At 60.9% G+C, this 45,329-nt stretch carries 40 protein-coding genes and 1 pseudogene; 33 read left to right on the top strand and 8 right to left on the bottom strand.

Annotated features, from left to right (window positions below; all coding sequences use genetic code 11):
• Positions 1–109 precede the first annotated feature (109 nt).
• The 3 genes from BV034_RS27115 to BV034_RS27105 form a co-directional block, all read right to left on the bottom strand.
• Positions 110–577 (bottom strand): VOC family protein, encoded by a 468-nt coding sequence (locus BV034_RS27115; RefSeq protein ID WP_050030088.1) that lies wholly within the window; start codon positions 575–577, stop codon positions 110–112.
• 200 nt (positions 578–777) lie between these two features.
• Positions 778–1,761: an NAD(P)-dependent alcohol dehydrogenase gene (locus tag BV034_RS27110; protein WP_050030087.1), complete on the bottom strand. Its 984-nt coding sequence runs from the start codon at positions 1,759–1,761 to the stop codon at positions 778–780.
• A 194-nt stretch (positions 1,762–1,955) separates the two neighbouring features.
• Entirely contained in the window at positions 1,956–3,005 is a 1,050-nt protein-coding gene (locus BV034_RS27105) for a hypothetical protein (RefSeq protein ID WP_050030086.1), read from the bottom strand.
• Positions 3,006–3,134: 129 nt separating this feature from the next.
• On the opposite strand from BV034_RS27105, the gene BV034_RS27100 reads away from it, so the two are divergent.
• From BV034_RS27100 to BV034_RS27090, 3 genes are all read left to right on the top strand, one after another.
• Positions 3,135–3,575 (top strand): 23S rRNA (pseudouridine(1915)-N(3))-methyltransferase RlmH, encoded by a 441-nt coding sequence (locus BV034_RS27100; RefSeq protein WP_050030085.1) that lies wholly within the window; start codon positions 3,135–3,137, stop codon positions 3,573–3,575.
• Positions 3,576–3,715: 140 nt separating this feature from the next.
• Positions 3,716–6,874: a PAS domain S-box protein gene (locus BV034_RS27095; protein ID WP_265593528.1), complete on the top strand. Its 3,159-nt coding sequence runs from the start codon at positions 3,716–3,718 to the stop codon at positions 6,872–6,874.
• 120 nt (positions 6,875–6,994) lie between these two features.
• The gene (locus BV034_RS27090) at positions 6,995–9,304 is read left to right on the top strand and encodes an ATP-binding protein (RefSeq protein WP_050030083.1); all 2,310 of its coding nucleotides are present in this window, start codon (positions 6,995–6,997) and stop codon (positions 9,302–9,304) included.
• 382 nt (positions 9,305–9,686) lie between these two features.
• Here the strand turns inward: BV034_RS27090 and ruvB are convergent, their stop codons facing one another.
• A complete protein-coding gene (gene ruvB, locus BV034_RS27085; protein ID WP_050030082.1) occupies positions 9,687–10,721 on the bottom strand; it encodes a Holliday junction branch migration DNA helicase RuvB in 1,035 nt (344 codons plus the stop codon).
• Between the two features lie 248 nt (positions 10,722–10,969).
• Between ruvB and bamA the strand changes: the two genes are divergently transcribed.
• The 20 genes and pseudogenes from bamA to BV034_RS26970 all read left to right on the top strand — a co-directional run bounded on the left by bamA (position 10,970) and on the right by BV034_RS26970 (position 28,151).
• The gene (gene bamA, locus BV034_RS27080) at positions 10,970–13,288 is read left to right on the top strand and encodes an outer membrane protein assembly factor BamA (RefSeq protein ID WP_050030081.1); all 2,319 of its coding nucleotides are present in this window, start codon (positions 10,970–10,972) and stop codon (positions 13,286–13,288) included.
• Between the two features lie 80 nt (positions 13,289–13,368).
• A complete protein-coding gene (locus BV034_RS27075; protein WP_050030080.1) occupies positions 13,369–14,016 on the top strand; it encodes an OmpH family outer membrane protein in 648 nt (215 codons plus the stop codon).
• Positions 14,017–14,148: 132 nt separating this feature from the next.
• A complete protein-coding gene (gene lpxD, locus BV034_RS27070) occupies positions 14,149–15,207 on the top strand; it encodes a UDP-3-O-(3-hydroxymyristoyl)glucosamine N-acyltransferase (RefSeq protein WP_050030079.1) in 1,059 nt (352 codons plus the stop codon).
• A gap of 848 nt (positions 15,208–16,055) precedes the next feature.
• Positions 16,056–17,103, top strand: a pseudogene (gene hflK / locus BV034_RS36900) (FtsH protease activity modulator HflK).
• Between the two features lie 51 nt (positions 17,104–17,154).
• Positions 17,155–18,267, top strand: a complete 1,113-nt coding sequence (gene hflC / locus BV034_RS27060) for a protease modulator HflC (protein ID WP_050030078.1) — start codon at positions 17,155–17,157, stop codon at positions 18,265–18,267.
• 471 nt (positions 18,268–18,738) lie between these two features.
• The gene (locus BV034_RS27055) at positions 18,739–19,026 is read left to right on the top strand and encodes a hypothetical protein (RefSeq protein ID WP_050030077.1); all 288 of its coding nucleotides are present in this window, start codon (positions 18,739–18,741) and stop codon (positions 19,024–19,026) included.
• Positions 19,027–19,193: 167 nt separating this feature from the next.
• A complete protein-coding gene (locus BV034_RS27050) occupies positions 19,194–19,580 on the top strand; it encodes a hypothetical protein (RefSeq protein WP_050030076.1) in 387 nt (128 codons plus the stop codon).
• Between the two features lie 217 nt (positions 19,581–19,797).
• Positions 19,798–20,316, top strand: a complete 519-nt coding sequence (locus BV034_RS27045; protein ID WP_050030075.1) for a hypothetical protein — start codon at positions 19,798–19,800, stop codon at positions 20,314–20,316.
• 99 nt (positions 20,317–20,415) lie between these two features.
• On the top strand, positions 20,416–20,943 hold the full coding sequence (locus BV034_RS27040) for a hypothetical protein (protein ID WP_265593527.1): 528 nt from the start codon (positions 20,416–20,418) through the stop codon (positions 20,941–20,943).
• 47 nt (positions 20,944–20,990) lie between these two features.
• Complete coding sequence (locus BV034_RS27035; protein WP_050030073.1) at positions 20,991–21,506, top strand: hypothetical protein; 516 nt, start codon at positions 20,991–20,993, stop codon at positions 21,504–21,506.
• An 87-nt stretch (positions 21,507–21,593) separates the two neighbouring features.
• Positions 21,594–22,064: a hypothetical protein gene (locus BV034_RS27030; protein WP_050030072.1), complete on the top strand. Its 471-nt coding sequence runs from the start codon at positions 21,594–21,596 to the stop codon at positions 22,062–22,064.
• 611 nt (positions 22,065–22,675) lie between these two features.
• The gene (locus tag BV034_RS27020) at positions 22,676–23,080 is read left to right on the top strand and encodes a hypothetical protein (RefSeq protein ID WP_050030070.1); all 405 of its coding nucleotides are present in this window, start codon (positions 22,676–22,678) and stop codon (positions 23,078–23,080) included.
• Between the two features lie 759 nt (positions 23,081–23,839).
• On the top strand, positions 23,840–24,283 hold the full coding sequence (locus BV034_RS27010) for a hypothetical protein (RefSeq protein WP_050030068.1): 444 nt from the start codon (positions 23,840–23,842) through the stop codon (positions 24,281–24,283).
• 375 nt (positions 24,284–24,658) lie between these two features.
• Positions 24,659–24,925 (top strand): hypothetical protein, encoded by a 267-nt coding sequence (locus BV034_RS27000; RefSeq protein WP_050030066.1) that lies wholly within the window; start codon positions 24,659–24,661, stop codon positions 24,923–24,925.
• A 95-nt stretch (positions 24,926–25,020) separates the two neighbouring features.
• Complete coding sequence (locus tag BV034_RS26995) at positions 25,021–25,644, top strand: metallophosphatase domain-containing protein (RefSeq protein ID WP_050030065.1); 624 nt, start codon at positions 25,021–25,023, stop codon at positions 25,642–25,644.
• A gap of 204 nt (positions 25,645–25,848) precedes the next feature.
• Positions 25,849–26,628 (top strand): SIMPL domain-containing protein, encoded by a 780-nt coding sequence (locus BV034_RS26990; RefSeq protein ID WP_265593526.1) that lies wholly within the window; start codon positions 25,849–25,851, stop codon positions 26,626–26,628.
• Between the two features lie 103 nt (positions 26,629–26,731).
• Entirely contained in the window at positions 26,732–27,118 is a 387-nt protein-coding gene (locus BV034_RS26985; RefSeq protein ID WP_050030063.1) for a hypothetical protein, read from the top strand.
• Between the two features lie 31 nt (positions 27,119–27,149).
• A complete protein-coding gene (locus tag BV034_RS26980; protein ID WP_050030062.1) occupies positions 27,150–27,440 on the top strand; it encodes a hypothetical protein in 291 nt (96 codons plus the stop codon).
• A 41-nt stretch (positions 27,441–27,481) separates the two neighbouring features.
• A complete protein-coding gene (locus BV034_RS26975) occupies positions 27,482–27,715 on the top strand; it encodes a hypothetical protein (protein WP_050030061.1) in 234 nt (77 codons plus the stop codon).
• 19 nt (positions 27,716–27,734) lie between these two features.
• On the top strand, positions 27,735–28,151 hold the full coding sequence (locus tag BV034_RS26970; protein WP_265593525.1) for a hypothetical protein: 417 nt from the start codon (positions 27,735–27,737) through the stop codon (positions 28,149–28,151).
• Positions 28,152–28,359: 208 nt separating this feature from the next.
• Here the strand turns inward: BV034_RS26970 and BV034_RS26965 are convergent, their stop codons facing one another.
• Both BV034_RS26965 and BV034_RS26960 read right to left on the bottom strand, forming a co-directional pair.
• Positions 28,360–29,247 (bottom strand): FAD:protein FMN transferase, encoded by an 888-nt coding sequence (locus BV034_RS26965; protein ID WP_050030059.1) that lies wholly within the window; start codon positions 29,245–29,247, stop codon positions 28,360–28,362.
• Positions 29,248–29,280: 33 nt separating this feature from the next.
• Complete coding sequence (locus tag BV034_RS26960; RefSeq protein ID WP_050030058.1) at positions 29,281–29,838, bottom strand: FMN-binding protein; 558 nt, start codon at positions 29,836–29,838, stop codon at positions 29,281–29,283.
• A 245-nt stretch (positions 29,839–30,083) separates the two neighbouring features.
• On the opposite strand from BV034_RS26960, the gene BV034_RS26955 reads away from it, so the two are divergent.
• Together BV034_RS26955 and BV034_RS26950 are read left to right on the top strand one after the other, a co-directional pair.
• The gene (locus BV034_RS26955) at positions 30,084–30,740 is read left to right on the top strand and encodes a sigma-70 family RNA polymerase sigma factor (RefSeq protein ID WP_081888147.1); all 657 of its coding nucleotides are present in this window, start codon (positions 30,084–30,086) and stop codon (positions 30,738–30,740) included.
• Complete coding sequence (locus tag BV034_RS26950) at positions 30,737–31,579, top strand: anti-sigma factor (RefSeq protein WP_050030056.1); 843 nt, start codon at positions 30,737–30,739, stop codon at positions 31,577–31,579. The genes BV034_RS26955 and BV034_RS26950 overlap by 4 nt, the downstream gene beginning before the upstream one ends.
• Positions 31,580–31,982: 403 nt before the next feature.
• Here the strand turns inward: BV034_RS26950 and BV034_RS26945 are convergent, their stop codons facing one another.
• Entirely contained in the window at positions 31,983–32,936 is a 954-nt protein-coding gene (locus BV034_RS26945; RefSeq protein WP_050030055.1) for a 2-dehydropantoate 2-reductase, read from the bottom strand.
• A 129-nt stretch (positions 32,937–33,065) separates the two neighbouring features.
• Between BV034_RS26945 and BV034_RS26940 the strand changes: the two genes are divergently transcribed.
• Entirely contained in the window at positions 33,066–34,583 is a 1,518-nt protein-coding gene (locus BV034_RS26940; RefSeq protein ID WP_050030054.1) for a hypothetical protein, read from the top strand.
• A gap of 346 nt (positions 34,584–34,929) precedes the next feature.
• Here BV034_RS26940 and BV034_RS26935 read toward each other — a convergent pair whose 3' ends face one another.
• Positions 34,930–35,868 (bottom strand): PfkB family carbohydrate kinase, encoded by a 939-nt coding sequence (locus tag BV034_RS26935; protein WP_050030053.1) that lies wholly within the window; start codon positions 35,866–35,868, stop codon positions 34,930–34,932.
• A 189-nt stretch (positions 35,869–36,057) separates the two neighbouring features.
• Here BV034_RS26935 and BV034_RS26930 point away from each other — a divergent pair, with 189 nt between their 5' ends.
• From BV034_RS26930 to BV034_RS26900, 7 genes are all read left to right on the top strand, one after another.
• On the top strand, positions 36,058–37,356 hold the full coding sequence (locus BV034_RS26930) for an MFS transporter (protein ID WP_265593524.1): 1,299 nt from the start codon (positions 36,058–36,060) through the stop codon (positions 37,354–37,356).
• A 121-nt stretch (positions 37,357–37,477) separates the two neighbouring features.
• Positions 37,478–37,774 carry a hypothetical protein gene (locus BV034_RS26925; protein ID WP_050030051.1) on the top strand — a complete coding sequence of 99 codons (297 nt, stop codon included), beginning with the start codon at positions 37,478–37,480 and terminating at the stop codon, positions 37,772–37,774.
• A complete protein-coding gene (locus tag BV034_RS26920; RefSeq protein WP_265593523.1) occupies positions 37,771–38,148 on the top strand; it encodes a hypothetical protein in 378 nt (125 codons plus the stop codon). The genes BV034_RS26925 and BV034_RS26920 overlap by 4 nt, the downstream gene beginning before the upstream one ends.
• A 31-nt stretch (positions 38,149–38,179) precedes the next feature.
• Positions 38,180–39,610 carry a radical SAM protein gene (locus tag BV034_RS26915; RefSeq protein ID WP_050030049.1) on the top strand — a complete coding sequence of 477 codons (1,431 nt, stop codon included), beginning with the start codon at positions 38,180–38,182 and terminating at the stop codon, positions 39,608–39,610.
• A 418-nt stretch (positions 39,611–40,028) separates the two neighbouring features.
• Positions 40,029–41,426: a N,N-dimethylformamidase beta subunit family domain-containing protein gene (locus tag BV034_RS26910; RefSeq protein WP_050030089.1), complete on the top strand. Its 1,398-nt coding sequence runs from the start codon at positions 40,029–40,031 to the stop codon at positions 41,424–41,426.
• A gap of 14 nt (positions 41,427–41,440) precedes the next feature.
• Positions 41,441–43,861, top strand: a complete 2,421-nt coding sequence (locus BV034_RS26905) for a PVC-type heme-binding CxxCH protein (protein ID WP_050030048.1) — start codon at positions 41,441–41,443, stop codon at positions 43,859–43,861.
• A 582-nt stretch (positions 43,862–44,443) separates the two neighbouring features.
• Complete coding sequence (locus tag BV034_RS26900; RefSeq protein ID WP_265593522.1) at positions 44,444–45,154, top strand: prolipoprotein diacylglyceryl transferase family protein; 711 nt, start codon at positions 44,444–44,446, stop codon at positions 45,152–45,154.
• Positions 45,155–45,329 lie beyond the last annotated feature (175 nt).

Below are 45,329 nucleotides of genomic sequence, written 5' to 3'. Positions count from 1 at the left end.
TTTCCCCTGATGGCATTGGTCCCGCATGCGGGACGTTCTGGGGGCAAATGTTCAGCGCGTCGCTTCCTCGTATCTCACCGGTAGCGCACGGGTAGGCCGTGGGCTGCTTCTAGTCACGAACCGCTGCTTCGATCACGGCGATGTCGATTTTCATTTGCTTCATCATGGCTGCCATCGCCTTGGTGGACACATCCTTGTCGGCACTCGTCGTCAACTCCGTGAGCCGCTTTGGGTAAACCTGCCATGACACCCCGTAGCGGTCCTTGAGCCATCCGCAGTGGCTTTCCTCGCCGCCATTTGCGGTCAGAGCTGCCCAGAGCCGATCCGTCTCGGCCTGATCGTCCGTCGCAACTGAAATCGACACCGCCTCAGTCAGGGTGAACATCGGTCCGGCGTCGAGTATTTGGTAAGGCACTCCCCCTAGCGAGAAGTCGATCACCGAGAAGGCACCATGTCCGGCGTCGCCATGAAAGGCCGTCTCGATCCGGCTTCCTGGGATCAGGGAGCAGTAGTATTCAGCAGCTTCGCGGCCTCGCCCGTCGCGGAACCAGAGGCAGGTGCGGATGGAATTCGCCATAGTATTGTTCGTTGTTGGTGGGTTGATAAATTTCGCGTCGTTCAAGGGTACGACGAACAAGCGAGTGACTTCAGGACATCCATTTTTCAGTTTTCACAGTTATGAGGAATTGGTTCGGTGGCTGAACGACTCAAGCTCAGCGACCCGGCCCACGGGACGCCAGATTGCATCCGCGCTTCCCTACCGCGCATGGCTGGGGCTCACGCGACGCTCGGGCCGAGAGTGATGACGACACTACCTCTCTTGTGTCCACGATCTACGTACCGATTCGCATCGACCATATTCTCGAACGGATAGCTGCGATCGATGACCGGTGTGAACCTGCCCGCCGCGGCAAGTTCCCCGAGCTGGCGAACGTACTCGGGCCGCTCGGCGGCTGGGCCGGCGATGACTCTCTTGCCGCTCGTTAGGCTGTGCCAGGGTGCCTTCAAGAGCTCTGGAAGACTTGCCAGAACGAGGAGCAGTCGTCCGCCTCTGCGCAATGCAGGCCCGCTCCGGGCGAAAGGCGCGTTACCCACAGTGTCAACGATGACGTCAAATGGCACCTTGGACTGGGCGAAGTCGCGTTGCGTGTAGTCGATCACCTCGTCGGCGCCGATGGATCGCACCAGCTCCAGATTGGCAGCACTGCAGACGCCTGTAACGTGTGCGCCAAAGTGCCTGGCAAGCTGCACTGCGGCACTGCCTACTGTGCCAGAGGCACCATTGACGAGCACGCGTTCGCCGCTGCGTAGCTCACCCCTTCGGAAATAGTCCAATATGGTTGCTCCGCCGAAGGAGAGCGCAGCAGCCTGCTCGAAGCTCAGATTCGATGGCTTCAATGCGACAGCGCCATTCGCCGGCAAGCACTTGTATTCAGCGTGGCAACCCAGGCCGGCGCCTGTGAAGGCAAAGACCTGATCACCGACTTTGAAGGACGTGACAGCGCGCCCCACTGCTTCTACATCGCCTGCGAGTTCGGATCCGAGAACCGGCTTCCTCGGTCCTCGGATGCCGATGGCGAGACGCCCCAGCACGCCGAATCCACGAGGCATCTCGAGGCTGCGCATCCTCCAGTCGGCGGAGCTAACCGTCGTGGCACGGACCCGAATCAAGAGTTCGTTGTCTCCTGGCGTCGGTCTTGGTTGCTCGGTTATCTCGAGAACGTCAGGAGAACCATACTTCTGGTAGGTGATGACCTTCACTGCTTCCCGCTTCCAGGTTCAATTCGCATAGAGGATTCGTGTCCGTTCTGGGGCCAGACCACTCCAAGCTGAGTGACCTCGAAACCTGTTCGGCCTGTTGCGACGTCATCATGATTGGCTCCCCCCCATTGGGTTCAAGCCCCTCACAACGAACTCTCCGGCCCACTGGTTTACCGGGTCACTGAATTACTGAATTACCGATTCTCCGGCGCAGGCTTGCTGGAGGCCATGTCTTGTGGGGGCACGCGGAAGAGCTTGCCGGTGTAGGGGCATTTCACTTCCATGCCCACGGGAAGGCCGGTCACGTCCACGAGCTGGTGGGCCGCAGCGTAGGGGCTGTTAACATACCCAGGGCGACCCTGGATGGGGGAACCGTAGGGAATCTCAGGAGCTGGAGCGGGTGCTGGCGCTGGGGTGGTGGCGACAGTGGGATTCGCGGGGGGATTGGAGGCGGCCCCTTTGCTCGTGCTGGCATTTGGGCCGTCAGCCCCGGAAGTCGGGTTCGAGCCGGAAACAGAGTTCGAGGAAGGACCGCTGGCAGGGCCGGCCATGTCCTTCAACTGCGGAGGAGCGGGCTTGGTGTCTTCCGTCTTGGCGAGGCCCGTGGGGCCGGATCCGGAGCCAGATCCAGACTTGGGACTGGTCTTGGGCCGCACGGTTGGAGCTTCTGGAGTCGCTGGGGCAGTGCGGGGGCGATCTGCCAGTTCTGTCTCAGGGCTGGACTTGGGTTCAATCCCAGCTCCGGCGGGTACGATGAAGGGTTTGTTCGTGTACGGGCAGACCATGGTACTGCCCGCTGTGCTGCGCTTCACATCAATGAGCCGCGGCGGATTGGTGTAGGGTGAGCGCACATACCCCGGTAGTCCCGGCACCGCATGAGCGGTCAGGGTGCCTTCGGGCGGAGTCATTGGGGTGCTGCTGGCCACATCGCGTCCTTCCGTGCGGGCGGTGCCTGTCTTCTGGGAGTTCGTCGGCGTGGCCGGCGTCTGGGCCATCAGCGGGCGCGGTTGGGAAGGCGTGTTGAGGATCGGCTTGGACGCCGGGCCAATGGGTTTCACCGGCCCGGGTGCATCCAGCGGACGGCGTGGAGTGCGCATCTCATACGAGATGTAGGCGAACAGGCCGTCGTGGCGGATCTTCTGCCACGCCTGCTTGGGCGGCAGCGCGCAGGAAGCAAGGGTCAACAGGGCGGTGATGGCACACCCGACTGGGGCCAAGTTACGAAGGCGATGGGCGCTGCTCATGATGACGCGATTGACTCGATGGCGGTGCTGGGCAACTGATTGTAAAAACCCGGCACCTCATTTGCAAGTCCGGCAGTTGAGAGTAATTCAAGTTTTTTTAAAAATTGCAGTGAGCGGGTCTTTTTGTGGATGAAATGGCAAATCATATCAGTGGGCAAGCCGGCTCTTCCCTGGGCCAAGGCGGGTGTGGAGGATTACTCCAAGCGCTTGCGGCGCATGGCGCAGGTGGACATGGTGACGCTCAAGGAGGGGACACCGGAACAGGTGGGGGATCGCGCGCTGGAAGCGGCCAAGGACAGCTGGTGCATCGTGCTGGATGAAAAGGGTCGTCATCTCACGAGCATGGAGCTCGCCAAGTGGATCGAGAAACAAGAACTCACTGGCAGGAAGCGAGTGTCCTTCCTCATCGGAGGGGCGGACGGGCATTCGCCCAAGGTCAAAGCGGCTGCCAACGAGCTCTGGTGCCTCTCTGCCATGACTCTGCAACACGAGGTGGCGCTCGTCCTGCTCCTGGAGCAAATCTACCGCGGCTATTCCATCCTCAGGGGGGATCCGTATCACCGGGAGTGAAGGGGGGTGGAATTTTAAAATTTTTTCAGGGTCTGGCTAATTAAGTCTTGCTTGAGAAGGTTCGCAAAATTACTATCCGGGGCTGAACATTCAGGTGGCGTTAATTTATGGGGAATCCGCAAGCATCCATTCTTCGGCAGGTGATCGAAGGTCACTCCCAGCTCACGTCGGATGCCCCTGAATCACTCGGCGCTGCCGCTTCTGCCTCCGGGGCGAATCCCGCAGCCGTCCCTGCATCTGCTCCCGCCTCTGGCGCAGCGCCTGCCACGGGCAAGGTTCCGGCTGTGCATGCGGGGCATATGAAGCTTCTTTTTGAAAATGCGCCGGTGGCCATGGCGATGTTCGACCAGCAGATGCGCTATCTCCTGGCCAACCGCCGCTGGCTGGAGGACTTCAAGCTCACCCAGGTGGATGTGGTGGGGAAGAGCCAGTACGAGTTGTTTCCTGCACTTCATGCCGGCTGGCGTCACGTGTATGAGCGGGCGCTGGGCGGCCAGGTGGTGCGCAGTGACCGGGACGCGACAACCCAGGACGGCCGCCCCGTGGTGTATCGCTGGGAGGTTCGCCCCTGGCGGCACATCGACACCAGCATCGGCGGTGTGATGATCAGCTGTGAGCATCTCTACGCCAGCCCGGGCGGAAGCGAACGAAGCACCCAGGAGGAGTCAGCCCGTGTTGACTCCTCAGACCCGGGCGCCGCGCTCTGGCAGGCCAGCCTGCCGCTCATGGCCCTGGACGCCGAGGGGCGTATCCTGCGCATGAGCCGCGGTGTTTCCAGCCAGCTCCTCTCTGAGGGGGTGGTGGTCGGGGAGACTCCCATGTGGGAGGCCTTTGGCGAGAAGATCGAGCGCGGGCCGCTGCAACAGCATGTGCTGGCCACGATCAAATCCGTGCTGGAGGGCGACCATCCACACGCTGTGATCAATGTGTATGGCGATGCTCCCGGCGCGCTGCAGAACGACGATGCGCCGCCGGATCGCTGGCTGGTGTCCCAGGCCCCGGGCGGTCCGCTCGGTATGGAAGGAGATGCCGTGCTGGCGGTTGGCCTTGCCGGACTGGCAGGACTGGAGCCCTGCGGGTTGCAATCCTCCATCGTGCCGCCTCCTGCCTCCGTGATCTTTGGCGAGACCAAGCTGCCCCCGCGTCCTGCCACGGTGGTGCCCATTCTGGCCCCATCTCCGCCTGCGCCCACCCTTCTGCCCACCGTGGCTCCGACTCATACCCTTGCCCCGGCGGCTGCGCCTCTGCCGCAGAGCCATGTGGTGGCTGCCGTGGATGAAGCCGTGCAGCGTCGTCTCGCGGAGGAAGTGGCCCGCATGCGCATGGCCCTGAAAGAGGCTACCGATTCTGAAGGTGTGTCCCGCCAGCGTGAGGCTCGACTGCGCGCCGTGCTGGAGCTCGCCCCGTGTGGACTCCTCGTACTCGATGAGCGGGCCCGTCCCCTCTATTGCAACGCCCATCTCCACCTGCTGCTGGGCCGCCCTCTGGCGGACGGTCGCACCATGGAGGAGTGGCTGGCGGAGGCCTGCCGGGATGAGGTCCATCGTGAGCAGGTGCTGCTGCAATGGCGCGAGGGCATCTGGCGCAAGCAGCTTACCCTCGCCATGGCTCTGGTGAGTGCTGAAGGCGTGGTCAAAGACATCGAGATCCGGCCCGTTTCCCTGCCCGGTGGCGGATTGCTGGCCATGCTCCAAGATGTGACCGATACCCGGAGGAGCGAGGAAATGCTGCGCTCCACCGAGGCCAAGTTCCGCACGCTCGTGCACGAGAATCCTCTGCCGGTGCTGTTGGCCGACCGTCTCGGTGCGGTGTTCGATGCCAACCCTGCCGTGGAGTCTCTGCTGGGCTACACCCGTGCCGAACTGCGGCGCATGCGACTGGATCGCTGGCTGGATTCGGAAAGCGTTACCCGACGCGCCTCCACTCTGCGGGATTTGCTGGAGCGCGGGGAGCGCTCTGCCTGGACCACGGTCACCGTGGTGCCGCGGGAGGGGGATGCTCTGAAGGTGGACTTGCGTCTCGCCATCGTGCCGGATGCCCTGGGCCAGCCTCTGTTCACCATTCATTTCTTCCAGCCCAAGGTGGAGCCACCGCCCGCGCCTGAGCCAGCCCCAGCCATGGACTGGACGCACCCGCTGTTCGCCACTGCCGCCGAGGTCCAGCCTGAGTACGCTCCCGCGCCGCCGGCTCCGGTGGAGTATCGTCCGCTGGTGCTGCTGACCACAGACTTGCACGGTCGCATCTCGGACTGGAGTCCGGAAGCCGTCGAACAGTTCGGGTTCGAGGAGACAGAAATCACCGGGCGCGGCCTGCACTGCCTCTTTCGCCCCTCGGATGCCACCGGCTTCTATGGCGAACTCGCCAGCCTGTCCAGTGATCCTGATGGGGAAGGGCACCACTGGGCCTTCTACCATCGCGACAAGGGGCGTCAGGAAGGTGTCTTCAAGATTCAGAAACACCCGGAGGATGGCGACCTTTCGATCTCCCTCCTCAAGGACCTCCCTGCCTCCGCTCCCGGAGTGGCCAGTGCGGCCGGGCACTTCACGGCAGATCCGGGACATGCTGGAGCCACCAAGGTCCACATCCCCGCCTCGGCCTTTACCACGCGGGCTGAATCTCCGCCGGAGCCTCCGGCACCTCCTGCTCCAGCGAAGCCGGATGCCGAGGACTTGAAGCGCGAACGCATCATCCTGGGTGAGTCCTATCGGCGGGTGAAGAATCACCTGCAGATCATCACCTCCATGCTCAACCTCCAGTTGAGCACGCTGCGCAATGAAGAGGCACGGGACGCTCTGCGCTCCAGCCAGAACCGCGTGCGTTCGCTCGCCGCGCTGCACCAGCATCTCTATGCACTGGCCAGTGGGGAATCCAGCGGCTTCCATGCTTTTGCGGATGGTCTCATCTCCCACCTCCGGGAATGCTACGAGGTGGCAGTGGAGCAGGTGCAGCTGGATTTGCGCGTGCAGGATGAACTCCTGCCGGAAGACTGGCTCATGCCTCTGGCGCTCTCGCTTAACGAAATGGTCTCCAACGCCTTCCAGCATGCCTATGGCGACGGACGAAGCGGCCAGATGACGGTAGAACTCCACTGGGATGATCAAAAGGCTCATCTCCTGGTGAAAGACGACGGCGTTGGCATGTCGCCAGACTTTGACGACCACCGGGGCAATGGGCTGGGCATGAAGATCTTGCGCGTCTTTGCTGGCCAGCTCGGCGGCGAGGTGAAGGTGCAGGGACAACCGGGTGAGGGGGTCAGTTTTCATCTGGAGTTTCCCGTGTCAGACGCGCCCCGCTCCTAGTGCCAAGCGGCACGGAAGTGCCCAGGGGGTGCGTTTTCAGTTGCAACAGGGGACAAATTACAGTGATATTAACTATCGCTGGAAACTATGGTCCCCTCTGCCCCTATCCGTGTACTTCTCTTGGACGAAAGATCCCAGTCCGGTGGCGGCGTGGCGGGGGCTCTTCGCGCCCTCGGGCATGAAGTCGTGGGAGTGACGTCGGCGGATACGGCCGTGGGTCCCGAGCCCTTAAAGCTGGCGGAGGAAACCTCACCCGATGCGGTGGTGGTCTCGCTTTCGGCCGCGACGGCTGAGCGCACGCTGCAGGTGACCTGTGATCTGGCGCTGAACCGCCGACTGGCTGTGGTGCTGGTGGTCTCGCCCGAGGTGGATGCCAGCCTGCTCGTAGCGGCCCAGGATCTGCCTTTCTGCCAGATCGCGTGGGAACCGCTTCGCACTGGCGAGTTGCGCACCGCGTTGGAACTGGCCGTGGCGCGGCATCAGCGGGCTCTGCTCAATGAGCGGCGCGAGCACCTCGTGGTGCAGGCGTTTGAGAGTTTGAACGAAGCCGTGATCGGCACCGATTTTACCGGGCGCATCCGGTTTATGAATGACGAGGCGGTGCGCCTCACGGGCTGGGAAGAGGCCGAGGCGTGGGGCTGCGCCCTGGATGAAGTTTACCAAGCCACCGTGAAGACCGGCGGAGAGGTGCCCTCACCCCTGATGCGTCGTGTCGATCTCCGTCATCGCATGGGCGGGGCCACGCTCTGTGAAGAGCGCATGTCCCCGGTGCGGGATGAGCACGGCAGCATCAATGGCATGATCATCACCTTGCGCCAGCTCAGCGCCCGCACCTCCGCAGTGGCGGGCGTGGGCGAGGCAGGGGCCAAGAACCGCCCGACGGGTCCGGTCACCGCCGGGGAGCAGCCCGCTCCGCTGGCAGACATTGTCGAGAGCATCTCTGATCCCCTCGCGGCCTTGGATGGTCGCTGGACCTTCACCTACGTGAACAGCAGCGCCGCCCGTCTCTTTGGCCGGGAGAAGGCGCAGCTCGTAGGCCAGAGCCTCTGGGAAGTGCTGCCACCCAGCGTGAAGGCCGCTCATGAAGAGGAGCTGGACAAGTCCCTCCACCAGCGCGTGACTGCCACGCGGGAGATCTTCCTGGAGGAGACCCAGACCTGGTTTGAGGCTCGAACCTACCCCTTCGGCAGTGGATCGCTGTTGCTGCTCAAGGACATCACCTCCCGCAAGCTGGAACTGGAGCGCAACCATCGCATGGACCGCCTCGAGTCTCTCGGCCTCCTGGCCCGCGGGTTTGCTCATGATTTCAACAACCTGCTCACCGTGCTGCTGGGCAACCTCTCCCTGGCGGAGATGCGCTTTGGGTCCTCTGGCGAGAAGCTCATGGAGCTGGCCACGGCCAAGCAGGCCACCTTCCAGGCCCAGAGTCTGGTGCAGCAGCTTCTCACCTTTGCCCGCGGCGGCGCCCCCATCAAGCGCATGGTTTCCCTGGCGGACCTGGTGCGCGCCTTCTTCTACAACCACCAGCGGGTGGACCGGGTGAATTACTTCGTGGAGGTCCAGGAGGACATGCCTGAGGTGGCGCTGGATCCCAACCAGTTCCGTCGTTTGCTCTCGAACCTGGTGCGGAACTCCGAGCAGGCCGTGCGCGCCACCGGCGGCGATATTCGTGTGCGCTGTGAGGCGGCGGATGCAGCCCGCATGTTCCCCAAGGAAACGCTTTCTGATGAACCCGGTTCCCTGGCTGGCGTCACGCTGGAGATTCATGACAATGGCGAGGGCATCCCCGCCAAGAACCTGGGCCGCATCTTTGAGCCGTATTTCACCACTCGCACCGACGAGAATGCCACCGGCCTGGGGCTGACGGTTTGTGAATCCATCGCCAAGGCTCACGGCGGCGCGATCTCCGTGAGCTCGCATGTGAACACGGGCACGATGGTGCGCTTCTTCCTGCCCGTGGATTCCGAGGCCGAGGTGGAGGACGCCGAAACGGTGGATCTCATCAGCTGCTTCCTGCCTGGCCCGCCCGCCACGCCCCGCATCCTGTTGCTGGAAGACGACCATCTTGTGCGCGCCCTCATCCTGCGCGGTCTGGAGAGGGAAGGCTATCAGGTCGAGGAAACACTTGATGGCAATGAGACCGTGCGGCTATACCAGCAGGCGCTCTCGGACGGCAAGCCTTTCGACCTTGTGGTGCTGGACCTCAGCATCCCCAATGGCATGGGCGGCCTCCGTACGATGGAAAAGCTAAGAGCGCTGGACCCCGGCGTGCTCGCCATCGTCAGCAGCGGGTATTCAGATGACCCCGTCATGGCCCAGCCCGCCTCCGCTGGCTTCGCCGCCGTGCTGCCCAAGCCGTATGAGCCGTTGGAGTTGCTTCGGATTGTGAAGTCCGTGCTCTCCACGCGACATGGCGGGATGGGACGGTAAGTCAGTAATTCGGTGATTCAGTAATTCAGTGGGGCTGCGTGCTGTGGGCCGATATCGAGGTGGAAGTCCCTCGAATCGGCCGCCTCCGTGCGATGGAAAGCCGGCTTCACCGCTTGAAAGCGGAATTCAAACCCTCTCCGTTCCACATGCGGGACGGTCAGGACGCAACTACCTACCGAGTCGCTCTCGCGATGGACCTCAGTGTTGGAGTACCGACTTTAGTCGGCCGAAGCTCCTCAATCGCGCCCTGAGCCGACTGAAGTCGGTACTCCAGCCCCGGTGCGGAGCGGAGATCGCCATCTGGCTGTCCCAGTTGGGTTGGAAGTGGAGGCGCGACATCCCACCACCCACTGGTTTACCGGATTACTGAATTACCGGTTTACTAAAACAGATCTCCCTGCGTGTCCCGCGTGGCCGAAAGCGGCACGGGCAGGCCCAGTTTCTTGTACGCGCTGGGCATGGCCACGCGGCCGCGCGGGGTCCGCTTCACATAGCCCTGCATGACCAGATAGGGCTCATGCACGTCTTCCAGGGTGCTGGCGTCTTCGTGCACGGCCACGGCGATGGAGTTCAACCCGACGGGTCCACCGGCAAACTTGTTGATGAGCGCGTCGAGGATGCGTTTGTCCATCTCATCCAGGCCGTCCTCATCGATGTCCAGCATGAAGAGGGCGGCGGCGGCCACCTGACCGGTCACGGCCTGGTTGCTGGTGCGCACCTGGGCATAGTCCCGCACCCAACGCAGCAGGTGGTTGGCCACGCGTGGGGTGCCGCGGGAGCGCTTGGCCACCTCACGGGCACCGTCGGGTTCCATCTGCACCTGAATGAGTCCGGCGGAGCGCAGCAGGATCTTTTGCAGCTCATCCACCGTGTAGTAGTCCAGCCGGTTGGGGATGCCGAAACGGCCGCGCATGGGCGCGGTGAGCATGCCCGCACGGGTGGTGGCCCCCACAAGAGTGAAGGGCGGGAGGTCGATCCGGATGGTGCGGGCCTTGGGCCCCTGGTCGATGATGATGTCCAGCCGGAAGTCCTCCATGGCCGGGTAGAGGTACTCCTCGATGCTGGGGTGCAGACGGTGGATCTCGTCAATGAAGAGGATGTCCCGCTCCTGCAGGTTCGTCAGGATGCCGGCCAGATCCCCGGCGCGCTCAATCTGCGGGCCGCTCGTGGAGTGGAGCTTGGAGCCCACAGCTGTGGCGACAATGTGGGCCAGTGTCGTCTTGCCCAATCCGGGCGGGCCGCAGAGCAGGACATGGTCCAGAGTGTCCCCGCGTTGCCGTGCCGCTTCCACCATCAGCACCAGCCGCTCTTTCACCCGCTCCTGCCCAGTGAACTCGGAAAAGTCCGGCGGGCGCAGGGCCACATCGTACGGAGATTCCGGTGCCGTGGTCGTCTGGTCGTAGAAGGTCTGGCTCAAGCGGCGGGCGAGGTGATGGGACGGGGCTCGGGCACGGGACGTGCTGTCAGGTACAGGAATAGGGCAAAACCGGGCTAGTCGCGAGGCCGGTTCTGCGTGACGAAGACTTAACCGACAACCCTCGCATTTTCCACCATCAATAGTTTAAAGGAGCCTTCTGATTCCTGCATTTCCGGCTTGACGATGCGGGCTCTTCTAAGCGATATGCGAGTCTCTCTCAACATCCTCAAGGCAACCTCCCGTCTGGTATGACACTCAACAAGTTGATTCGATGCACGCACACCGCAGTTTTGGCGGGTGCTCTCTCCGCGATTCCCGCGTACGCGCAAGTCCCTGGGGCTGGTCCTAAGAAGCTGGTCAAGGAGGTGCAGATCATCTCGGTGGGAGGCGCCAAAATCGATTCCAGCCGTATCATCGCCAACATGGCCACCCGCGAAGGCACGACCTTCGAAGAGGAAGCCGTGGATCGCGACATCAAGAACCTCTACACGACAGGTCTGGTTGAGAGCGTGGATATCTCCACGGTAGACGTCGGCGGTGGGGTGAAGGTTGTCGTCAAAGTGACCGGCCGTGGTGCGATCGGTGAAGTGGCCTTCGTGGGCAACTCCGTGATCGACAGCGAGAAGCTGCGCAAGTCCGTGGAAGTGAAGGTCAACGAGCCCGTGGACGAAGCCAAGCTCTTCGCCGGTGCCACGAAGATCCGTGAGAGCTACGCCAAAAAAGGCTTCGCCGATGTGGGCGTGGAGTACAAGATTGAGTCTCTGCCCACCGCAGGCTTTGTGCGCGTGGTGTACAGCATTGCTGAAGGCCAGCGTGGCATCATCAATGACATCCGTTTCGAAGGCCTGACCGCCGTGAAGGAGAGCACCCTGCGCTCCAAGCTGCAGCTCAAGGAAAAGCGTCCCTGGCACCTCTGGGGCAAAAGCGGCAAACTCAACAACGACGGCCTACAGGAAGACATCCGCACCGTCGAGCGTGCCGTGCAGGACGAAGGCTACGTTTATGCCAAGGTGGTGCAGGTGCGCCGCGAGCCCGTCAAGGATGACCGCGTGGACCTCGTCTTCGTCCTCGACGAAGGCAAGCAGTACAACGTGGCCGAAGTGGCCATCGAAGGAAACACCGTCTTCACCCATGACGAGCTGACCCCGGCGCTCACCCTTGAGACCGGTGCCGCCTACTCCGCCACGGACATCTCCAACGACGAGAAGATGCTCGGCGAGTACTACGGCTCCCGTGGCTACGCTGACGCTCGCATCGACACCAGCGTGGTGCCTGCCGGCCCGTCCTCGGTGAAGATCCTCTACCGCATCGCGGAAGGTGAGAAGTCCTACATCAACAAGATCAACATCGAAGGCAACACCAAGACGAAGGACAACGTCATCCGTCGTGAGCTTGCCTTCGCTCCGGGCGAAGAGTTCAACACTGTCCGCATCGAGAAGAGCCGCAGCCGTCTGTCCAACATGGGCTACTTCAGCCAGGTGGACTTCCGCAACAACCCGACGGGCACCCCCGGGTACAAGGACATCGACATCAGCGTCACGGAGCAGTCCACCGGTTCCATCAACATCGGTGCGGGCTTCAGCTCCATCGACAGCCTGGTCGGCTTCTTCTCCCTTACCCAGACGAACTTCGACATCACCAACTGGCCGAATTTCACCGGTGGTGGCCAGCGCTTCAACCTGGACGTCCGTTACGGTGACAAGCGCCGTGACTTCAGCTTGAGCGTGGTGGAGCCCTGGTTCCTCGGTCAGCGTCTCTCGCTCGGTGGTGAAATCTTCTACCGCGATCTGTACTACCTCAGCGACGAGTATGACCAGCAGAACTACGGTGCTGCGATCAACCTCCGCAAACCGCTGGGTGAGCACGCCTACGCTGAAATTTCCTACACGATCCAGAACGTCACGATCGACAACATCGACGAAGACGCTTCCCAGGCGATCAAGGATGAGGAAGGTGAATTCCTCCAGAGCAAGATCGACCTCTCCCTGGTGCATGACACCCGTGACTCGGTGTACATCACCCGCAAAGGTCACAAGATTTCCGGCGGCGCTCTCGTCTCTGGTGACTTCCTTGGTGGCGATGTCGGCGTGTACGGCCTCAGCCTGGAAGCTGCCCAGTACGTCAGCCTTCCGATGGACATGATCTTCAGCGTGGAAGGTGCTGTGCGCACGGTTGACACCCTCGGTGGTGGCGACGGTGGCGTGCCGATCTTCGAGCGCCTCTTCCTTGGTGGTGCCAACAACCTGCGCGGCTTCGACTACCGCGATGTGGGTCCCAAGGACGAGAACGGTGAGCCTCTGGGCGGCAAGACCTCCGCTTATGCCACGTTTGAACTGAGCTTCCCCATCATCGAGAAGGTCCGCGGTGCGGTCTTCTATGACGTGGGTGTCGTCAGCGGCGACAGCTACGACTGGGGTGGCGATGTGAACTCCGACGTGGGTGTCGGTCTCCGCCTCTTCTTCCTGCCTACCGGCCCCATCCGTCTTGACTTCGGTGTGCCCATGCAGGCTGACGAAGAGAACGACTCCGGCGGCAAGTTCAACTTCAACCTCGGCTACCGCTTCTAAGAAACACTTATCACTGATGAAGGGGCCGCTGCGCAGGCGGCCCCTTTTGCTCTCCGCCTCCACCCTTGCCAGCTAGTATCATGAAATACCTCCGTATCATCGCCGTCATCTGTTCCCTCGCCGCCCTGGCACCCGCCGCCGAAATCAAAATCGGTGTGGTGGACCTCAGCAAGGCCTTCGCTGAATACTACAAGACCAAGGGTGCCCAGTCCCAGCTCAAGGAAAATGCCGACAAGGCCAAAGAGCAGCTGGCTGACCGTTTCGCCACGCTGAAGAAGCTGGCTGACGACATCGAGAAGATCAAAAAGGAAGCCCAGGACCCCGTTCTGAGTGAGTCCATCCGCGCCAAGAAGCGCTCCGAGTTCGAGAGCAAGGCCCAGGAAATCCGCTCCCTGGAGCGCGACATCAATGAGTTCCGCCAGCTTCGTGAGCAGCAGCTTCAGACCGAAGGCATGCAGCAGCGCAAGGGTCTCTATGAAGAGATCCTCAAGGTGGTGAACGACAAGGCCAAGGCCGACCAGTATGACCTCGTGTTCGACAAGAGCGGCATGGGCGCCATGGGCCTGCCCTTCCTGATCCACGCCAAAGAAGGCACCACGCAGGACTTCACCGCTGAGGTGATCGTGGAGCTCAACAAGGACGCCCCTGCCGGCGGTGCCGCCCCGGCTCCTGCTGCAGAAGAGAAGCCTGCCGCGGCTCCGACCAAGTCCAGCTCCAAGAAGAAGTAATTTTCCCCGCCTCCCGCAGGCAGGAAATCTTCTCCGGTAAAACCGACTTCCACCCTGCTTTGAACTTGCGTTCAAAGCAGGGTTTTGCTTTTTAAGCCCGTCGTTTCCCCAAACCGTTTGTCCTCCCTCCCCATGAACATTTTGCTCAAGGAACTGGCCACGCTGCTCGAAGGTAACATCACCCAGGGCGATCCCAATCTGTTGATCACGGGCTTTGGCTCCATCCAGGAAGCGGAGCCGGGTCACATCACCTTTCTGGGCAATCCCCGGTACGCCCCGGCGCTCAAGAAATCCCGTGCCAGCGTGTTGCTGACGGGCGAGGATTTCCAGGACATTCCGGAATCCATGGCCGTCATTCGCGTGGCGAACCCGACGTTACAGTTCTCCATCGTCATCCAGAAGTTTGGCCCGCCCAAACGGGAGATTCAGACCGGTGTTCACCCCACGGCAGTCATCAGCGAGACGGCAAAGCTCAACCCCGAGCGTGTGTACATCGGCCCCCATGTCGTGATTGAAGATGATGTGGAGATCGGTGATGGCACGGCAATCTATGCTGGTTCCTTCATCGGCCACGGTTCCCGCCTGGGGGAGGGGTGCCTGCTTCATGCCCATGCCGTGATCAAGGACCACTGCATCCTCGGCGACCGGGTCATCATCCATAGCGGGGCCATGATTGGGACGGACGGCTTCGGTTACGAGTTCAGCAACGGCCGTCACCTCAAGATCGACCAGGTGGGCATTGTGCAGTTGGACAATGACGTGGAAGTCGGATCCTGCACCACCATTGACCGTGCACGCTTCGGTCGGACCTGGATCGGGGAGGGGAGCAAGATCGACAACCTCGTTCAGATCGCGCACAACGTGGCCACGGGGAAACATTGTCTCATCGTCTCCCAGGTCGGCATCTCCGGTAGCACCCGCCTGGGCAACTATGTCATCCTGGCGGGGCAGACGGGGGTGGCTGGTCATCTCCACATTGGCGACAAAATCACGGTCATGGCCAAGTCCGGTGTCACCAAGGACCTCGCGGAGTCTGGCTCTTACACCGGATTTCCCGCCAAACCCCTCATGGAGGGCCGCCGCGCCCTCGCGTACCCCGGCCGCGTGCCCGAGATCCTGGACCGCCTCAAAGCCATGGAAAAACGCGTCCAAGAGCTCGAGGCCAAGCTCGGTGCTGGCCAGGAGGCGTGATCCTTGAAAGTGAGGGTGAGTTTGCGGAAATAGCGAGCTGCCTTTGATCTCACACAAAGGCACGAAGGCATAAAGGGGCGGGAAGCAGAGGGCGAGCGCTTGTTTGAAAAGCTTGATGATGAGTTCGAAGTCTCGTGGCTAGAGCACCTCAACACCGCGGGTGGAAAGGTCGCCATCGCGAGCAGGTCCTGAAGGGCTCAAAGAGTCCATATGAGGGGTGGGGCTCTGGGCTATCGGTGTCGTATAAGAACTGTGCCCACATCGGAAAGCAGATGTCAGGGGTGTGTTTGGTTCTACCGCGCCCCGCGGCCGTGAGGCACCCCTTGGGCACTTGGTAACACTCCACGGGCAAACATCGCATACCGGGAAGTTAGTGCCTGCCAAGGAACCTGGGGGGCGAAACGCGGTCTGCCGATTTCTCAAAAATGGCCTTGTGCCGGAGAAGCCAGGGGAGCGCACGCATCTTGCGTGCTGTTTCCGGCATCTTGCCGGGAACGTCAGTCAGCGGGTGGCCTCGCGAGGTGCAATCAAACATTCGTGCAACGCCTCCACGTCAGTCCCTTAGGTTCCTTGGCAGGCACTCGCTGAAGCGTCTGCAAGCTTCGACCACTCAGCTGCCGGCACCCAATTTCGATATACTCACATTCTCCGCGAGCTGGCCGCGACATTCTGCCACAGTGCCCCCTCAGTGGTAGCGCCGTTCTGTTCTCTCCTGTACCGCACATCGGCCCCTCCAGCCTTCCTCCACCGTTTTCCCATTCTTTGTGGCTTCCTGCCGAGGGGTGAGAAAAAGGCACCCCCTGCCGCTTGCCCTTACTTTTTACCGTTTCCTGCATTAAACTCCCCCTATGACCCGATCTAACCAACCTCCCCAGCTGCCGCAGTTCCCGCAGATTCCCCAGATAAAGGTCAACTTCCGCACCCTCGGTCTTGGGGCGGTGGGGCTGTTCCTCGTGATTGGTGTGCTGACCAGTTTCTACACCGTACCAGCGGAGTCCGTGGGCGTGGTGCAACGGTTCGGCCGCTATCTGGAAACGAGTGGCCCCGGCCTCCGCTTCCGCATTCCCTTTGGCGTGGACCGCGTCACGGAGGTGCCCGTGCAGCGCCAGCTCAAGATGGAGTTCGGTTTTTCCACCGGCTACACCACGAATGAGTACCAGAGCTCCCGGGAGTCTGACGCAGAGAAGAACATGGTCACGGGCGACCTGAACGCCGCCGAGGTGGAGTGGGTGGTGCAGTACGGCGTGACGGATGCGCGGGCTTATCTCTTCCATCTGCGTACCCCGGAGGCCACGCTACGTGATGTCGCGGAGAGCGTGATGCGTGAGGTGGTGGGAGACCGCACGGTGGATGAGGTGCTCACCTTTGGCCGTGAGGACATTCAGACCGAGGTGCGCAAGCAACTGGTGACCGTGGTGGACCGCTTGGGCATGGGCTTGCGCGTGGAGCAGGTGCAGCTGACCAACGTGCGTCCCCCCGCGCCCGGTGCAGCGCTCGTTTGACGAAGTGAGCCGTGCCCAGCAGGAGCGGGAACAGCTGATCAACCAGGCCAACGGCGAGTACAACAAGGTGGTGCCCCGGGCTCGTGGTGAGGCGGAGCAGAAGGTCAGCGAAGCGGAAGGTTATGCCGTAAAACGCGTCAACGAAGCCGAGGGCGACGTGGCCCGCTTCAATGCCCTGCTGACCCAGTATGAAAAAGCCCCTGAAGTGACCCGCCAGCGCATCTACCTGGAAACCATGGCCGAGGTCATTCCAAAACTGGGTGGCAAGATCATCCTGGATGACGCGGCCAAACAGTTCCTGCCCCTCATGCACCTCCAGCAGCCGCAACCCCAGGTGCCGGTGCCTTACCAGCAGCCCGCTCCTCAGCGTCAGGTCACCCAGCCAGTGCGTTGATCCTGAAACCTCCGGCAGATTTCCATCCGTTCTGTTCCCTATCTTTTTCTCATGAAAGCTTCCATTTACATCCTGTCCCTGGCAGGTGCTGTGCTGCTGCTCTTTCTCTTCTCCATCAGCGCCTACACTGTGGGCGAGACGGAGCAGATCATCATCACCCAGTTCGGCGAGCCCGTCGGCGGTGCCGTCAACAACCGGCTTGAGAAGAATGAGGCCGGCCTTCACTTCAAGGCCCCCTTCATTCAGCAGGTTCACCGTTTTGAGAAGCGCATCCTCGAGTGGGATGGCCCTTCGGACTCCATGTCCACTCGTGAGAAGCTCACCGTCGTGGTGAATGCCTTCGCCCGCTGGCGCATCTCCGATCCCCTCCGCTATTACCAGAGCCTCCGTGACGAACGCAGCGCCCTCTCCCGCATCACCGACATCGTCGGCAGCGCCACCCGCGGTGTGGTGGCCAAGCACGACCTCGTAGAGGTGGTTCGCAGCGACAAGACGCGCAAGGTGGAGGTGGAGAAACTCTCGGTGCAGGGCATCGCCGTGGTGACACAGCTTCCTGCGATCCAGTACGGTCGCTCTGTTCTGGAGAAGGAAGTCCTGGCTGCCGCCGCAGAGAGCGCCAAGGCCTGGGGCATTGAGATCCTGGAGGTGCAGTTCAAGCGCATCAACTACAACCCAGCCGTGAGCGACAAGATCTATGACCGCATGACCTCCGAGCGTATGCAGATCGCCGAACGATTCCGCTCCGAAGGCGAGGGCGAGGCAGCCAAGATCATTGGCCGCAAGGAGAAGGACCTTCGCGAGATCGAATCCAGCGCCTACCGCAAGGTTCAGGAAATTCAGGGTGAGGCCGATGCCAAAGCTACCGAAATCTACGCGCAGGCCTACAACACCAGCACCTCCGCCGCCCAGCTCTATCAGTTCGTCAAGACCCTGGAGACCTACAAAACCACCCTCGGCCGCGACAGCACCCTCATCCTCACGACGGATAGCGACTTCTTCAAGTACCTGAAGTCCATGAACCCGGAAGGAAAGGCAGAATCGGCTGCAACACCCGCGGTGAAACCAGCGCAAGCCAAAGCGACGCCAGCACCTGCCGTGGTTCCAGCACCTGTTCCGGTGCCGACCCCTCCGCCAGTGCCAGCGCCAGCTCCGGTGGCCCAGTAATTCGGTAGTTCCCGGCTGTGCGTGCCACCGGCGTCTCGCCGGTTGAGCGCGATGAGTAGCACGGTTGGGCGTGTCATAGCCAATAAAGGCTGCGGCACCCTGACCTGCGGCATTGGGTGCGGAGAATGAGAGTGGGTAATTGGGACATTCGTCCTTGCGGCGACTGAGCCGATGGAAACCATCGGACTACGCTGCAGCGTGGCTGCAGGAGTAGTCCGACGGTCCCCGTCGGGTGGTGAGCAGAGCGGTGGTGCGGGAAATGCGGCGATACCTGCTGGCCGGTATGGCGCGTCTTCCTGCACGTGAGCTTGCGTCTGCTTGACGTTGCCTGTCGACTGGAAGCGTTGGGTGTTTCAGAGTGAGTTCGCTGAGTCAATGTCGCGGACGATTTGATGGCCCATGTCGATATCCAGAATACGTTGCCCCACCACGTCCGCTCGACTTGACCAACTCGCCTGTCTAAAATCCGTCATGGACTATCCTTCCCTCGAAGCTGCGTTGAAATCGTATTTTGGCGAAGACTGTGAAATCACTCAGGAGGAAGACGAAAGCGATGCCTGGCGCGGTATGGTGAATGGTGTGAAGATGGGCATGTACGAGGACCTTGTGAAAGAGGCCCGGCAACTGCTGACCCGTTCTGACCAGGAGATCTACGAGTACTTGCGGGCAAAGGCCCCGGCCTGGGAAATGGAGTCGCCTGCACTGGCCCGTCGCAGCGTCGAAATCCTCTGGATGTATGTCGATGCCTATACGGAATAGTCCGATTCATCTGAGACGGCTTGTGCTGCTGAAGTGACACAGCCGTCCCGGCTGTGCGTGCTACCGGCGTCCCGCCGGTCGGGTATCTCTCTGCTGGCACTTTCATCGAGGAAATCAAGTCCCCCTCTTCGGCTTGCCTGGATCAGGCAATTCGCCTATCTTGAGCGATGCCCACCGAGGAACAGATTCTGGAGCGAATGCCCGTTTGGGACGCGTTGTCAGAGCTTTTCCTGGATGACGAACTGTCTCAAGAGGATTGCCGACGCATGGCGTCGGTTCTTGCGCAAAGCAGATACAGCGTCGAAGCACTACAGGAAATACTCCGGCATGAAGTCTATCCGGCCTGCTCTCTGAACTTAATCAGCGTGGCGGGTGCCTGGGGAGCTTGGGGTGAAGATTGGATTCGGGAGCGCATCGCTCCGCGATACAACCAGCGGCCCCTTGTTCATCTTCCTGCCTTCCAGTGGGGAGCCATTGAAGGGACCTGGAGGAGCGTGAAAACCCTGCTGACCGAGCAACGCCGAGAAACACGGGCAGAGGCAGCTAGTCTCTAACGGCAGTGCCCGTGGCGACGCAGCCGTCCCGGCTGCGCGTGCCAACGGCGTCCCGCCGCTTGGAGGTCGCGCTGCTCGTACACCTGTAGGATCTGATGCCGTGCGGTTCCTCCCGGAGAGAGGCCTTCGTTTGACATGCAAAGAATGAAGCACTTTGAGCGTGCGCGTCACTTTATTCTGGCCGTGCCCAAGGGTGGCTCTATGATTCATCCACAAGATGCAATCGCTGTTTCTTGAGCCCGCAAGATCTGGAAAACTCGCAAAATGTGCGGTTTGCTTCATCCTGGCTTTGCTGACCTCCTCCTTGTTGGCCCTCGGCATCGCTGGTGCTGCGGTATGGTTGCCAGTGCCAGACAAGCTTAAGGTACCAATCGCACTGCTGCCATTTGCGCTGTGGGCATGCTGGCTATTGCAAGGAGCATTTAAATCCGTGCAACTTCTGAAACACGCGACATCCTTGGACGCCTCGGCCAAAGAGTTTCAATCGATTCAATACGCATCGATCCTCCTGTTCCTGTTTTCCGCTGTATGCTACTCGCGGGGCCTCTTCAGCGACGTCGGTCAATGGACGATCACGATCCAGATCTTTTTGCTGCTCTTCTACGTTGTCTTTTTTGTTTTCGGATTACTCGCTCGAGTCAAGCTTTCGACCTCGAGCTGGATCAACTTTGCGTTACTTCTTGCGTCGCTATTCCTGTCAATCAAGGGCGTAGCGAGAGACATGGTGTCCCAGTGAATCGATCTGATTTTTCTCCACCGCCACCACGAGTTTCTCACGCCATTGCGCAATACCGCCTCCGGCTCCAGCGTTCTCATCTGCCAACAATCTTCCCAGATGTTCCGTCGTCTTTTTTCGCGCTTTCTTAATCGTGATGCTCCATCGCCCGTGAATCCGGAAGCGGGTGGTGATGATTTCGAGTTGCCCCCGCAATTCCCACGAGTCAGGGGTGTTTATCAATTGACGAAGGAGTGGCAGGTCACGCTGCCGGGCGAGTTTGCCTTGCGATTTGAGCAGGGGGAGTTCGGAACAGATCTGGTTCTCTGGCGCAAGGGCATCACTTGCTGGACCACAGTGTACACGATGAAGGCTGGGGAAACGCCCGCGTCGACTTTGGAGTGGATCAGGCGGGACGCTCCGGAAGCGGCGGCAGTGGAGACTTTTCTCACCCCGGATTCGAGTCCCATCCGGTACGCGTACCTGCTCCATGAGACAGAAGAAGATGCCCCAGAGCGCTGGGCCCTCTATAGCTTTGCGTTTGGGCAGAGTGGCCACATCATGATGTCGATTTACTTCGACGATAAAGACGACATCGAGCTGGCCAAGGAGATATGGGCAAGCCTCACTGAGGAAGCCACTTCCTGATTGGAAGTGGCAAACCGCAGGCCACTTTTGCCTTGCCGCAACAAGCCATGTTGAGTCCATCCATCGTCACCGTCGCCGATGCCTACTGGGCCTCTCATCTGGGCTGCCCTGGTGACCAGCTGTTTGCCGAGCCACTGAACATTATCACCCATGGGGAGGAGCTCTCCGACTATCGGGGAGCCTTTGCCTTGTTCCGGAATGAGGCGGCGATCGCCTCGGTCCCTCCGACCTGTGTGGACAAACTCAAAGTGCTGCTGTCGCCGGTGCTCTCCGGTTGTTCTCCTGAAAGCTTTGCTACAGCGCTGGCCCCCGTTGCTTCGATGGTCATTGGTCCCGCCTACATCGGCTATGCAGAGGCAGTGACTCCACCGGAGCATCCCGCACGAAACCTCCTCCCTGACGACGCATCAGCCCTTGATGCCTTGCAGCAAGCTTGTGATCCCACCGAGTGGGAGCACGGAGGCAGTTATCGCACCCTCGAGTCAAACGTGGGTTCCATCCGTATTGCCGAAGCCCTCGGCTTCCTGCAATATGCGACGTCCATGGCGGTCCGGTTGAAGTGAAATGTTTGCCGATGCTTGCGATCTCGCATTCTCTGTTCTTGATGCGCGGCTCTTGACGTTTGCGCCCCTCGATAGCACCCTTTTTCTATGGCTGTGGCCACGAGTTCATTCAACATCCTTGAGCGGTTGGTTTACGATGAGGTCAAAGATTCAGAGGCCTCTGCTCCACGACTGTTGGTGCGTCGTCGTTCGATCCCGGTCTCTGAGATGCTGCGGCGGTTTGCCGATTTTGAAGATCGACCAGGCTATCCGGTGAAACTGCTTTTGGAGGCTCGTGATCCAGCTGATTGGAAGTCAATGTTCACGCTGGATGAAAAGGCCAATCGTGTCGAGAGAGAGGTCATTGAGTTGGACTTTGCCACCTACTCCGATTTCAAGAGGGATTCCCAACAGCAGATCGTGTTTGCATTCTCCGCACCCGTTGCCGTGGATGGAGGATCCCTGCTGTATGGAACGTGGACTCGTGGCGCGCTTTGGGCGCGGGGCTTTCTTTGCCTTTATCAAGGCGCCTTCGAGTCCCCCGGAGGATATGAGACTCTGAACATCTGGCAATCATGAAAGCAACTGGAAATCGCTTTGACCCATCTCGGGAGATTTCATCCGCGTTCATCGCCAGAGTTTGTGAAAGGATCAGCACCTGTGGCGAAGTGTTTGTGGTTCTCAGGTATCTTCGGTCAGGCGGGCAGAGGGACTATGTGTTCTGTCGGTCTGAGACAGAATTCCGTGACTTGGTGGAGACGCTTCCCGTCGGGACCGACACGGTTGTCTTTCAGCTCCCGCAGCTTCCCCTAAGAGGGCTCTGCTCACAGTCTCTCATAGATCGTGCCCTCGCTGAGATTCCCGAAGGCGATGAGTACTTGATTACACGTTTGAGATGGCCATCCTCCAATGCGAATGCCGATACGGGTTGGATGGGGGATTCCCATGCTGAACTCGTAGATGACTTGAGGTGCTTGCTCGGTGAAGAGGTGGCTATCGGCGTGTGTCCAGGCTTCAATGGGCCGGACAGCGAGGCCATGATCTCCGCATCGAAGGGAGGGATTGACGGCCCTCGCTAGGTGCCCTCGTTGACTTCTATGCGCTTGCTGGGACCATTTTGACTTGAACTGACGATTGAGAGGTAACGTTGGCCCGAATGGCGCATTGCGTATCCCGCTGTCCCCTCTCGAATGAAAACTCGCGAATTCTCGATGGAGCACCCCCGTGGCTTGCGCATTCATCGCAAGTTGGGTGAGTTCGAAGCCGCGCTGCTGAACGGCGTGGAACGGCATGACATGAAGACCGGGTATGTTTGGTACTACCTGAAAGACGAGGCAACCAATCCAGGCCGGTTGAATGTGGGGCTCTGCTTCTTCAATGGCACATTGAAAATCGTTTCGCTGTCCGTCCGGGATGAGGATCTGGGAACAAGCTGGGACGACTTCTCTGAGGAAACGGAACAGCTCAGAGCGGCGCGAACGGAGGCATGGCTGGCCGAGCATGGGTTCCCGACGGGCGAACATGCCTGGGGCAGCATTTGGGCTGGCTTTGATGCCAAGGGCGGTTATGGTAGTGCTGTTATCCGATACGACTGAAAATCATGAGATCGTGATGACTTCAATCGCATCCTGATATGGTTCCTCAGATGGAAACCTCACTGAATCTGGAAGAAGCAGAAGGAAAAGCCGGGGGGCGAGGGGCGATGTTCCTATGGCTTTTGGTATTGTTGCTGGTGTGGGCCAGCCCGTTTGCCCATATTGGGTGGCAAGTCCGTCAATCCTCAAAAGAGCTGGATGCCTTTGAGGAAGAATTTAAACGGCGGGTCAATCCAGATGAACTGCGGGCGTGGGTCATGACGCAACTCGAGCGGCACCCTCAAGGGGGAACTGTGACCCTCGGGAGATCAGACTGTCCGTCCAGCTTCCCATCACTGCGGCAACATGAACTATGGGTGTTTCTCTCCCGCCTTGAGGAGGCCCATCCACGTCCAGGGGTGCAGGGCGCGTCGCTTTTTTGGAACTATGGGTACTTGGGTATGAAAGTTTCGGTGTACCTGAATGAAGATGGAACTGCGGCAAACGTGGAGTTCATTCAGCTCTGGGCCAAGGGGGTCACTTTTGAGCGGATCTCCAAGTAAGGGGCCTTTCCGTGGGACCTATTGCTCAGCATCGGCTCCAGCAAAGTAGTGCAGAACTTTAGTTCGTCAGTCGAGCAGCCCCAGTCTCCCATTGCTGGTTGCGCTACCAAGGTGCAAATTGAATGGACGCTTTATACTTTGAAGTCATTAACGACGCGCAATCAATCCCCCTGAGATCCCGCAGATTCAAGATTCCCACCTCCAACCTTTCGTATTGATGCAACCCATCGAGTTTCACCATGCCTCCGAAGAAGAAATTGAGAAACTCGCCTCAGCTTTTTGTGACCAGCACGGAGATGAAGCGAACGGCATCATTCCTGATGAAGAGTATGACAAGCTTTTTGGTCACCTGGCTGCCACACTTCGTAAACATGCCACCTTCACCGAAAGCAGTCTGGATGCCGATGCAGCCTTCAGCGGCTATCGCTATGTGGATCAGATCCCTTGGATCACCATCGTTCCTCGGAAGGCGGCCGGTCCATCCGTAGCCTTGGCGGCAGCACTAGAGGCCGTCAGCGCTGCCCATCGTCCGTTGGCAGTTTCGTTCGACTTCGCTTCAGGGGCGTTGCTTGTACTGCCGCCCAATCGCGTTTACACGACCTTCGCCGCCTCTGTACTTGCCCCGATAGTTGAATGTAGTTCCCAACCATCGCACTCATGACGCTCACCAAACTCCAATTGCGGTCGCTGAAAGTCTATTTGGGCTGGCACACTCAGCCACCCACTTTCTGGGTTCTTGCGCGATCAAGCCTTCGATCTTGGTTGGCATTGGCCGTCGTCGCAGGGCTGGGGTATCTGGTCGTAGAATCGGGCTATCCAGAGGCGGGTTGGTTGGTCATTGGCATCATGGGTGGAGCTTTCTTGCGCGACATCGGGCGGTATCGAGTTTTGCTAAAGGTGTGGCCAGCCCACGAAGAAGTTACGAACTGGGCCCGCGTCAAAGAGGTGCTTGAGGAACAGGATGGAGCAACAAAGAGCCAGGGCTAGCCGCAGCACGGGTTTCAAACTTTCGGGCAGGCAAACTTCATTAGCTCTGATGACTACTTCACATGCACGGCTCGAAAGCGTCCTTCGCGAACCGGACCCTGCTCATGCGGTATTCGCACTGGCACGCAGCTTTCGTGATGAAGGGATGACTCAGCTTGAGCTCTATCGCTTGTTCGACTCGTTTCGCGCTCTTCATGAAAACGACAAAGATGAAAGGCTGTATGACGCGATCCTGGACACCATGGATAGCATCTTGGGATGGTGCAGTCCCAGTAATCGTCTCTATGAGACGGACCTGCCGGCTGACGACGTTTGAATGCGGTCTCCGAGCACTGCTGCCAGGCCCTCCGCCGACATGTTGTTTGAAAACCTGGTCGACGCAGTCGAAACAAAAACAAGTCATCCCTAAGCATGCCCCGCCTTTGCATCATCGCTGACACCCACGGCAAGCACAGGGATCTGACCATCCCGGAGTGCGACTTGCTGATTCATTGCGGAGATTTCTGCAACATAGGCCAGCAAGAACAAGAAACGTTCGAAGACGTCGACGCCTGGTTTGCCGAAATTCCCGCAGGTCAGATCATTTGTATCGGTGGGAATCACGATGCCCTGCTGCAATACCGGGAGTTTCGCTTTTCTCAGGCCATCTACCTTGAGGATGGCGGTGTAGAGGTGGGTGGACTGAAGGTCTATGGATCGCCTTGGTGTCCTGATCTTGCAGGATTTGCCTTTTACTCTGAAGAGCAGGACCTGATGAGAAGATGGAGGCAGATCCCGGAAGGCATTGACCTCTTGGTGACGCACACGCCTCCGTTTGGAGTGTTGGATGTAGCGAGCTCAGGGGATATCCATCTTGGCTGTCCGCACTTGCGGAGGGAGCTGGAGCGCATTCGTCCGCAGATTCATGCGTTCGGCCACGTGCACGCCAGCAGCGGCGTTTTGACGAAAGGCGGTATCCATTTTGTGAATGCTGCCGTTGTGGGCGGTCCTGGCGGCGAGGTCAGGAACAAGCCTGTGAGTGTTGATGTTGTGTGAGGCGGCAATGATTGCAGGAGGAACAGGATTGGCTCTGCAGTTATGGAAGCGTGCGCCGTCACGAGCCGGCGGTGGAGATTGAATTAGTAGCTGCGTTCGTGAGAACGCGGTCAGGATGGGTGAGAGGGTGGCGCGAGGTGAATCAAATCGCCGGGTCGCTCGGGCGGTTCCACATTCGAACAAATGCACCCACAACATGCCTGCTTGTCACCTCTGTTCCGTCTTGCTAGGGTAGTCAGCAAATTGCTGAGACCCAACCGTGCAACGTACAAAACGATGAAATACCCCTTCCTGTTCTTCTCTCTCTCCCTCTTCTGCACACTGCTCTATGCCTCCTCGGCTCAGGCTCAGCAAATCGACACGCGACGCCACATCGAAGTGGACGCGATCGCCAAGATTGCTGCGGATGTGGACCGGGCTTCCTGGCAGATCAAAGTCAGGGGAGAAGCCGCTTCGCTGGCTGAGGCATCGAAGATGCTTGATACTGCCACGGCCTCACTGCGTGACCGGCTTGCGAAGAACGGGTTTAAGGAAAATGCTCTGCGCCTTAGCGGTATTGCCTCCGGAAAGGACTACGATACCACTCGCGAGGGGCGGGTCTTCAAAGGGTTCTACGCTGAGCGGGCCGCGATCGTGGAAATTGGCGATTTATCCAGGCGGCAGGCTCTGGAAACGGCGCTGCTTGAAGATGATCATATTGAGATCGTAAGGGTGGAGCTGCGCACCTCAAAACACGAGGAGCTCAGGAAGCAGGCCTTGCTGGCTGCAGTGGCTGCCGCAAAAGAGAAGGCTGACGCTCTGGCGAAAGAGGCCGGGGTGCAGATTGGCACGCTACTGTCTTTGCGTGAGGGGGCTGTCAACAATGGCTGGGTGACGCTGACCGAGAACCGGATTGTGCAGCCCTTCTTTGGTCAAAACAACGCGGCGGAGTTTGAGAAGCTGGAGTATTCCGCGACCGTTACCGTCAAATACGAGCTCAAATGACCCCGCGGGCCTTTTGGGGACACAGCCGGTGGGGAGGGCTACCGCGAGTTGCCAAAGTGGTCGCCCTCTTCATCAACCTAATCTAACTTCGCTCAATACCCTTATGAGCATTCTTCGTGAGATCTTCCTGTTGCTGAGGAACACCCTGCTGGTGACGGCGCTGGCGTACTTTGGCCTCGCGATGGGATCTGCGATTGGCGTGCCATCGTGGTTGCTGGGCCTCTGCTTTGTTCCTGCAGTCGTGCTGTTTCACTGGCTGTCATCGGATGCTCGTCCTCAGTGGCGGGAGACACTGGGATTTGCCGGCATTTTCACGGTCCTGGTCACGATGCTTGGCGTGACTCTTCCGTTGGTGCCTGAACCTTATCGTGATGCCGTTTTTCTTTTGTTGGTTCTGGTGTTTCCCGTCGACAATGTGGTTCGAAGACTTGGAAACGCGTTTCAGGGACGCTCGTTAAATACGACGCCCAGAGGTCAGACTGGGAGGTGATTCTCTCGGCATTCCCATCACTTTCCGCTACATGAGCTACCCCGTTCCCACCCATAGCACTCCGTTAGGATGTCTCGTCGGTTTCGTGGCCCTTTTCCCGGCCGTGATCTCGGTGCTCGGGTGGTGTGGGCTGTATCAGTGGTCTCAATTGCCGACCAAGGCACAGGTCATCGACAAGAACTTCTGGGCTCTTCTCGCGGCCGCTGTCTTGGGGCCTCCCCTCGCGGCCATCCTCATGAAAGTCGCAAAACGCATCCTGAAGGCGACAGATTTTCGTGGGTACAATCCCAGCGATTCGCGTGAGCCGACGATCAAGTTTTAGTTCGGAGCGCTATTCTGATATACCTCCCGCAGTTGTATCCCATGAAACCCAATCCAAGATCTGTGTTTGGCAAAGTCCGCTTCGTCGCGTTTGGCGAGGACTACAAGGTGCGCGTGGTGAGGGTGGGTGGAGATCTCAGTGTGCGAAGGGTCAGCCTGGGGGCTTTTAGCCCTGGCCTGTGGGAGGAGGTGAAAGTGGGGGAGGACTTCAAGATTCGTATCGTGAAGATGGGTGAGGATTTCACCGTCCGCTATGTGAGGCTGGGCGAGGGCTGACTGCATCCATCAATGCATCATGAAACGCTGTGAAATGGAAGCCTTGGCCGCCTCATTGTGCGACTATCTGTGTTCGAGGAATCACGACATCACAGGCTGGTGGGGCATCGGGCGGCTTTGTGAGATCGCTGAACGGAAGAGGAAGCCTGCCTTCAGCTTCAAAGTGCGGCCGGGTGAAGTTCTCTGGATCTGCGGCTACGAGGTCTCCGGTTCGCGGAGGATAACGGACAGGCTGGTGAAGCATGGCCTGAACTCCATCGAAGGGAGGATCTCATTTCTCTCTGCAGGTCGCTATGGCAACGGGCTCAAGAGGTTCTATTGCACTGTTGCCATCGCTGTCACTCAGGATGGGAGGACCGGACTTGCGATGCGTCATGTCGAGTGCTGGCCGCACGACTCCTTTCATGAGTCGCGCCGGGGAGGGGAAGCGACGTAGCGTGAATGCAGCGAATCGCGCTGCTCTTTCAGCCCGCCGGGAACTTCAAGCTACGACACGCCGACCAAACGGGATCGGTACCGTAAGCCGATTGACACACTACTCCGACACGAAGTTCCCGGCGGGCAAAGGCGGGGTGCAAACTTCAAACTTCAAACTTCAAATACGAAACTTCAAAAATCAAATCAGCACCAAGAACCAGGAACTCTCAAGCCGCCTTCCCCGTGAGAGGCACCACCTCTTGGTGCTTTCCTAAAACCCAGCCGCTCGCGCGATAGGTCTTCAGGAGACGGGCGGAGTCCTCTGCGCGGGCGAACCACGCCACTTTGGTGAGGGCATCGGCCAGCATGGCGGTGGGGGCCGCGACGGTGACGCTGCGGCTGCCGGGATTGGCGCGGCGGGTGTGGGGATGGATGAGCGGGGCCACCCAGGCACCTTCGGGCATCTTCTTGCGGCTGAAGTAGCTGCCCGTCGTGGCCAGGGCACCGTCCTTGAGCTGGATGGCGTGGTGGGAGGTGCCGGGCTCTGAGGGATCGCGCAGGTTCACCAGTTGCGACTTGGCACCAAACACCCGCAGATCGCCGCCTGCATTCACTATGCCGCTTAGGCCGCCGATACCGCGGAGGATGTCCACAGCCTTGTCCACGGCGAAGCCTTTGGCGATGCCGCCCACGTCCACATAGGCCCCGCCATAGAGACGGGCCTGGTGATTGTCATAGAGCTTGATGATGCCAAAACGGCACAGCGGCGGCACCTTGGTGCCCTGCCCGGGCAGATAGCCCAGATGCAGCAGGGAGCCGGCAATGCACACGTCGAAGAGCCCTGCCGTATCGCTCTTCAGATTCTCTGCACAGCGCAGGACCTCGATGGTCCAGGGATGCAGCGGTACGGGGCGACCGCGACCATCGGTGTTCAGGCGGGAGATGTCGCTGTGCGGATCGTGAAAGCTCATCAGCTTGTGCACGCGCTCGATCTCTGTGAAGGCGGCGCCAGCCAGGGTGTGCAGCGTTTTTTCATCCCGCTTGCCCTCCAGCGTGATCTCCACCAGCGTCCCAAGCAGGGGGCGGGCGCGTTTGATGCGATTGTACTCCGGCATGACAGTGGGAGAAGTTGGCAGGGAAGACGGGCCTCAGCACACGGTGAACGCGGTGGCTGGCAGAGGAGAGGGGTTCGAGAAAGCAACCGCATGGGTGTGCAGCAGGCGGCGCATGCCGGCGGTGATGCTGCTGCAGGAGAAGGTGGCACCGCTCAGGTGGCGGATATCTCCCCCCACCGTGAGATCAGAGTCCACCGTGGCTCCCACGAACTGCTTGCGCCAGGAGGCGTTGCGCACCTGCTGGCCGTAGGCCTCGCGGTACTTCATCACCTCGATCTGCTTCACCTGCCCGCTGGAGGCGATGCCGCAGGCATAGGTGATCTCCTCATGCTTGCCCGTTACGGTATCGAGGAAAAACACCCCTCCGCCCGCCGTGCGCCAGGCGCGGACGTGGCGGTCCTTCACCTTCACCCCGGAGGCATGCTCCACCTGACGCTTCTGGCGCTCGGTGAGGGTGACGGAAGACTCCGTGAGCGTCTCCCCGGGAAAGATCAGCCTCTGGGCCTGTTCCAGGCTCAGGAACACCTCGGCATGGCAGACCAACGGGGCCACGGGCAGGCTGGCGACGCTGGCGATAAAGCGGACGGTCATGACGGGAAAGGGGACCCTCGGACCCCGAGGTAGGTGGAATGCAGTTATTGAGACAAGATCGCAAGAGTAGTGCATGAAATTGATGCAGAGGTCAACCATTATCTGCGAACAAGTCTCAATAACCGCTTTTGATTGCGGTTGTACCTGGAATTTCCCCTCGTGCGGCGCTGCCGGGCAACATTTCCAGCATCCAAGCGCAACCTTTCCACGCAAAAAGTTGTGTGACCGCGCCAACCCTGCTAACGATGCCTCTCGCCACTTACGGCGGCGTGGTCACGAGGCGTGACTGGGCCGGGTGGCCTGCCAGCGGGGACCGGGATGTCCCCTTGTTTAAGTGTCCCATGGATCAGGAATCGGATGAAAACCTCATGCTACGTGTTGCCGCGCGGGATCAAGCCGCGTTCGGAGCACTGTACGACCGGTTTTCCGGCTCTCTTCACGCGCTGGTGAGGCGCATATTGGAGGACGATCAGGAGGCGGTGGAAGTACTACAGGAGGGGTTCCTCTACCTGTGGGAGCACGCGCCGTCCTACGACCCCACCCGCAGCAAGGCCTTCACTTGGTCCGTCGTGATCTTCCGCCACAAGGCCATCGACCGCCTGCGCGCGCTGCGCCGTCGCACCCGGGTAGCGGACAAGGCGGCAGAACTGCTGCCTCCTCTGGATGACACCGCGGAACGTTCCGACCATGCCGCGGACCGGCAGGAGCGCGCCGACCTGGTGCGTCAGGCACTGCTGGCCCTGCCTGAGGACCAGCGCAAATGCATCGAATGGGCCTTCCTTAAAGGCTACACCCATCATCAATTGTCAGAACTCTTCGGAGCCCCTCTGGGCACAGTGAAAACGCACATCCGCCGCGGCCTGGTACGGCTGCGCGACTTGCTGAAAGGAGGTCTGTCATGACAGATCGTCAGGAAGAACAGGCCGCCATGTACTCGCTGCATGTGCTGGACGAGCATGAGAAGCGCATTCTGCGCAGCGAGATGAAGGTGGACGCCCGCCTCCGCGAGGCTGTGGCCGAGTTTGAGGAAACTGCCGCCGAAATCGCCCAACTGCTGCCTGAAGACGCCCCTCCGCCGGAGCTGCGTGCGCGCCTCCTTGCGGAGATCCGCCGCTCGAAGCGCTCCAACATCGTCACTGGTGTCATCTTTGGGCTCATTCGCAGTCCGTGGGTCGCCTGGGCTGCCGCAGCGGGACTGGCCTTCGGCGCCTTCCGCCTGTGGGAGGAGAAGCAGCAGATCGCCGCCCAGATTCCGGCTCTCCAGGCCAGTGAAGTACGGGCCAAGGCGGAGACTCAACTGGCCGAGCAGGCCAAGACTGAGCTTCAGCAAAAACTTGCTGCTGCCACTTCCGACACCACCGCTCTCACAGCTGAGGTGTCCCGGCTCAAGCAGGCCAATGCCGTCTCCAGCATGGAGATCGCGACGCTCCGCTCTGGCATGAAGCGCTACGAAGAAGGCGTGGCCGTGGTGGTGTGGGACAGCAATGCCCAGCAGGGGCAGTTGAAAATGGACAAGATGCCGCCTGTGCAGCCCAACAAGGATTACCAGCTTTGGGTCATCGACAAGGGCAAGACCAAGCCGGTGGACGCCGGAGTGGTGAAGGTGAACGACCGCGGTCGCGCCACCATCACCTTCAAGCCAGCGCAGCCCATCACCGACGCCTCCCGCTTCGCCGTGAGTGTGGAGAAGGAAGGCGGCGTCCCGGAAGGGGAAGGCAGCATCATCATGATTAGCCCGTAGCGGGCCGGAGGCCCGGCAGCCAGTAATTCAGTGCGTCAGTGGGCAGTGGGTCAAGGTGTTGGGGCTGGAGTCGTACGTTGTGCGCATTCCAGCTTCCGAGTGCGCTGATCGACCCCGTAGTGTCTGAGTCGTCAGCGTCAGCAAAAGGAGCGAGGGATATTCCTGTCCCGGTCTCTGGTCGTCCTATCTCGCGTAGTCGAGCCTTTCCGCCCTGCCAGCACCAACGGAGAGGGTTGGAGTTCCGCGTTTACGCGGTCACGCCCGCGAGATCCATGATGCGTTTGAGTGAGGCGACGTCCAAAGGATCTTCCGCAAGCTGTTAGACACACAACGACCCATCCAGCCCCAACACCTTGACGCACTGCCCACTGACGCACTGACGTACTGGCCCAGACGCACTGACCTACTGGCTGCCAAGCTTCCGCTTCAGCAGATAGTATAGTGTCTCCAGCCTCCCGACCTCGGCACCGGCGTTTGCCGCGCGGCGGAGGGGTTCGCCCCAGATGGCGTCGAGTTCGACTTCGCGGCCTTCTTCAAAGTCGATGAGGCTGCTGGTGCGGTAGCCGCCCATGCCTTTGGTGGATTTGATCATGTCGTCCGCCAGGGAGGAGGGGATCTCGCCGCCCAATTTACGTGCGGCTCCGATGACTTCGTGCATAAGCGCGCGGACCAGGTAGGTGAGGGAGTCATCCGCCAGGATCTGGGCGGTATCCAGTCCGGTGCGTCCTTCTCCGCCAACGATCGAAAGGCCGTTGAAGGGGATGTTCCACACCAGCTTGCGCCAGCGGGCGGTGGACAGGCTCTCCTCCACGTTGCAGACGATGCCGCAGCGTTTGAACTCGGACGCGATCTCATGCGTGCGGGGCTGGGGCCAGCCGGAGTGTTCGCCCAGGGCGATCAGGCCCTGCGCGAGATGCTCGATCACGCCCGGGCCTGTGCGGTTGATGCACACATGGCACAGGCCGCCCAGCACCCGTTCCGCTCCGTAGCGCTCGGCCAGCAGTTCCTCATTGCCCAGGCCGTTTTGCAGCGTGAGCAGCATGGTATTCTCATGCAGCAGTGGCGGGATGATGTCGTGCAGGGCCTCGTTGGAGGTGGTCTTGAGCGCGATGATGACCAGATCACACGGGCCGATGTCTGCGGCGGTGCGGTGGACCTTCACTCCCTGCAGATGGGCGTCGCCCTGCTTGCTCAGGATCTTCAGACCATGGCGCTTCACGTGGTCATAGTCGCTGCGCATAAGGAAGTGCACGTCCCGCCCGTACTGGGCCAGACGCCCGCCGTAGTAGCAGCCGACCGCCCCGCTTCCCACAATGGCGATGCGGTAGTCGGGCAGGTGATGATTGAGAAGAGCCATGAGAGATAGAGGAAAGGAGCAAGAAGGGAGTATGCGACGACCCATCAAGGCATGAAGCCGTCATTTTGCCTACGCCTCAAGCGGTTCCCACGTTGCACCTGCGCTGGGGCGTGGCATGATCCTGCGTAAATGTCGGAGCCACCCCGCCGCCGTCGACGCAATCCTGTACCCGAACACCGCTGGTTCGATGAGGACGAGGAGCAGGATGTCGTTGCGCCACGCCGTCGTGGGCCCGACCGCGATCAGGATCGGGAGCGGAATCGCGCTCGCGATGAGGAAGGCGATGGCGACCCGCCTCGCGAGCGGGGACGGCCCCGGAAGGACACCTCGCCATCCGGCAATGAGCCGCGCCCGGAGAGCCAGACCGGCTGGGGCCCGCCATCGAAGTTGACCTGGGTGCTCTTTGGCCTGCTGGCCACCGTGCTGGGGGTCTTTGCCTATCTTCGGGATGAAGCTCCGCCGTTCGACAGCGATGTCATGCCCGGGCCGGCGGAAGGCAGCCCGCCCTCGGACATGGCGGCTGTGCGCCGCATGAAGGCCATGCTCTCTGCCGCGCAGTCCGTGCGCCGGGAGGGCCTGCCGCAGACTCCCGTGTGGCAGTGGGACACGCCGACCCTTTCCGCCCTGCTGGAGCAACATAGCGCCGTGTTGGATAATTTCCGCGATCTCCTGGAGGAGAAGGATCTGGAGTGGCAGCCTCGCTCCACGGAGTGGAAAAAGGCCGACTTCGGTGCGGATCGTGCCTGGCCTGCCGTGGTGCTCATGAAGCAGGTGGAAAGCGCTTACCTCTCCCGCCGCGGGCAGGAGGAGGCGTCGTTCCTTGCCGCTATCGACATGGCCGTGCTTGGCGGGCTGCTGGAGCAGCTCGATGCCTGGCCCTCCCTCATGGACCGCTCCCTGGCGTTCCACGAGGCTTCAACCGCTTCCCTAGCCGAGCTCCTGCGCAACACCCAGCTCGATGCGGGCCGGCTCAAGCGGCTGCAGGAGGTGGAGTTCAAGCCCTTCATGCCCTCCATGGAGCGGTTGCGCGCCGCCATGAAAGGCTTCTATGCGTATGAGCGGAAGCTCCTCATCGGCCCGGCGCAGGATGAGCCCCCGCTGCCCCCATACTACCTGCCTGCACGCACCGGCTGGGTCTTTTTCAAACCTCACGCCACGCTCCGCCAGTTCGCAGACAGCTTCCGCGAACTCCAGAAGGAGCCCGTCCTGGCCGCCTATGCGCGGGGTGGCAAGATGTCCTCCCGCCTGGAGCACCGTCAGCCCACCCGGCGCCCGCTCTTTGACCCCAACTGGTCCGGCACGGAGTACTACCAGTCCCGCATTGGGTTCTATGAAACGCTGCCCGATCGCGTGCACCTGGCCCGCTTCCGTCATGATGCGGTGATGACCCTCTTTGCCATCCGCCGCTATGTCATCACCGAGGCCCGCCTGCCCGCCACCCTGGACGCGCTGAAGGGCGGCTACATCGACTCTGTGGGCATCGATCCCTACACTGGGGAATCTCTCCGCTACAACCCCGAGAAAGGCTGCCTCTACTCCATCGGTAGTGATTACCGAGACGAGGGCGGCAAACCCGGCCCCGTCGCATTCGCTGATGCCGCAGAGCCCACCGTCGCCATCGGCATCGGCATGGCCCGTGCGGGATGAGTCCGGTAAATCAGTAATTCGGTAAAACGGTAATTCAGTGGCTCGGTGGAGTGCGTCAGTGCGTCAGTGCGTCAGTGCGTCAGTGCGTCAGTGCGTCAGTGCGTCAGTGCGTCAGTGCGTCAGTGCGTCAGTGCGTCAGTGCGTCAGTGCGTCAGTATTGCGTGTTATTTCATGAACCCGGAGGGTTCGCCATGCATAGCCATGGGTCGGTCGAGCGGAGCGAGGACTACCCATGGAATGGGGTAGGGACGACTTCTACCGCGGAGCGGTAGGCCCATGGCGTGCTGTCACTCCCCGCCTCCAACCCCGCCCCTGAAACCCTCCAATGGCCCACTGGTTTGCTGAATTACTGATTCACTGAACTACCGATCCTCTGGATCGCCGTCCGTCCGCCCACATGCCTCGCCGTTTCCGCCGCCATCTCACTGGCCAGGCGGGCGCAACGTTGCGCGGGCCACTGCTGCATCCACCCATGCAAAAAGGCTCCGTGATAGACATCACCGCAGCCCGTGGTGTCCACCACGTCCGCGACCTGCACGGCGGGTTCATGAAACGATGCCTCCCCGCGTGGCCAGACCCAAGAGCCCTTCACGCCATCGGTAATCACCAGCAGCTCCGGGTCATCCTCGCGCAGTATCTCCGCGGCGGACTCCAGGCTGCTCGCCCCGGTGAAGGCGCAGGCAAACTCCCGCGCCAAAATACGCAGCCCGCTGCCCTGTACCAGATCCCGAATGGACTCGCGATATCTCCCGGCTCCGCCGTCGAAGGACACGGGTACTCCGGCCTCCTTCGCCCAGGCCAGCGCCTGACGCGCAGCGTTCTCGTGGCGACCGTTGAGGTGCACCAGGCCCACCTTGCCAAAGGATTTGCTTAGGATCACCTCAGCATCCGGTTCGGGGCAATTCGCAGGGTGGAAAAAGATGTGACGGGCCCCATCGCGCTGCCGCACCAGGATGTGCGCCAGCGCGGAGCGCGCGCCCGGATAGATGGCGATCGACTCGGTTCGCACTCCCAACATACGCAGCTCTTCCAGGATCGCCCGTCCGGTGGCGTCGTCCCCCTGCGTGTCCAGCAGACGTGCGGGCGTGCCCAGGGCGGCCATCACACACAGGGCTGTGGCCACCGGCCCGCCACCCTGTTCATGCAGTTCCAGGGCCTGGGTAACCCCGTCACCCGCAGGAAACTCAGGAACCACTACAAAACGGTCCCATGTCGCGGCTCCGATCCCGAGCACCTCAAGTGGCGGTTCGGCCGGGTCCGTCCCATGAGGGGAAGTGTGAAACATGCGGGGAACTTAAGTCGAAAAGTGAAAAATGATAGCCAGCCGGAAATAGAGCCGTAGCCCTCAATTCTCGGTTGTCATCCTACTTCACCTCTCCCAAACTCCGCGCCCATGAGTCAAAGTCCTGCATTAACGTCAGATAACACCCCATGGTGGAAGGGCCTTACGAGCTACCACTGGTTCGTCTTCGCCATGGCATCCCTTGCCTGGATGTTCGACTGCCTTGACCAGCAGCTCTTCATTCTCGCCCGTGGATCGGCGATGAAAACCCTGCTGCCTGAGGGGTATGACGCCAGCCTTTACGGTGGCTATGCGACATCCATCTTCGTGGCAGGTTGGGCAACAGGGGGCCTGATCTTCGGTTCCGTGGGCGATCGCATTGGCCGCGCCAAGACGCTGACAATCACGGTGCTCATGTACTCCGTTTTTACCGGTCTCTCGGCCTTGTCCAAAGGCTGGATTGATTTTGCCATCTACCGTTTTATCACGGGTCTCGGAGTAGGCGGCGTCTTCGGCCTTGCTGTGGCTCTCACCGCTGACGCCCTTCCTGACCACGCCCGTGCGGGTGCTCTCGGCACGCTGCAGGCGCTCTCCGCCGTGGGCAACGTCGCTGCAGGTCTCATTAGCATGTGGGTGGGCGGCCTGGTGGAATCTAAGGCCATCAGTCCTGATTTCTCCTGGAAGTTGATGTTCCTTGTCGGGGCTGCGCCAGCTTTCCTGGTGGTGTTCATTCAGCTGAAACTGAAGGAGCCTGAAAAGTGGGTTAAGGCCCGTGAAGCTGGCCGCGTGGCCGGGGTGGCCTTCGGGTCGTATAGTTCTCTCTTTGGCGTCGCTCGCTGGCGTCGGTCCGCCCTCCTGGGCATGGTGCTCTGCGTCGCTGGTGTGATCGGTCTTTGGGGCATCGGGTTCTTCAGCCCGGAACTGGTCGGCGGGGTGATCGAGAAGTCCCTGGTTGAGGCCAATGTGCCGGCCAATGAGATCGCCGGTGCCAAGGCTCGCTGGATTGGGATCAACTCCATTGTCCAGAACATCGGGGCATTTATCGGCATGATCCTCATGACGAAGCTGGCGCAGAAGATGGGACGCAAGCCCGCCTTCGCCATCGCCTTTGTGGCAGCCTTGCTGGCCACCGTGGGCTTCTTCCAGTTCTTCGGCGGCAAAGGTGACGTGTGGATGAGTGCCATCATGGGTGGGTGCCAGCTCGCGCTGTTTGCCGGCTTCGCCATTTATCTCCCGGAACTCTTCCCCACCCGTCTGCGTAGCACTGGCGTCAGCTTCTGTTACAACGTGGGTCGTTTCGTGGCGGCGAGTGGTCCTTTCACGCTGGGTGCCCTTCAGGCGCACCTCAAGGCCGGGGCGACCACGACGGAAGCGAAGTTGGATGCCTTCCGCAACGCGGCAACCTACATGAGCGGCATCTTCCTCCTCGGATTGATCGTGCTGCTGTTCCTTCCCGAGACCAAAGGCAAGCCTTTGCCGGAAGATGCCTAGTACTTATTCCAGTATCTGGATCTCAAGGGAGAAGGTCTCACGGCCTTCTCCCTTTTCTTTTTTTGCAATCCACCGGGTGATCACACTCGCAGAACGTGGCTGAACACGCTAGCCTGCCACCATGACTGCCCAAGAACTTGCCGCCTCCGCCCAGAGCGATCCAGCTCCGGCGGATGATCTCTCTGAAGAGGCCAAGGCCCTCTGGTACACCAAGAAAGGTGACTGGCACGAGGCCCACGAGATCGCGCAGGACATCCATACTCCCATGGGCTCATGGATCCATGCGCTCCTGCACCTCATTGAGGGAGACATCGGCAATGCCGGCTACTGGTATGCCAAGGCCCGCAAGCCCACGAAACGTCCGGCGGAAATCGATGCCGAGTGGAACACCATTGCGCGGGAGGTGCTGGGGTCATGAGCAACGACGAAGTTTCCCCTCCACCGATGCCGCAGTCTCCCTCCGGCGGTCCGCCGCCTCTGCCCGGGCACGTGCCGATGAAGGCGCGCTGGATCACCTGGGTGATGGTCTCGGTGTTGCTGCCGGGGCTGCCTTGGCTCTTTGCCGAGGATGACAAGGATGGCTCCATCCACTTTGCGCTTCTTGCCATTGCGCTCCTCTCCCAGTTGGCCGCCTCCATCTGGGTGGCGGTGGGCCTGGCGCGGAACCGGGGCGGCAGCGGCGGCGCGGCGGTCGGCTTCTCCATTGTCTTTATGCTCGCCAGCGTAGCCATCGGTACCGCCGTCTGGTTTGTTGCCTGCATCGGCTTCCTCTCCACGCAGAACTGGCATTAGTCCGCCGGTCGCACCCTCTCCCTATCCCCCCATGTCTTCCCGGACGCCTGCGGGCGCGAGCACCCTGCTCAAACAAACCACCTCCCGGTGCCCGGTCTGCGGGGCCAAGTGCCCTGCCCGTGTGGTGAAGCGGGGCGGTCAGGTGCACATGGAGCGCACCTGCGCGCTGCACGGTGAATTCAGCGCCTGCCTGGCCAGTGATGAGCGCTTCTACTGGCTGGCCCAGGGCAGCGATGAAAACCGGGGTGGTGCCTGCTGCTCCGGCGGAGGCTGCTGCTCGGCAGAGGGGGCTCCCGCGGGCACGCTGGGGCGCAATGCCTCCGGCCGGGAGGAAGGCCCCTTTGAGGTGCTCTCCACCTGCCTGGCCCTGATCGAGATTGTTAACTCCTGCAACCTCGCGTGCCCCACCTGCTATGCGGACTCGCCGATCGGTACGGGCATGAAGGTAGATGCGGTGCCGCTGGAAGAGATCCAGGCCCGCGTGCAGGGCGTGGTGGATCGCAAGGGGGGCATCGAGATCCTCCAACTCAGCGGCGGGGAGCCCACGTTGCACCCGCAGCTCTTTGAACTCTGCGCCTGGCTCAAGGCGCACCCCAAGATCGACTTCACGCTGATCAACACCAACGGCGTGCTCCTGGCGAAGGACCCGGACTTTGCGAAGCAGCTCAACGCGGCCTTTCAGGGCACCGGCGTGCAGCTCTACCTCCAGTTTGACGGCGTGCAGAGCGCCGGGCAGAAGGCCCTGCGCGGCGGGGACCTGCGCGCCATGCGGGAGCAGGCCCTGGCCAACTGTGCCGCGGCGGATCTCCCGGTGACGCTTGCCATGGCCGTGACGCCGGACAACCTGCCCAACCTTTGGGACGCCGTCAGCTACGGTCTGGGCCAGACCTCCGTCCACGGCATCACGTTTCAGCCCGTGTTCGAGAGCGGTCGCGGATTCGCCGCCTCGGCCCGCGGGCATACGACGGGCGTTCCAGACTCGCCTTTCCTGAAGACGGTACGGTCCAAGACGGACCGGCTCAACACGGCGGACATCCTCCTTAACGTTGTCGCCCAGTCAGGCGGGAAACTCAAGTTCGAGGACTTTACGCCACTGCCGTGTGGCGACCCTAATTGCGCCACCATCGGCTACCTCATTCGTCAGGGCGTCAACGTCTGGCCCGTGAGCCAGTTTCTGGATTTTACCCAACTCCAGGGCTTCCTGCAGGACAAGATGCACTACACCCTGGACGACCTGGCGAAATGCGGATGCGACAACACCGAGCTGGGCGAACTCCTGAAGCTCATGGAGCGCACCCGCAGCATGGCCTTCCGCATCATGGTGAAGCCCTTCATGGATGCCTGGACCTGGGATGAGGACCGCATCGACCGCTGCTGCACCCATGTCATCCGCCCGGATGGGAAGCTGGATTCGTTTTGCCGGTATTACTCGGGTTTCCCGGATGCCAAGCCGGCACCGTGAGGCCCGCTGCGCGGGAGACAAAAGACTTCAAGACGCAAGACGCAAGACCTGAGACGGGGAGAGGGGTGGGAGTTGAATCGATGAAGGACCTTCACCGTCCCGCATGCGGGACGGAACTCCAACCCTCCCCGTTTCGCCAGCAGGGTTGGAGTTCCGCCTCTAGGCGGTCAGGACACAAGGACCCAGTGCGTTTCTCTCACGACCGTCCTCAGTGTTGGAGTACCGACTTCAGTCGGCTCACGGTCCGCACTATCCCGTGTTGTCGTGACGTCGGATCATTGTCACCGGGTGGTGTTGGAAATAACTAAACACCGCCAATGTTCATAAAATGATCATTTGGCGGTTCTAATTCATCACATTCTCCTCCCAAGATTCTCGCTGTCACGCCCGTAGATCGTAAATGAAACGGCGCACACTCATGTCATTGGCCTTGGGGGCAGCGGCTCTGCCGGCGGCGGAGCCGGACGCGGACTTCTTCATCGAAGGCTATGCGGGAAAGGTGAGCGTGACCCAGGGGGAGGAGGTGCCGCTGCACATCACCACCAGCGAGCCCGCCTGTGAGATCGAAGTGGCCCGGCTCGGTGCCAAGCGCGAGGTGGTGTGGCAGAAGTCCGGCGTGGTGGGGAGTCGGCAAACCGTGCCGGAGGATGCCCCCTCCAAAGGATGCCGCTGGGCGGAGACGGTGCGCGTGCCGGTGGGGGCGGACTGGAAGTCTGGCTACTATGAGGTCCGCTTGAAGATCGCGGATGCAGGGGGCAAGTGGACCCTGCGCAACCGCCGCACTGCAGAGGCCTCTGCGTTCTTCATCGTGCGGCAGGCCCGCCCCGGCAGCACTTCCAAAATTCTGCTGCAGCTGGCCACCAACACCTACAACGCGTACAACAACTGGGGTGGCTTCAGCATCTATGCCTACAACAGCCTCTCCAACAACGCAGGCCATCGGGTGAGTTTCCAGCGACCGGCCGCCTCGCAGTACTCCCGCTGGGAGTTGCCCTTTGTGCAGTGGGCGGAGGCCAACGGCTATGTGTTGGAGTTCGCCGCCAACAATGACCTGGAGTTTCATCCCGAGATCCTCGCCAACTATCACATGGTGCTGAGCGTGGGCCATGACGAGTACTGGTCCACCCCGATGCGGGATCAACTGGAGGCATGGATCGGGAAGGGGGGCAATGTGGCCTTCTTCAGCGGGAACACTTGCTGCTGGCAGGTGCGCAATGAGGACGGCGGCGATGCCTTCACCTGCTGGAAGCAGAATTATCACCTCGATCCTGTCTTCGCCACGCGCGAGTACAAGACGCTCAGCACGCTGTGGAGTCATCATCTGGTGCAGCGCCCGGAGAATCAACTCACCGGGGTGGGCTTTCTCTGGGGCGGTTACCGGCGCAGCCATGGCCAGTTCATGGAGGAGCCTGCGGCCTACAAGGTGCACCGCCCGGACCACTGGATCTTTGCCGGTACCGGACTGCGTCGGGATGACGATCTGGGCGGCAAGGACACCATTGTGGGCTACGAATGTGATGGCTGTGAACTGGAGTGGAGGGAGGGGCTGCCCCAACCCACCAGCCGCGATGGCACGCCCAAGGAATTTGAGGTGCTGGCCACCTGCCCAGTGCGCTGGCATCCTGATGATGCAGAGTGGTATGAGCGGTGGGAGAAGGGGCGCATCGGTGCTGCCTGCATGGGGCTCTACACGCGCGGTGGCACCGTCTTCACTGCTGGCACCACGGACTGGGCGCATGGCCTGCAGGGCGGGGATGCTGCGGTGCAGCGCATCACACGGAACATCCTGGACCGCCTCTCGCAGAAAGTGGGTTAAACATCTCGTGGGCCGTGAAACACCTCGTTGCTCTCTTCATCTCTGGACTGGGTTTCGCCATGCCTGCGGTCGCCCTCACTCCAGAGCAGGCGGCCAAGATCGCCCCGCTGCCTGAGTCGGCGAAACAGGGCGGCCTGCTCTTTGCCGATCTCAATGACGATGGTCATGAGGATCTCATCGTCTCAAATCCCCGGCAGTATGGTGTTTACCTCTATAACCCGGTGGAGAAGAAGAATGTGCAGTGGAGCCGGGGCTGGACGGAAGTGCTGCGCGAAGGTGTGGCGGGGGACCCGTACAGCGTGCCCTTGCTGATAGATAGTGCTGGGAAGGCCACGGGGCTGGTGCTTGATGCGGGTGATTTGAAAAGTGCGGAGGGCAAGGTGCTCATGACCCGCCAGGAACTGCTGCGCGTGCCGGGGCCGCCGCCGCTGTCTGCCGAAGAATCGCTCAAGAAGCTCCAGCTACGTGCTGGCTACACGGTGTCCCTCGCGGCGAAGGAGCCTCTCGTGCAGGACCCGGTCTTTGTGGACTGGGATGAAAAAGGGCGTATGTGGGTGGTGGAGATGGGCGACTATCCCTTTGCCCCCGGGGAAAAGACTACCGACGGCCGAGGGGGTGGGGGCAAGGTGTCGCCCTTGCAATCTGGCCGCATCAAGATCCTGGAGGACACGGACGGCGACCATGTGTATGACCGGGCGACGGTCTTCCTGGACGGACTGCGTCATCCCACGGGTCTGGCCTTCTGGAATAGCGGCGTCTTCATCTCCGCCATTCCAGAGATAGTGTATGCCCGGGACAAGGACGGCGACGGCAAGTGTGATCAGCTCGAACCGTGGTTCAAGGGTTTCACAGCAGGCAATCCACAGCATCTCGTAAATGGCTTCGCCTGGGGGCTGGATGGCTGGCTCTATGGGGCCAACGGCGATAGCGGCGGTGAGGTCACCAGTGTGAAGACGGGCCGCAAGGTCAGCCTGGGCACCTATGACTTCCGCTTCCATCCGGACACTGGCGAGTTCCGGCTGGAAACGGGTCGCTCCCAGTATGGCAAGTGGCGGGACGACTATGGCAACTGGTTCGGCAACAACAACAGCACGCTGGGCTGGCACTATCACATCCCCATGAGCTACATGGAGGCGCATCCAGACAAGGTGCCTGCGTCCATTCGCACCGTCCTCAATCCGGATGTGAAGGTCTTCACCATCAGCCCGCCGGTGAAGCGATTCAACCACGCAGGTGCCACCCATGTGCTCACCGCTGCGTGTTCGCCCATGCCGTGGAACGACGGTACGTATGACGCCCTGCTCATCTGTGAGCCGGCCAACAATCTCATCCGTCGGGACGTGTTGGACTACGCGGCGTTTCCGCTTGCCAGCCGCCGCCATCCTGATGATGCGGAGTCAGAGTTTCTCGCCAGCAAGGACAACTGGTTCCGCCCCACGCAGGTGCGGGAAGGGCCGGATGGCGCGCTTTATGTGGTGGACATGTATCGGATGGTCCTGGAGCATCCCGAGTGGATCCCGGCCGGCATTACACGAGGCATTGACTTGCGGGCGGGCGAGGAACTCGGGCGCATCTACCGCATCAGCGGTCCCACCGTGAAGCCGGGCGCGCCTGCGCGGGCTCTGGAGCCGCAGGCCGCCATGCGCTCCAGCATTCGCTGGCAGCGGGATGCTGCGCAGCGGCGGCTGTTGGAGAAGCGGGATTTGGGAGCTCTGCCATGGTTAAAGGAAATCGCCCAAGACGAAACGCTGCCTCTGCCTTCCCGTTTGCAGGCTGCGTGGACGGCCGCCCTGCTCGACGAATCGCAAAGAGCCGCGTTGATCAGCCTTCTGGAGGTTTCGCACCCCAGGGTGCGTGGTGTCGCCCGCGTGGCTGCAGGCAGTCAGAACATCCATCCCGATGAACTGGCCGTCTGGTTCCCGGCCAGGGTTGCTCCAGGTGCTGCTTCCTCGAACCTGCCCGTCCTGACTCGCAGCAATCCTGATCGTGCCAGGGTGGTGAAGGAGTATCTGGCGAAGGTTGCCGGGCTGGAGGGCAATGTCGACCGTGGTGAAAAGGTCTATCAGAAAGCCTGCATCGCCTGCCACCAGCTCGGCCATGCCGGTGTGGAAGTGGGACCGAATCTCGCCACCGTGGCCGCCAAGCCCGTGGAGCAGCTCATGGAGGCCATCCTGGATCCCAATCGGGCGGTGGAGCATCGCAATGCAACCACCCGGGTCACCAAGAAGGACGGCAGCATCCTGGCGGGGCTCATTGCTGCCGAGACCCCCGGCGCGATCAGCCTGCGTCTGCCCGGCGGCGTGGATCTGCCTGTGCTGAGAAGTGAGATTGGTTCGATGAAGACCTTGCCGATTTCACTCATGCCAGATGGCCTGGAGAGCATCATCTCACCTCAAGACATGGCGGATTTGCTGGCGCGGTTGCGGAAGATGTGAGCGGGGGCCGGGAGCGAGCAGGGTGGACGTCATGGAGGTGTTGCCGGTGATTGGCAGGAAGAAGGCGAAACCGGCTTCAACACCTGATGATCAATCGCGTGCGTACCCAAGGTAGCCTCGCTCGAAGCTCGGCAACCTTGGGCTGTGTTACATATCCCCTTCAGGGATAAGCATCTCTTGTGAGTGGAGGTTGTCATCCAAAGATGCTGGGGAGCGCACGCATCCTGCGTGCTGTTTCCGGCATCCCGCCGGGAATGTCAGTTAGCGCGTTGCCACAGAAATCGAATCCACCCACCCATCAACTCCCGCCACAGGAAAGGTAGAGGAGCCGTCCCGGCTCTTGCGCCCAGCATGTGAGTGACCGATTGAATCTCACCATCCTGTTGATCTGCCTGCCGACCCAATTGCTTTCGTGGGTCCTTGATCGGTTGCTCCCACCGCAACCAAGAGCCGAGACGGCTTTTCTACCTTTCTTCTGGCATGCGCTCCCCGCGGAAAATTCCCAAGACACATCCGACGGATGCACGATCATTCACCTGCATCGCACCCGCTCGCGCTCCCCATTCCTAATTTTTAAGCCCCGTGCATTGGTCCGACTCCCTCAGTGCCTCCCCTCCCTATCGCTGGATGCTTCTCGGGGCGCTGGCGCTGAGTGCGACGTACTGGTGGATCCGCTCCAGGAAAAATCCGGCGATGCTGCCGGTGTACATCGGTGCCTTGGGCGGCGCGTTTCTGGGCGCGAAGGTGTTGTATCTGTTGGCAGAGGGCTGGCTGGATTGGGGCATGGCGGACCGGTGGTTTCGTCTGGCAACAGGCAAGACGGTGGTGGGCGGTCTTTTGGGCGGTTACGTCGGGGTGGAGTTCATGAAGTGGGCCATTGGCTACCGGAAGTCCACGGGCGATGCCTTTGCCTTGATCGCGCCGCTGGGGATCGCCCTGGGGCGGGTGGGGTGTGTGCTCCAGGGCTGTTGCCTGGGGCTGCCCACCACGAACCGCCTGCTGGCCATGCGTGATCCCGAGGGCGTGCCCCGCTGGCCCTCCGCTCCGGTGGAGCTGGCGTTTCAACTGGTCATGTTTGGCGTGCTTATGGTGCTGCGGAAGAGGCCTGCATGGCAGGGGCGGCTCTTTTTTCTGTACCTGCTCTGCTACGGCGTGTTCCGCTTCCTGCATGAGTGGATGCGGGCCACCCCCAAGCTGGCCGGGGTGATCAGCGTCTATCAAATCGCCGCCCTCGTGATGGCCGGGCTGGGGGCGTACATGCTGCATCGCAGAAAAAAGTTGGCGCCGGTGTAACGTTGGCGGTGTAATGCCTCAGTAAGAGGTAGAGCCCGCTGTCATGAACCCGACCTCCTCTGCCCATCCCTCCACCCCGTGTCCCCGGTGCGGGAGCGCCGTTACGGCCGAGGCTCCTGGCGGGCTGTGCCCGGCCTGCCTCATGGCGGGGGTGATGGAGACGGAGCCGCTGCCC

The sequence above is a fragment of the Verrucomicrobium sp. BvORR034 genome, from assembly GCF_000739635.1.
Lineage (GTDB): Bacteria > Verrucomicrobiota > Verrucomicrobiia > Verrucomicrobiales > Verrucomicrobiaceae > Verrucomicrobium.
Note: the sequence above shows the minus strand (reverse complement) of the source record. Positions and strands in the feature narration are given on the sequence as shown.

Bases quoted from the DNA above. Each gene is read 5' to 3' on its own strand.
- BV034_RS26935 (WP_050030053.1), bottom strand. From the start codon at position 35,868: ATGTTTCACACTTCCCCTCATGGGACGGACCCGGCCGAACCGCCACTT.
- BV034_RS27105 (WP_050030086.1), bottom strand. From the start codon at position 3,005: ATGAGCAGCGCCCATCGCCTTCGTAACTTGGCCCCAGTCGGGTGTGCC.
- BV034_RS26970 (WP_265593525.1), top strand. From the start codon at position 27,735: ATGAAACGCTGTGAAATGGAAGCCTTGGCCGCCTCATTGTGCGACTAT.
- BV034_RS27030 (WP_050030072.1), top strand. From the start codon at position 21,594: ATGGCTGTGGCCACGAGTTCATTCAACATCCTTGAGCGGTTGGTTTAC.
- BV034_RS26995 (WP_050030065.1), top strand. From the start codon at position 25,021: ATGCCCCGCCTTTGCATCATCGCTGACACCCACGGCAAGCACAGGGAT.
- BV034_RS26945 (WP_050030055.1), bottom strand. From the start codon at position 32,936: ATGGCTCTTCTCAATCATCACCTGCCCGACTACCGCATCGCCATTGTG.
- BV034_RS26965 (WP_050030059.1), bottom strand. From the start codon at position 29,247: ATGCCGGAGTACAATCGCATCAAACGCGCCCGCCCCCTGCTTGGGACG.
- BV034_RS27010 (WP_050030068.1), top strand. From the start codon at position 23,840: ATGCAACCCATCGAGTTTCACCATGCCTCCGAAGAAGAAATTGAGAAA.
- BV034_RS27100 (WP_050030085.1), top strand. From the start codon at position 3,135: ATGAAATGGCAAATCATATCAGTGGGCAAGCCGGCTCTTCCCTGGGCC.
- lpxD (WP_050030079.1), top strand. From the start codon at position 14,149: ATGAACATTTTGCTCAAGGAACTGGCCACGCTGCTCGAAGGTAACATC.
- BV034_RS26975 (WP_050030061.1), top strand. From the start codon at position 27,482: ATGAAACCCAATCCAAGATCTGTGTTTGGCAAAGTCCGCTTCGTCGCG.
- BV034_RS27075 (WP_050030080.1), top strand. From the start codon at position 13,369: ATGAAATACCTCCGTATCATCGCCGTCATCTGTTCCCTCGCCGCCCTG.
- BV034_RS27055 (WP_050030077.1), top strand. From the start codon at position 18,739: ATGGACTATCCTTCCCTCGAAGCTGCGTTGAAATCGTATTTTGGCGAA.
- BV034_RS26920 (WP_265593523.1), top strand. From the start codon at position 37,771: ATGAGCAACGACGAAGTTTCCCCTCCACCGATGCCGCAGTCTCCCTCC.
- BV034_RS26960 (WP_050030058.1), bottom strand. From the start codon at position 29,838: ATGACCGTCCGCTTTATCGCCAGCGTCGCCAGCCTGCCCGTGGCCCCG.
- BV034_RS26985 (WP_050030063.1), top strand. From the start codon at position 26,732: ATGAGCATTCTTCGTGAGATCTTCCTGTTGCTGAGGAACACCCTGCTG.
- bamA (WP_050030081.1), top strand. From the start codon at position 10,970: ATGACACTCAACAAGTTGATTCGATGCACGCACACCGCAGTTTTGGCG.
- BV034_RS26915 (WP_050030049.1), top strand. From the start codon at position 38,180: ATGTCTTCCCGGACGCCTGCGGGCGCGAGCACCCTGCTCAAACAAACC.
- BV034_RS27115 (WP_050030088.1), bottom strand. From the start codon at position 577: ATGGCGAATTCCATCCGCACCTGCCTCTGGTTCCGCGACGGGCGAGGC.
- BV034_RS27020 (WP_050030070.1), top strand. From the start codon at position 22,676: ATGAAAACTCGCGAATTCTCGATGGAGCACCCCCGTGGCTTGCGCATT.
- BV034_RS26910 (WP_050030089.1), top strand. From the start codon at position 40,029: ATGTCATTGGCCTTGGGGGCAGCGGCTCTGCCGGCGGCGGAGCCGGAC.
- BV034_RS26950 (WP_050030056.1), top strand. From the start codon at position 30,737: ATGACAGATCGTCAGGAAGAACAGGCCGCCATGTACTCGCTGCATGTG.
- BV034_RS26980 (WP_050030062.1), top strand. From the start codon at position 27,150: ATGAGCTACCCCGTTCCCACCCATAGCACTCCGTTAGGATGTCTCGTC.
- BV034_RS27000 (WP_050030066.1), top strand. From the start codon at position 24,659: ATGACTACTTCACATGCACGGCTCGAAAGCGTCCTTCGCGAACCGGAC.
- hflC (WP_050030078.1), top strand. From the start codon at position 17,155: ATGAAAGCTTCCATTTACATCCTGTCCCTGGCAGGTGCTGTGCTGCTG.
- BV034_RS27050 (WP_050030076.1), top strand. From the start codon at position 19,194: ATGCCCACCGAGGAACAGATTCTGGAGCGAATGCCCGTTTGGGACGCG.
- BV034_RS27040 (WP_265593527.1), top strand. From the start codon at position 20,416: ATGTTCCGTCGTCTTTTTTCGCGCTTTCTTAATCGTGATGCTCCATCG.
- BV034_RS27035 (WP_050030073.1), top strand. From the start codon at position 20,991: ATGTTGAGTCCATCCATCGTCACCGTCGCCGATGCCTACTGGGCCTCT.
- BV034_RS27045 (WP_050030075.1), top strand. From the start codon at position 19,798: ATGCAATCGCTGTTTCTTGAGCCCGCAAGATCTGGAAAACTCGCAAAA.
- BV034_RS26955 (WP_081888147.1), top strand. From the start codon at position 30,084: ATGCCTCTCGCCACTTACGGCGGCGTGGTCACGAGGCGTGACTGGGCC.
- BV034_RS26925 (WP_050030051.1), top strand. From the start codon at position 37,478: ATGACTGCCCAAGAACTTGCCGCCTCCGCCCAGAGCGATCCAGCTCCG.
- BV034_RS26930 (WP_265593524.1), top strand. From the start codon at position 36,058: ATGGCATCCCTTGCCTGGATGTTCGACTGCCTTGACCAGCAGCTCTTC.
- BV034_RS26940 (WP_050030054.1), top strand. From the start codon at position 33,066: ATGTCGGAGCCACCCCGCCGCCGTCGACGCAATCCTGTACCCGAACAC.